Origin of the sequence: Virgisporangium aurantiacum (assembly GCF_016863635.1) — a bacterium.
GTDB lineage: Bacteria > Actinomycetota > Actinomycetes > Mycobacteriales > Micromonosporaceae > Virgisporangium > Virgisporangium aurantiacum.
This window is the reverse complement of sequence record NZ_BOPG01000063.1, coordinates 55,618-113,288: the sequence shown is the minus strand read 5'-3', so window position 1 is coordinate 113,288 and position 57,671 is coordinate 55,618. Positions and strand designations below refer to the sequence as shown.

The window sequence follows — 57,671 nt, the reverse complement described above, 5'->3', positions numbered from 1 at the left end:
GAAGCGGACCTCGGCGGCGTCGGCCGGACCCGGGCGGCCGGCCAGGAACGCGAGATCGTGACCGGCCGGCCGTTCCTCGATCGGCAGCCGGAGAGCATCGTGGTACGCCGACACCTGGTCGGTCAGCGGCCGTTGCCAGAATCGGGCGAGCGGGTCGTCCGTCCACCTGCGACCGGAACCGCGGACGGCCCGGACCGTGCCGGCGTTGCTGAGCCGCCCGTCGGCCGACGCCTTGGCCGCCGACACGAACAGGCCGGCGCGGCCGAGTTCGCGGAACGTGAGGCGGGCCTCGCCGATGCGCACCGGGTTGTCGGGGCGGCCCCGGGCGAGTTCGAGCCCACCCGGCGTCACGTCGTTGACCTGGTACAGCGTCCCGCCCGCGTCGGTCAGGTAGGTGACCGCGCCGGCGTACCCCGTCGAATCGAGGACGGGCACGCAGCACACCCCGTACAGCCGCAGGTCGCCACACTCCACATAGGACCGTCGGGCCACACCGCGCAGGGACGCCGACGACCCGCTGCCGTGGCGGATGCGGTGGCTCACCTCGAGGAGTTCGTGCAACGCGGCCACCAGGTCGGCGAGCCGGAACGCCGGATCGTCGGCATGCGCCGCGCGGGCCGCCTGCACCACCCGGATCGCCGCCGCCGACGCCCGGTGCAACCCGAGCGACCGCGCCTCGTGCGCGGCCCGCAGCAGCACCGCCTGCTGGACCGCGCCAGCACCGGCGACGCCCCGGGTGAGCACCGCGGAACCGGCGGCCCACAGTCCACCGGCGGCGGCGATCTCCGCCGCGGTGAAGGTGGCGACCTCCGGCGCGGCTTCCTCCGCCTCCGCCTCCGCCGGCGCCGGCTCCTGCGCCGCCTCACCGGGGGCGGCATCGTCGGCCGGCGGAGCCAGGCTCAGCACCGCCGCCCGGTGCGCACACCGCGGCGCCATCAGGCACGTGCAGACGACATCCTCGGCCGACCCGACCGGCACCCGCAGCGTCACCACCGTGGCCTCGTCGACGGCGACCGTCACCCCACCGTCCACAGTGGACACCGGCCACGCCGCGGCCTTCGCCACCACTTCGTCGAGCTTCTTACGCAGCCGCGACGGCAACGCCTCGACCGCGTCGGCCACCACCCCGGGCGGAACCGGCGGAATCATGCGGACACCTGCTCCGCGACCCACCGGGCCAACCGCAGCGGGCTGAGCGCCGCCACCGGCATCCCGGCCGCGGCCAGCTGTTCCGCGATGCCCACCGCGTACCGGGGCCGCGCCTGGTCGTCGAGGCTGGCGCAGCCGATGGGGCGGCAGCCGGTCTCGACCAGCGCCCGTGTCTCGGCCAGCAGGTCGCTCACCGGAAAGCCCTCCTCGAAGTCGCTGACCACGATGACCATCGTGCGGTTCGGCACCGTCATCAGGGTGCGGGCGTGCCGCAGCGCGGCCGCGATGTGCGTCCCGCCACCGACGCGGACCTCCAGCAGCAGCGCCAGCGGATCGGTCAGGTGGTCGGACAGATCGACGATCTCGGTCGAGAACGTCACGAAGTGCGTGGTGAGCGCCGGCACCGCCGCCAGCACCGAGCCGGTCAGCGCCGCCCACACCGTCGACGGCTCCATCGAGCCGGACACGTCGACCAGCACGATCACCCGCCAGTCCATGCTGCGGCGGGCCTTGCTGCGGAACACCGGCCGCTCCGGGATCACCAGCACCCGGCCGTCGTCGTCGCGGCGCGCGGTCGCCAGGTTGGCGCGCAGCGTGCCCGGCAGGTCGAGCCGTCCACCGCGGCGCCGCGTCGGACGCGGCACCGTCAGGCCGTTGAGCGCGGGACGCATCTGCGTCGCCAGCCGCTCGGCCAACTCGCGGGTGACGCGGTTCGCGAGCGGGCGCAGCCGCTCCAGTTCCTTCTCCGGCAACGCACCCGCGAGGCTCAGCACGGTGTGCAGCAGGTCGACCGACGGCCGCGCCTTCTCGGTGTCGAGTTCCAGCACGGCGTCGAGCCGCCCGTTCGCCGCCGCCCAGCCGAGCACCTCCTGGCACACGTCGGCGCCGTACAACTCGTCGAGTTCGTCGCGCCAGTGCCGCACGTCGGGATACCGCGCCTCGCGTCCGCCACCACCGCCGGAGCCGTCGATCGTGCGCGAGCCCTCGCCGTGACCGCCGCCGTACAACTCGTCGAGCGTGCGCGCCAGCCGTCCGGAGGCCGCACTCTGCATCGCGTTCCGCTGCCGGCCCAGGACCAACCGCCAACGATCGGCCGTCGTCAGTTGCGCGCCATCCGCTTGTCGCGGCTGTCGCCCACCTTCATCGATGACGCGTTGCGCATCTCGCCCTGCGTCCACAATGGACCCGGGGAACAACTCGCTCACCGCGGCCCGCCCGGCGAGGTCGTAGCCGACGGCCGCGATCGGCGGGTCGGTGGCCAGGTCGGCCTCGGAGATGTCGGTGCCCCGGTCGCGCACGGTGGCGAGCAGCCGGTCGCGCGCGGCCGGGCTGAGCGCGTCGAACCCGCCCCGCACGCCGGGCAGCCGCCGCACGAAGTCGGCGTCGGGCATCGACTCGACCCGGTCGAGCAGCGGCGTGAGCGCGTCGCCACCGGTGGCCAGCAGCGGACCGGCCGCCACCAGCGCGCCGGACAGCAGGCGCACCACGTCGTCGCCGGGCGCGTCGAGCCACGACGCGAGCCGTTCACCGAAAACGGCGGCCGGTTCCAGTCCACAGAGGACGGACACCGCGCCGGCCGCGCCCCGGATCAGCGGCTCCCCGTCGGCGCTCAACCGCCGCAACGACGCGTGCAGCCGCATCAGCCGGCCGGTGCCCTCGGCCCGTTGCACCACCTCGACCAGCGCCCGCGCCTCGTCGACGGTCTGCGCGCCGGCCAGCCCGTCGACCTCCCGCACGGCGGCCGCGTCGAGCGTCTCGACCAGCGCCGGCAGCCCGGCCGGTGGTTCGGGCGTGCCGGGAACGTGGCCGCGGTCGATCCGTTCCGTCTCCGCGATCGCCGTGATGATGTCGCGCAACGTGCCGACGGTGGCCACGACGCGGCCCACGTCGTCGATCCGGGTGGCCGTCATCGCCGGCAGCCCGCACGCGGCGGCGAGCACGAGACCGGCGACGGCCTCGGACGGCGTGGGCCCACCGGCGTCGACCTCGGCCCGGCGGGCCAGGCTCAGCGACCCCTCGGCCGCCTGCGGCAGCGTGACCCCGCGCATGCCGGCGACCGCGATCGTGGCCCGCACCTGCGCGGTCCAGGCGACGTCCCAGACGTTGGTGAGCGTCTCGCCGATGCCGCCCGACTCCTGCAGAACGCCGTACCGCACCCCGCACACGGCGAGCCGGCGCAGCAGGACCTCGCGCCGACGGTCCAATGTGGACCGCAACGGGTCGAGCCGCAGCGACCGCGCCGCCCCGTTCTCGGCGGGCAACCGGGCCTTGCGGAGTTCGGCGAGCACCGCCGGCACGAGCCCCGACTCCGGAGTGCCCGGCGCGAGCCGCCCGTACCGGCTGCCGACGAACACCTCCTGCATCGCCTCGGCCACCGCGCGCCCGCGCCCGAGCACCTCGCCCTGCGCGAACACCGTCTCGATGGCCTCGACCAGTTCGCCCCGGCCGGGCGCCGGCAGGCCGCGCAGCCGGGCCAGGTCGATCGCCAACCGGGCGGCCTCCCGCGCCTCGGCGGGCCCGGCCGGGTGGCCCGCGGCCCGCAGGCCCACACTGACCCGCACCGCGTACCGGACGGCCATGCCTTCGAGGGCGGCCGGCTCGGCGCCGCACTCGAACACGTCCTGCTGCCAGCCGGGATCGCGGATGCCCGACCCGTACCCCGACCGCGAGTCGAGCAGCCCGAACTCGTACGGCACCAGGGACGTCACCGTGCTGCTGGCGGTCGCCTCCGCCCGAGTGGGCCCGGCCTCGGACGCGAGCAGCGCCGGCGCGTGGAAGGCACCCACGACCATGGCGACCCGACGGTCACCCGCCGCGGCGACGCGCCCGCGCATCCACCGCTCCCGTGCGGCGTCCATCGGCGGGACGCCACCGCTCGCGCCGCCGCCCCGGGCGTCCCCGCCACCGCCGCCGCGACCGCCGTCGCGGATGTCGCCGCCATCGGCGTCATCGCCGTCGCCGGTGGCATCGCGGCGGATGGCCCAGCCGACCGCGAGCGCGGCCCGCCGGACCTGTTCCGGCGTGCAACCCGGCGCGGCCGCCTCGACCAGGCGGTCCCACATGTCGTCGTCGGCCCGGCCGGTCTGCCCTGCCCGCAGCCGGGCGGCCAGCGTGTCGGTGCCGCCCGCGTCGGAGGTGCCCGCCTCGGCCCAGCCCGGGTCGCTCAGCGGCAGGTCGCACGTCGCCACCTCGACGCCGTTGCGCACCGCCCACCGCACCGCGGCCAACTCGGGCGAGAAGTCGGCGAACGGGTAGAACGCCAGCCCACCCCGACCGTCGTCGGCGGCGGCGCCCAGCGCCACCGGTGCGACCGTCGCCGGGTCGCCGAGCCACCGCAGCCACTCGCCGAGTTCCTCGGGCAGCTCGATCAGCAACAGGTCGGGGGCGAACCCGTCGAGCAGGGCGGGCACGGCCGCCGCCAGGACGGGGGAGTGGTGCCGCACGCCGATCAGGAACGGCGCCGTGCTCCCGGCGAGCCGTTCGAGTGCCTCGTCGGGCAGTTCGAGATCAGCCTTCGAGGACGCCACGGCACTCCCACAGTTCCCGCCACGGACCCTGCCCCGCCTCGGCCCGCCGCCGGACCGAACCGTCCCAGTAGGACAGCAGGCGGGCCCGGTCGGCCTCGTCGTCCTTGCGCACCACGCCGAGCAGGTGCTCCGGCACCAGGCCGACCGACGGCCGGTCGCCGGGGAAGTACGCCGCCGCCAGGCCGATCGACGCGGTGACGGCCACCGCCTCGGCGGTGCTCATCACCGTCGACGGCTTCTCCACCGCCCAGCCCTCGACCGACCGCCCGGACCGCAGGTCGCGGAACGCCGTGACGAGCGCCTCCAGCACCGCCGCGTCGACCGTGTACGCCGCGCCGACCCGCTCGACGACGGCCTTCGCCTGCCGCCCGACGAGCGCGATCTCCTGGTCGAGGCTGGCGATCGGCGGCACCACCTCGAAGTTGAACCGGCGCTTGAGCGCGGCCGACATCTCCGACACGCCCTTGTCGCGCAGGTTCGCGGTGGCGATGAGCGTGAAGCCGGGCGCGGCGTGCACGACGGCATCGTCCACATCGGACAGTTCCGGTACCGCGATGCGCCGGTCGGACAGCACCGAGACCAGCGCGTCCTGGACCTCGGGCAGGCACCGGGTGACCTCCTCGACCCGGGCCACCCGGCCGGCGGCCATCGCGGAGAGCACCGGCGAGGGCACCAGCGCCGCCCGGCTCGGACCGTTGGCCAGCAGCATCGCGTAGTTCCAGCCGTAGCGCAGCTGGTCCTCCGTGGTGCCGGCGGTGCCCTGCACCACCAGGCCGCTCGTGCCGCACACGGCCGCCGACAGCAGTTCGGACAGCATCGACTTGGCCGTACCGGGCTCGCCGACGAGCAGCAGCCCGCGCTCGCCGGCCAGCGTCACCACGCACCGTTCGACCAGGGACCGGTCACCGACGAACTTCGCCTCGATGATCCGCGCGCCGCCCTTGCCGGTCACCTTCTTACCGCCGCTGCCGGCGATGAACGTGACCACCGCGCGCGGGGTCAGGTTCCAGCCGGGCGGCCGCGGCCCGCTGTCGGAGCCGGCCAGGAACTCCAACTCGTCGGCGTACCGGAACTCCGGCGGATCGATCTGCCGGTGGGCCGTCGGGGACATCGGGCTCTCCTCTTTCGATGTGGTCATCGGGTGGTCAGCGCGCGCAGGCGGGGTGGGTCGCCGTCGAGGACGCGTTGCCAGGCCGCCCGGAACAGCGCGGCGACGGGACGGCACGGGGCGACGAGCGGCGCGAGCGTGTCGATGCCCTCGTCGTTTCCGGGCACCTTCCACTCCTCGACGCCGGGCGTCTTCCGCCAGCCGCCGGGGAGGAACGCCGTGCGTCCGGCCCGGTCGCGCTTGGCCTCGACGACGAGTTCGGCGGTGACGAGTTCGGCGCGGGCCTTCTTCAGCCGGGCCGGTGCCCAGCCGGTCCAGCGCTGGACGTTCCGGTCGGTCGGATCGCCCAACGCCAACAGTTGCAGGTAGTACGCGGCGGCGTCGGCGCCGAGGCCGTGCCGCGTGGCCACCTCGGCCACGAGGTCGGGCACCTCGGTGGTCGGGTCCTGCGCCCAGCCGGTGCGCCCGGTGTCGGCCCGGACGGACTCCATCAGCTCGGCCGTTCCGGGGTCGATCAGGCGGCGGATGCCGGCGACATCGTCGTCGTCGGGGAACATCGCGAGCGCCGGGTCGTCGGGACCGCTGAGCTTCGCCGGATGCAGCGTGCAGTAGACGTCGCCGTCGCTGTCGGGCTTGCCCGCGGTGAGCGCCGGCGGCAGCGGCGTCTCCTTCCGCAGGTATCCGGCGTTGACGTGGGCCGCCGGGTCGGCGAGCAGCGCACGCGCCTGGTCGTACCAGCCGGGAACCGCCGCCCGCAGCGCGTTCTCCCGCGGCAGGCGGTAGACCAGCCACGGCAGCACGAGGGCGAGTTCGGACACCTTGTCGCCGATCGACTTCGCCTTGCCGGGCCTGAGCCAGCCGGCCCCGCCGGCGAGGTCCATCACGAACTGGTCGAGGCTGCCCCACCGCCGCAGCCGGTTGACCTCGGTGAGGACCTCGTCGGGGACGGCCACCCGCGCCCCGACGACCTGCCGCCAGACCGCGACCACCGCCGCCACGTCGGGCCCGGTGGTCCACAGGTCGGCCGGGTCGTCGGGCATGGCGGCGAGGAGCAGCCGGTGCCGGGCGTCGGCCTTCATCGCCTGGAGCGCGGCCCGGCCGCTGCGTGCCTCGGTGGCCGAGATCCCCAGCGTCGTACGGGTCTCCTTGGCCAGGAAGTTGGCCTCGTGGCTGTTGATGTTCGGCCCGCCCGCGAGCACCAGCGCGGCCGTGCCGCGGCTCATGCCGGACTCCTCGGCGAGCCTGGTGACCGCGTCGAGGAACCACGGCGGCGGACCCTGCGCGGCGAGCGCGGCGGTGACCGCGTCGATGCGCTTCCGCCCGCCCCAGGTGACCCGGGTCTCGGTGCTGATCTTCCCGTCGGCCACCGGCCCGAACTGACCGCTCGGGTCGTGCTCGACGGCGATGAACGTGTAGTTGCTGTAGCCGGTGCGGCGCTGGATCAGCAGGGTGCGCTCGCCGGTGCGGACCACCTGCGGCACCGTGTACGCCTTCTTGTCGGCCCTGATCCGCAGCACCCGTACGGTGCCGTCGGGTTCGGCCAGGCCGGTGCCGGCGAGCAGGCCGAGGAGCGTGCTCAGCGTCTCCCGCTCGACGGCCGGGATGCCGGGTGCGAGCGCGCGCAGGACCATCCGGTCCTGCAGCCCGAGCAGCTCGGGCCAGTTGACGTCGGTGTCGCGCCACTTCCGCGCCTTGCCACCGGCCAGCACGCCGGCGACGGACGTCAACTGGGCCACCGCGTTGACGCAGTCGGCGTCGTTGAGCCAGACGGAGTCGTGGACGTCGACCAGGACCTTCCGCAGCACCTCGGGGTCGAACGTCGTCGACACGGTGGGCACCGGCTGCTCCGCGGGCGGCGCGTCGGCCAGCGCCCGCAGCCTCCGCAGCCGCACGGACAGCCGGCCGGCGTCGGTGAACTCGGACACGAGCGCCCGCCGCAGCCGTGGCGCGGTGACCGCCGGGAAGGCCCCGGTGACCGCCGCGGTGACCGCGTCCGCCAGGGCGGCCGCGGCCTCCTTCTTGGTCTGGGTGTCGGGCTCGTCGTCCTCGTCGTCGCCGACCGCGACCGCCACGGCGCCCTTCCGGCGCAGGCGGGCGAGTTCGGCGGCCTCCTGCAGGGCCACGACCGCGTCGAGGGCGGCCCGGACGGCGCCGGTGTCGACCGCGCGTAGCGCCGCCGAACCGGCCTCGTCGCGCACCTGCCAGGCGTGCCACCAGTCGGTGGGCGGCACGCTGCGGCCGGGCGAGCCGGAGGTGAGCGTCTGGTCGCCGGCCGGCGTGTACACGGTGAAGCCGTGCTGGCCCGGACCGGACCCGTGGCCGACCACCGGGCAGAGCCGGTCGGCGCCCGGGAAGAGGAGCCCACCGACCGGATCCAGGTGCGTGGAGATGGTGGCCGGGAACACGACCTCCCGCCCGTCGATCCGGGTGCCGACGCGGCCGCCGTCGGGGTTCTCGCGCACTGTCCAACCGACCAGCCCGTCGGCGTAGCCGAACGGCGACGCGGCGAACTCCGCCGGTGCCGGAACGAGGTCACAGAGCCCGTTGAGCAGCGGGCCGGTGCCGAAGAACTCCGGCGGGTCGCCGGCCGTGACCGCGCCGGTGACCGGGTCGTACGGCAACCACCGGCCCGTGTCGTCGGCGTACCGCAACGTCCAGTACCGGGTGCCGTCGCTGATCACGGGGTGGGCGTTCGGGAAACTCTCGTCGCCCGGCGGCCAGGGCGCTCCGCCGAACGTGGCGCCGCCGTCGGGCAGCGCCAGCGCCCGCAGCGGCCCCTGCGACTGGATGCCGCCCTCGAACCGGTGGTCGGGCGCGTCGGCCCAGTAGGCGGTGCCGTGATATGTCCAGACCACCAGGCGGTCGACGCCCGGGATCCAGGCGGTCTCCCGGTACCACCAGTCGTTGGTGTTCTTCGGGTACGGGTGCTTCAGCACCACCCGGGACGGGCCGAGGACGACGGCCTTCTTCTCGCCCTTGACGACCAGGTTCGGCCACGACCCGTTGAACGAGGCGCTGTTCGGCAGGTCGTCGCGGGCCTCCTCCAGCACCGGCCACACGAACTCCGCGAGCAGACCCGTGCGCAGCGTGCGGGCCAGCCCGGCGGCCAGGTCGACGGCGGCCATCCGGCGGAAGGCGTCGGGCTCGACCGCGGTGGCGGCGGCCGTCGACACCCACGAGACCTCGTTGGCGTAGTCGTTCAGGCCGTTGAGCGTCGGGTCGGCCGGCACGGCGTCGGCATGGGCGCGCAGCCAGCCGGCGAGCGCCGTGCGGAGCCCGGCGGTGCCGGTGACCCTGGCCAGCCGGTCGGCGCCGGAGTGGCGCAGGCTCTGCACGGTCGCCCGGCCGAGCGTCGCCGTGAACCGCTCGTCGGCGGCGAGCGCGACCAGGTCGCGCGCGCCCGGCGCGGTGTCGTCGACCCACCGGGTGACATCGAGGTCGACGTCCTTGGCCGAGGCGATGTCGACGTCGCCGGCCAGGCACAGGTCGACCAGGTCGAGGTCGACGCGGCGACCGGAGAGCAGCCGCACCGGCCGGCCGGCGCCGCACAGCGCGGGAACCATCCGCCCGACGAGCGACAGGAACTTCTCCGACCGCGCGAGGTTCCAGTGCCGCGCCCGGGTGCCGGCGATGCGCTCCAGCCAACCGGCCGCACCGTCGGGGCTGGCCGCCGGTGGCTCGGCGTCATCGGTCAGGCCGGCGTCGGCACCGGCGGCGACGAGCAGGTCGATCCACTCGTCGGTCATGTCGTTGCCGTAGCCGGGCGGGTCGGGGACGATCCCGAGCAGCCGGCCCCGGACCTCCGGACGCCGTTTCGCGGCCCGCACGATGACCGGTGCCAGCGCCTTCCACGTGCCCGGCGCGCTGCGCGCGACGGCGGCGAGGCCGAGCAGTTCGACGACAACGTCTTCCACGGCCGTGTCGGCGTCGAGGCCGGCGGCGGTCGCGAGCCGCTTGAGCTCGGCCGGCAGTGCCGCGTACGGCGCGAGACCGGCGGCCACTCGCCGCAGTGTGACGGTGCGGAACCGCTCGAACGCGGCGTCGGGCTTGCTGCGGGCGGCGAGATCCTTGGCGTACTGGCTGATCGCCTTGACGGGCAACGCACCGGCCATCGCGTACTCGAGGAACACCTCGGCGACGCGATCCTCGTCGATGGCGAGCGCGTGCGCCTGCTCGGCCTCGCGCGCCAGGTTGAAGCAGGTGGACGCGTACCGCACGTTCTCGCCGGCGATCAGCGCCCGACCGGCCTCCTCCCAGTACGTCGGCAGGAACTGCGGTGCGGCGCCGTCGAGGCGACGGGCGAGCGCGCGGTAGCCGTCCATCGCCGCGGACGGCTTGGTGGCGGCCTGTTTCGCGAGCTTGCGCAGGTCTTTCACCAGCGCGAGCGCGTGCCTGCCGTTGGCGGGATCGTGCACCAGCGCCCACGCCGGGAAGCCGAGCGCCTGCCGGCCGGTGGTGCCGACCGCGGCGGTGTCTTCGGGTTCGCTGAAGCCGAGGAAGCCCATCGTGAGGTCTTCGGCCGCACCGAGCATCGACGGCACGAGCCGCACCACCGGCCGGTCGGGCCCGTCGTCGCCGAAGCCGGGATGCCGGTAGACGCGCACGGTGAGCAGGTCACCGTCGGCGGGCGCCGCACCGTCGGCCGGCACCGCACCGATTCCGCCCGCCTCAACGACGTCGCTGTCTTTCATGACTGCTCCTCCGTCATGCTCCGACCGGCGTACAGGGCGGCCGCCATCCGCATTCCCTCCGACCACGCGACCGGGCCGACGTCGTCGAGTTTCAACGCCCCGCCGGCCGAGGTGGTGAACTCGAGCTGACCGGTCTCCGCCTCCGACCAGGGGTCGTAGTCGCCGATCCACACGCTGGCGACGGTCTGCCCGCCGCGTTCCCACACCTGGCACACGGCGGATCCACCGCGCACCTTGTAGCCGTGATTGCTCGCCCGCGCCGAGAGGTGGCGCAGTTCCTCGTACTTCGCACCGGAGTACCGCGCCAGTTCGGCCTCCCGGGCGTCCTTTCCGGCCGGTTTCGCCCACACTTCGCGGTGCAGTTGCGGCGTGCCCTGCGACAGGCCCAGCTCGGTGGCGAACTCGCGCAGGTCGTCGAGCTCCTCCAACATGACCGGGTGCGGCACCGCCACCCGCCGCGGCGTGAGCCACACCGAGTCGCCGTCGAGGTTCACCACGCCGAGGCCGCGGGCCGGGTCGGCATCGCGGAGGAAGCCCGCGTCGTCGAGCTGCCAGGTGCCGTCGTCGTCGACGGGCGCGACGATGACGTCGGCCAGCGGCGCCCGCCAGGACGGGTCGGGCCACACGGCGGTGAGCGCGGCGACCGGCACCGGCAGCGACCGGATGAGCCACTTCTCGACCTCGGCCCGGCAGGCGAGATCGTGCCGCGCCAACCACTCCTGGGTCTGTATCAGGCCCTGTGTCGCGTCGTGGTCGCGGACCGCCTTCGGCACCGTCTTCAGTGGACGCCCACCGACCCGGCGGCTCGTCACTCTTCCACCGATTGGCCCACCGACGAGCGCCACCTCGTAGCCGTCGACGGCCGACAACCATCCCATGCGGGTTCCTCCCTGTGAGTGACGCCGACCCTAGCGGGGCACTGCGACATTTCCGGGACCGCCCCCACACGACCGCCACACGCTGTTGCCCATACGTGCAACGCGGCGGGCCCGGACGTACACCGGGCCCGCCGCGCGGGTCACATCTCTGGGAGTCAGCGGTTCAGCGTGAGCACCCCGGGGCGGTAGGGCAGGAGGCCGTAGTCGCCGCCGGAGCTGGGGGAGCGGCCCTGGTAGAGCAGTTGGAGGTTGCAGGGGTCGATGGTCTTGGTCTGGTCGGGGTTGGCGCGGACGAGGTCGCCGTGGCTGATGTCGTTGGTCCAGGTGGCGCCGCTGTTGGCCTTGCCGGCGAACGGATTGCTTTCGCTGGCGGCCTGCGGGGTCCAGGAACCGCTCAGGGTGCTGGCGGTGAACGACCGGAAGTAGCGTCCGTTCGCGCCGATCGCCTCGACGAGCATGAGGTACTGGTTCTGGCCCTGGACCTTGTAGACCTCGACGCCCTCGAACAGGTTGTTCGTCGAGTCGCTCATGATGATCGTCGACGAGGAGCCGAAGCTGCCGGGGAAGTTGCCGATGGGCATGCTGGCGCGGTAGATCTTTCCGTTGTCGCCGGCGAAGAACAGGTACATGTTGGTGCCGTCACCGATCAGGGTCTGGTCGATGGGGCCGGTGCCGGAGCCGGAGATGCTTCCGGAGAACAGCGTCTGCGGCGACGACCACGAGTTGACGTTGGTGGGGTCGCTCGACGTCCGGTAGGAGAACGCGGGCCCGCCCCACTGGTAGGCGAGCACCCAGATGTTGCGGGGGGCGAAGTAGAGGAGCGTCGGCGCGACGGCGGAGAAGGGCATCTGGTTCTGGCTGGCCGAGGCCATGTCGCTCCAGTTGGTGAACGAGCCGAAGTTCATCGAACCCCATGCCGTTCCGGTGTCGTGCGTCGTCGCGTAGACGAGGTGCCGGCCGTTGTGGACGACGTTGGTGAAGTCCTTGAGGGAGACCCACCCCGACCTCGGGTTGGCGAGCGAGCCCGTCGACGTCCAGCGGTACGTCGACGGAAGGGTGCACCCGCCACCGCCGCCGGTGCCGACCGGGACGAGTTGCCACTGCTGGTTCGCGCCGCCCCAATCGCTGTACTGGACGACGTTGGCACCGTCCGATGTGGACGCTCCCTGCACCTCGACGGCCTTGTTGCTGTTGCGGTTGATGAAGCGCACATAGCCGTCGGAGGAGTCGGCCAACCGGAACTGCTGGTTGGTCCCGTTTCCGTCGGCCCACTGCACGATCGATCCGCCGTCGGCGGTGGAGAAGTTGTAGACGTCGAGCACCTTGCCGGAGTGGCGGGACTTGATCCGGTAGTAGCCGCCGCCGGAGTCGACGAACTGCCACTGTTGCTGGTTGCCGTTGTTGCGGGTCCACTGGGTGATGCGGGCGCCGTCGTTGGTGGCCAGGTTGTAGACGTCCAATGCCTTGCCGCTGTTGCGGTTGACGAGCACGTACCAGGCATTGGTGTCGACGGTGGCCGCCGCGGCCGGTGCGGCGACCGTCGCCGTCGCGCCGGCGGCGACGAGCGCGAGGACGGTCAGCCGCAACAGGATTCGTGGGGGTGCGCGGTGCATGGCGGGCTTGCCTTTCGTGTGGGGGTGGTTAGGGCGCGGTCGCCTGTTGTTAGCGTTAACAGACTGTCGCATCGACCGGCGGCTATCAATAGAAAGTCGAGACGCGTCGAATGGCCGGCGATAACACTTATCGGCGCCGGAATTTCTGTTATCTGCGGGGAGATCAGTCGGCCAACGGCGCGCGGACGAAGAACGCGCTGTCGGCGTCGAACGCGGCGCTGCCGTCGGACCTGTCCACCCACACCGCGTCGCCGACGTGTCGCAGGAACCAGCCCGGGTAGTTCTGCGACTCCCACGCGGTCGAGCCGGACACGGCGCCCGGTCGCGGGCAGAACGTGGCATCGCCACGGAAGAGCGCGGTTCCCTCGTCCGGCTGGATCCGCGCCCGCCAGGACGAGTGCCGGAGGTAGCGACCGTCGTCGGACCGGAACGACACGCATCCGACCCCGGCGAGCCCGGGAACGGCGTCGAAGGTCGCTCCGATCCTGGCCGCCCGGGAACTGCCGGCGCCGACCGGCGTCAGCGTCCCGGAATCACCGGAGTACGCCACGAAGCGCCCGGGCGCGTTGGCCGACTCCAGCGACATCCGGCCGGCCGGCACGGCCGGAGCCTGGACGGCCGGCGGCCGGGTGCCGGCCGCGACCGCCGCCGGTCGCTGCGCGGAGGGGACGGCCACCGCGGCCGCTGTGACGGCCGTCAGCCCACCGGCGATGAGGACCGCCAGAACCGGATGGGTGACGGCGGCGTGCATGACCTGGACCAGTAGTCCGGCCTTCGCTCCTGCGGCCGCTGTGCCCGCCGTTGTGCCCGCCGCTGTGCCCGCCGCGACGTGGTGGGACAGCGCGACGGCGATCGAGACCGGGACCGGCACCAGCGCCAGCCCGAGCAGCAGGCTCTCGGCCGGAATCAGGCCGTCGCCGTGGTGGCCACAGGCGGCGCAGGACCGCAGATGTCGCGCGATCCGCTTGCGCCACAGGGGATCCGGTCGGCCGTGCCAGCCGGCCAGCGCGGCGGTGAGGCCCGCACAGCGCGGGCTCGCGTCGATCGCGGCGACGACCGACCGGCTCAGCTCGAACTGCGCCCGCATCCGCTGGACGCGAACGGCCGCGTGGGCGGCGCTCAGCCCGGTGGCGTCGACGAGTTCGGCACGGGTGAGATGTCCGGCCGCCTCCAGCCACCACAGCGACAGCAGGATCCGGTTGTCGGGGTCGAGCCATCGACCGGCCCGGGCCGCCTGCCGCCGTTGCCCGGAGAGGCCGAGGCGGACGACCGTCAACGTCTCGAAGTCGGCGCCGGGGTCGGGCTCGCCGGCCGCGGCGTCGAGGGGCGCGGTGCGGGCGGCGGCCGTGCGCTCCGCCAGCAGGTGGGTGCTGACCCGGCGGACGGCGATCGTGGTCAGCCACGCGCGGAAGCGTTCCGGCGCGCGGAGCGTCGGCAGGTCGCGGAGCGCGCGCAGCATCGTCTCCTGAACCACGTCGTCGACACCGGGCCGACCGCTCAGCGCCCGGCCGACCACGTTGTACACCAACGGCAGGTGGGACGTGATGAGCTCGTCGACCGCGCGCCGGTCACCGGCCTGCGCCGCGACGACCAGCTCCGCCTCGGTGTGTTCCACAGCTCGCGCCTGACGGGTTCCGAGAACAGGAAAGGCTCTACACAAACAGAGGCAAGGAGCTGAACTCCTTGCCACTATTAACATATACCGCACCCCCGGTCTTGCGGCAAGGCCCCGGTCGTGGCGCAGAATCGTCGGCCGGACGCGAGGATCGGGGGAAGGCATGTTCGATGTGATCATCGCCGGCGGTGGGCCGACGGGCATGATGCTGGCGGGCGAACTGCGGCTGCGGGGCGTCGGTGTGCTCGTGCTGGAGAAGGAGGCCGAGCCGCCGCCGTTCGTGCGGTCGCTCGGGCTGCACGTGCGCAGCATCGAGGTGATGGACCAGCGGGGGCTGTTGGAGCGGTTCCTCGAGAACGGCACGCGGCACCCGATCCGGGGATACTTCGCGGGCATCGACAAGCCCGCTCCCGCCGGGTTGGACACCGCACACGGATACGTGCTCGGAATTCCGCAGACGCTCACCGACCGGCTGCTCGCCGAGTACGCGGCCGAGGCCGGGGCCGAGATCCGGCGCGGGTGCGCGGTGGACGGGCTGGAACAGGACGACGACGGGGTGACCGTCCACAGTGGAGATGAAACGCTGCGGGCGCGGTTCGTCGTCGGCTGCGACGGTGGCCGCAGCACGGTCCGGAAGCTGCTCGGGGTCGGGTTTCCCGGCGAGCCGTCACGGGTCGACACGTTGCTGGGCGAGATGGAGGTGACGGCGTCCCCGGAGCACATCACCGAGGTGATGACCGAGGTGCGTCAGACCGAGAAGCGGTTCGGACTCGGGCCGTCGGGCACGCCGGGGGTGTTCCGGGTGGTGGTGCCGGCCGAGGACGTCGTCGAGGACCGTTCGGTGCGGCCGACGATCGAGGAGTTCCGGCGACAGCTGCGCGCGTACGCCGGCACCGACTTCGGCGTGCACTCCCCGCGCTGGCTGTCGCGCTTCGGCGACGCGACCCGCCTGGCCGAGCGTTACCGCGTCGGGCGGGTGTTCCTGGCCGGGGACGCCGCGCACGTCCACCCGCCGATGGGTGGGCAGGGGCTCAATCTCGGGATCCAGGACTCGTTCAACCTGGGCTGGAAGCTGGCGGCGGCCGTCGGCGGCCGGGCGCCGGACGACCTGTTGGACAGCTACGAGTCCGAGCGGCATCCGGTGGCCGCCGATGTGCTGACCAACACCCGCGCACAGATGCTGCTGACGACCAACGAGCCCGGGCCGCAGGCGGTCCGGCGGTTGCTGGCGCAGCTGATGGACTTCGACGACGTCAACCGGTTCCTGATCGAGCGGATCACCGCGATCAACATCCGGTACGACCTCGGTGCGGGCCACGCCCTGGTGGGGCGGCGGCTGCGCGACGTCCGCCTGACGGACGGCCGCCTGTTCGAGCTGATGCGCACCGGCAACGGGCTGCTGCTCGACCGGACGGGGCGCCTGTCGGTCGACGGCTGGGCCGACCGGGTCGACCGCGTCGCCGACACCGGCGACGAGCCGGACGTGCCGGCGGTCCTGCTCCGCCCGGACGGGCACGTTGCGTGGGTCGGCGATGATCAGGCGACGCTCGAGGTCGCGCTGGCCCGGTGGTTCGGCGCCGAAACGGAGGACCGGACCGCATGACGCTGACGCCCGTCGAGCAGAACGAACTGCTCGAGAAGATCACCATCACGCTGATCGAGGCGGCACCGCCGGACTGGCAGCGGCTGATCTTCGACTTCATGGTCATGGGGCGACAGGCCAGCGCCGGCCTCGGTGTGGCGTTGGACAACGGGGTCCGCCAGCAGGTGCCCGCCCCGCGTGACGTGTCGCAACCGTTGGCGCGACTGCGCCGGGGGATGTACGTCGACGGGTTGGGCACGTGGTACTCGATGGATCTGGTGATCGACCGGCCCAGCATCTTCCACGCGCGGTTCAACCACGACACCGAGCCGCCGTTCCGGACGCCGCCGGCGCCCGAGCAGTACCTCCTGGACCAGGAACGCTATCCGCGCACACCCGGGAACATGCCGGACTGGTTCCGGAGCCGGTACGCGGCCGCACAGGGGTGATGGCGGCGCTTGACGATCGCCGTGCCGGAGTCTATATCTAGAGCTCATCACTAGAGTTAGACTCTAGCAACGGGAGGATCAGATGGCGACCGACACCGAACGACGGCAGGAGCAGGCCGTCCACCGCATGCTCGAGGAGTACTACCGGGCCGGCAAACCGCCCTGGGACACCGACGTGACCCCGCCCGAGCTCGTCGCCCTGGTCGACGGCCGGGAGCCCGGCCGCGCTCTCGAACTCGGCTGCGGTACGGGCACCAACGCCATCTACCTCGCCCGCCTGGGCTGGGACGTGGTCGCCGTCGATCTCGTCGACCGCGCGGTCGAACAGGCCCGGGCCAAGGCCGCCGCGGCGGGGGTGACCGCTCGGTTCCTGTGCGCCGACGCCACCCGGCTCGACGAAGGCGAAGACGAAGACGGCGTCGACGTACCCGGCCGGTACGACCTGTTCTTCGACCTGAGCTGCTTCTGCGCGATCCCCGCACACCGGCGCGACGCGTACGTCGCCGGGCTCACCCACCGCGCCGCCACCGACGCGCACCTGCTGATGTTCGGCTACGGCCCCGAGGCGTTCGACGACCCGATCTCCGGCGTCACCGCCGACGAACTGCGAACGAGGTTCACCGGCTGGGACCTCGTCGACGTCACGCCGGGCACGAACCCCGTGCCCACGTTCTGGTTCACGCTGCGCCGGACCTGACGCGTCCTACTCGGGGCGGCCGTCGGCCAGCCACTGGGCGAGGCCGCGCAGGCCGACCGCCCACCGCCCGAGGTCAGTGACCTCCGCGTGCCCGGTGACGACCGTGAGCAGCTCGGCCACCGCCTCGTCCGACCGCTTCGCGTCGTTCAGGGTGAGGGCGCGGAAGACGCGCACGGAGTCGGAGTCGGGGAACTCCCGGCGGGCCCGGTCGAGCACCACCAGCGACGCGTCCAGCTCGCCCAGCCACCGCAGGGTGCTGGCGTACTGGCACAGGCACCGGCGGAGGGCGTCGCCGCCGAGGCCGAGTGCGAGCGCCCGCTCGTAGTAGCCGCGGGCGGTCTGTTCCTGGCCGGCGGTGTCGTAGGCGCCGCCCACCTCGTACACGAGGACGGGGTGGTCGGGGTGTTCGTCGAGCAGCGCCCGGAAGTAGGCGATCGTCGGCGCCATGTTCGCCCGGTCGCGCTGGTCGTAGCCGCGCTGGATCGCCTCGGCCAGTTCGGGCGTCACGTCGGTGGTCACGGCTCCCCCATGCGGTTGAAGATCAACTTAGCCTCCTGCACCGGTCACGGTAGGTTATCGGGGTGGCGGGATCGGGGACGGCGCGGGTACAGATCTGGACCGACGGGGCGTGCAGCCCCAACCCGGGGCCCGGCGGTTGGGGCGCGCTGCTGCGCTACGGCGAGGTCGAGAAGGAACTGTGCGGCGGCGAGGCCACGTCCACGACGAACAACCGGATGGAACTCACCGCCCCGATCCGGGCGCTGGCCACGCTCACCCGTCCGGCCGTCGTCGACCTGCACACCGACAGCACGTACGTCCGCAACGGCATCATGTCGTGGGTGGCGGGCTGGAAGCGCAACGGTTGGCGGACGAAGGAGGGCCAGCCGGTCAAGAACGAGGACCTGTGGCGGGAACTCGACGCCGCGGTCGCCCGTCACCAGGAGGTCGTCTGGCACTGGGTGAAGGGTCATGCCGGCCACGTGGAGAACGAACGCGCCGACCGGCTCGCCGCTCGGGGCCAGCGGGAGGCCCTGGAGGCCGCCGGCGTCCCGGTGCCGCCGCTGCCGGAGCCGCGCCGCCGAGCCGCACCGGCGTCTGCGTCGGCATCGGCATCGGCACGGGTGCCGGCATCGCCGGCGACGGCGACCGGTGCCGGGCCGGTGTGCCGGGCCAGGACGAAGGCCGGCCGGCCCTGCCCGATCAGCGCCCGACCGTCCGGCTTCTGCCACGTCCACGACCCCGCCGTGCTCTGCGGCGCGCCGACCAAACGCGGGACACCGTGCGGCGTCGCCACCGGCGGCGGCCGGTGCCGGACCCACGAACACGTGACGACCACCGTCGACGCTCTCGACCTCTGACGATGAATACCCGCTTCGCCGTCAACGGTGGCGTTCGGCTCGCGTACGACGATCCGGGCCCGGGCACCGGGGACCCGCTGCTCATGATCATGGGGACCGGGGCGTCGCGGTTCTGGTGGCCCCAGGGTCTGCTCCAGTGCCTGCGGGAACACGGGTTCCGGCCGGCCGTCTTCGATCTGCGGGACGCCGGTGAATCCACCCATCCGCACGCGGCGTACGGGGCCGAGGATCTCGTCGACGACGCGGCGGCCGTGCTCGACGCGCTCGGCTGGCCGGCTGCCCACGTGTTCGGATTGTCGCTCGGCGGAGTCGTCGCGCAACGGCTCGCGCTGCGGCATCCCGACCGCGTGCTGACCGTCACCTCGTTCGCTTCCGGTCCGAGCGACGCCGGCGTGTGGACCGTCTTCCTGCGCTACCTGCGGTGGGGCCGGCAGCTACGAATGCTGCGGATCCTGCGCGGCGCCCACGACGACGATCTGAGCCTCGGGCTGGCGGTCCTGCGGGCGACCTCGAGCGCCGAGCACCCCGCCGAGGAGTCGGTGGCGCGGGACGCGACCGACCGCGAACGGGCCCACGGAATCAGCGGCTTCCGCGACCTGGCCGCCCAACGCCGGCAGAGCGGTGCCCGGTGGCACGGGCCGCCGCTGCGCGAGTTGCGCAAGCCGGTTCTCGTCATGTGCGGCGACGCCGATCCGGTGATGCGGCCGCGTGCCTCCCGCGACACGGCGGCGGCCATCTCCGGCGCGCGCCTGGTGATCCTGCCCGGCGTCGGGCACAGCCTGCCGAGTGCGATCTGGCCCACCGTCGCCCGCGAGCTGCGGGCTCTCGCCCACCCCTGACGTCGACCTTTCGCCGTCAAAAGAAACTGTTCGGACGTGCGCACGGCGTCACCGAAGCTCTTCTGCATGAGAAAACTGATCGCCCAGCAGTGGGTCACCGTTGACAACATCGCCGCGGAAGAGGACGGCGGGCTCGGCTTCGTGTCCGCGGAGCCCTTCTCCGACGACACCAACTCCCCGTTCAAGACGAGCGTGATGGCGCTGATCGACTCGGTCGACACGATGATTCTCGGCGCGAACACCTACGCCATGTCCAAGGACTACTGGCCGCACGCCAAGGAACAGGGCGAGTACGGCGAGAAGCTCAACAACCTGACCAAGTTCGTCGCCTCGTCGACGCTGGACGACGCCCCCTGGGGCGACTTCCCCGCCGCCACCGTGACGCGCGACCCGGCCGCCACCATCCGGAAGCTGAAGGCGCAGAACGGCAAGGACCTCTGGCTGTGGGGAAGCCTGACACTCATGCGGTCGCTGCTGGACGCCGGGCTCGTCGACGAGGTCCGGATGATGGTCTGCCCGGTGTCACGCGGCACGGGGACCCGCGTCTTCGCGGACCGGCGGGACCTGAAGGTGATCGAGGCCACCGCGTTCGACAACGGCATCGTGCTGCTGCGCTACGAAATCACGAAGTAGACATCCAGCGGCTCCCGCTCGCCAGAACCTGGGAGACAAAGTGCGGCCAGAACCGACCGTTGTCTCCCCGAATGCGTCGCGCATCAGCGGGGAAGTTTGCCCACGCCCCGGCGACGGGTTGCGCGACGACGGGGCCCACCTGTACTGCTGGGTCGGCGTCTGATCCTGCCGTGGTTTTCACCGTCATCGATGGACGGTAGCGTGTCCCCGATCACGGTGCGCGGCGCCGTCCACTGAGGACGGTGCCGCGTCCGCACGACGGGGGAAGGACACGGATGTCACGCACGAGGGTAGGACGCTGGTTGGCGGTCGCGGCCGTGGCGGCGGGAGCCGCCACGGTGGCAACGCCGGTGACAACGCCGGCGGCAGCGGCGGCCGCGCCGCAACTGGTGGCCGCGTACGGGTTCGACGACGGTGCCGGGACCACGGCGGTCGATGCCAGCGGGAACGGGTTGACCGGCACGGTCGCCGGTGCGACCTGGACGGGCGCGGGCGCGTTCGGCGGCGCCCTGTCGTTCGACGGCGCGGGCAGCCGCGTGGTGGTGCCCGGCGACAGCCGGTTCGACCTGGCCGCCGGGTTCACGCTCGCGGCCTGGGTACGCCCGGAGAGCCTCGACGGGTGGCGCACCGTCCTGCTCCGCGAGCGGGGCGACGGGCTGGCCTACGGCCTCTACGCGAGCAGCGACCGGTACGGCCCGGACGTCGCGGTGAACACCGGTGACACCGACACCAACCTGCCGGGCGACGACCCGCTGCCGGTCGGTGCCTGGTCGCACCTGGCGGCCACCTACGACCCGGCCGTCGGCCTGGTGGTCTACGTCAACGGGACGGCGGTGGCCGAGTCGCCCCGGTCCGGCGCGGTGAACCTCGACGGCGTGGGCGACCTGAGCATCGGCGGCAACACGGTCTGGGGCGAGTACTTCGACGGTCTCATCGACGAGGTGCGGATCTGGAACGGTCCGCTGACGCCCGCCGAGGTGAAGGCGAACGTCGAGGTCTCGGTGGCCGCGGCCCCGGGCTTCCGCCCGCAGGTCAGCCAGCCGCCGCGGGGCAGCCGCGTCGGTGGCACGGTGTATCTCCAGGCGACCAGGGGCTATCAGACGCCCACAGCGGTGCAGTTCCTGCTCGACGGCGCACCCCTCGGCGCGCCGGTGACCTGGCGCCTCGGTCAGGGATACGTCATGGACTGGCAGGCGAACACGGCCGCACCGGGCTGGCACGTGCTGGCCGCCCGCGCGTTCTACGGCGACGGCACCAGCCTGGACTCCGGGCCGTACTCGGTGGAGGTCGCGGCGCCGCGGCCGGGGCTGCTCGGCGCGTGGGGCTTCAACGAGCCGATCGGGCGAGCATACGACTACTCCGGCAACGGCAACCACCTGGCGCTCAACGATGCCATGCAGACGCCGGGCGAGGTCCGGACCGGCCTCACGAAGCACGGCGAGGTGGGCTCGGCGACGGTGGCCGACAAGCCGGTGCTGTCACCCGGTGGCGCGCTCACGGTGTCGGCGTGGGTCAGGCCGAACGCCAACCTCGACGGCACCCAGCCGCTGGTCGTCAAGCGCGTCTGGACGGGCCCGATCGAGTACGGGCTGTTCGCGACCACGGACAGTGCCGGGCTCACCGGTGTCATCACCACCGACGCCGGCACCTTCACCGTCACCGGCGGTGATCTGACGATCGGGGACGCGGCACACGTCTCGCTCACCTACGACGGCGCCGCGCTCCGGCTGTTCGTCAAATACACCGAGGTCGGCTCGGTGCCGGCCCACGGGACGGTCATCGACGGCACCGGTGCGCTGTCGATGCTCTCGGCGCCGGGCGACGGGAAGGTCGACCTGTACCTCGGGGTGATCGACTCGGTCCGCGTCTACAACCGGGCGCTCACCGCCGAGGAGCTGGCGGGCGACAACACACCGGCCTGACCATGCGGCGCCCCCGCCGGCGACGTCGGCGGGGGCGCCCAGCGGAACGTGCGCCGGTAGGCGGCCGGGGTGGTGTCCAGCGCGTTGCGGAACCGGCGACGCAGGTTCACCGCCGACGACAACCCGACCCGCGTGGCGATCGTCTCGACCGGCAGGTCGGTCGCCTCCAGCAGCGCGCAGGTCCAGGCGATCCGGCGGTCGAGCAGCCACCGGCCGGGGGAGATGCCGAGCTGTTCGAGGAAGTGGCGGTTGAGGGTGCGGGCCGACATGCCCGACCGGGTCGCCAGGTCCTGGAGGGTCAGCGGCTTGTCGAGGTTGGCGACGACCCAGTCGAGCAGCGGGGCCAGCGAGTCGGGCACCGGGCCGAGCGTCGCGGGCGCGGGCCCCTGGCGCTGGCAGCCCTCGCGGTGCGGCGCGGTCGAGAGCTGACGACCGATGCGCATCGCCACGGCCGCGCCATGCTCGCGGCGGACCTGGTTGAGGCACAGGTCGACGACGGTGGCCGAGGCGCCCGCGGTCGCCACGTCGCCGTGGTCGATGTAGAGCACGGCGCCGTCGGCGTTGACGCGCGGGTACCGCCGGGCCAGGTCGTCGACGCCCTCCCAGTGCACGGCGGCCCGGCGGCCGTCGAGCAGGCCCAGCGCCGCCGGCACGTAGATGCCGCTGCAGATGCCGACGATCCGCGCGCCGCGGGCGTGTGCGGCGAGCACGGCGCCGGCGAGCTCGGCCGACAGGTCCGGGCCGGGGCACCAGCCCGCGATGAGGACGGTGTCGGCGTCGTCGAGCGCGGCCAGTCCGTCGGGGACCACGATGTCGACGCCCATCGTGGTGCGCACGGGGCCGGGCCGCTCGGTGCACAGCCGGAAGTCGTAGTGCTGCGGGATGTCCGGGCCGTGGTCGCCGAAGACGGCTGAGGCGCACGTCACCGGGTACATCTCCTGCGTCGGACCGACCAGCGCGACGACTCGATGGATCATGGCACGAATGTACCCAAGGATGTCGCGCGCGGCGCCTCCGCACCGGGGCCGGCCGCAGCAGAATCGGTGATCATGGAGTTCGTCGCATGACCGCCGTCCTTGACCGCGCACCGGCGGCAACGCTGTGGACCAGGGACTTCACGCTCTACTTCGGGGCCCGGGTCGTGTCGCTGCTCGGCGACGCGATGATGCCGGTCGCGGCCGCGCTCGCCGTCGGCGCCCTCTACGGGGTGTCCGGTGTCGGGTACGTTCTTGCCGTCTGGACCGCGCCGTTCGTGCTGTTCATCGTCTTCGGCGGCGTCTTCGCCGACCGCATCGGCGCCCGCGCCATGATGGTCGGCGCCGACGTCGTCCGCACCGTCACCCAGGGCGTGCTCGCCGTGGCCTTCCTCACCGGCGCACCGCCGCTCTGGCTCCTGCTGGTGACCTCTGTGCTGGCGGGCAGCGCGGCCGCCATGTTCCAGCCCGGGGTCAACGGCATGGTCCCGCTCGTCGCGACGGATCCGCAGCGGGCCAACGGCACGCTCAAGATCGCCGACGCGGTGACGCAGCTCGGCGGGCCGGTGCTCGCCGGGCTGCTGATGGCGGCCACCGGCGCGGGCACGGTGTACGCCGTCGACGCCGCCACGTTCCTGGTCAGCGGCGTGTGCCTGGCACTGATCCGGCACCTGCCCGCGTCCGTCGGAAAGAGCACCTCGACGGTGCTCCGCGACCTGCGGTGCGGCTGGTGGGAGTTCCGCACCCGCACCTGGATGTGGTCGGTGATCCTGATCTGGGTCTGCTTCGGACTGTTCGTCTTCGGGCCCTACATCCCGCTCGCCTCCCAGCTCGTCGGCGGCCGGCTGGGCGCGACCGCGTACGGCTGGACGATGGCGGGCCTCGGCACCGGGACCGTGGTCGGCGGGCTCGTCGCGATCCGGTTCCGCCCGTCCCGTCCGCTGGCCGCCGGTGCCGTGGCGTTGACCGGTTTCGCCGCCATCCCGCTGTCGGTCGCGCTGGAACCGGCGCTGCCCGTCCTGGTCCTCGGGCACGTGGTCGGCGGCGCGGCCTGGGCGTTCTGGTCGGTGATGTGGTCGACCAGCGTGCAGACCCTGGTGCCCCCGGCGGTGCTCAACCGCGTCACCGCGTACGAGGTGGCCGGCTCGGTCTCCGGAATGGCGCTGGGCCAGGCCCTCGTCGGCCCGGTATCCACCGTCGTCGCGCCCCGTGACCTGCTCGTCGTCGCCACGGTCGTCGCGCTCGGCGTGGTCGCGGCCCTGCTCCTCGTCCGTCCGATCCGGGACCTCCGCCGCGTCGGACCCTGACAAGCCGGTCGACGGTGCTGGACCGCTGCTGTCAAGCTCGTATCGATGGGGGTGCGGGAGACGGTGCGGTGGCGGATCCTCGGTCCGCTCGCGGTCCGCGACGCCGCCGGCGAGCCGGTGACCCTGCGGGCCACCAAGCTGCGCCTGCTGCTGGGCGTCCTCCTGCTGCATCCCGGCACGCCGATGCCGACGTCGCTGCTGATCGACTGCCTGTGGGACGGTCGGGCGCCGCGGTCGGCCCGGGCGAACCTCCATTCGTACGTCGGCGCGCTGCGCCGGCTCGCCACCGGTGACCGGCTCGTCCGGACCCCGGACGGGTACCAGCTGCGGGTCGAGCCGGGCGAACTCGACGCCGAGGTGTTCGAGCGGCTCGTCGCCGAGGGCCGGCGCGCGCTGGACGCCGACGACCTCGACACGGCCACCGGCCGGCTCGGCGCGGCCCTGGCCCTGTGGCGGGGCGACATCCTGGCCGGCATGGAGCTGCCGGCGCCGCTGCGGCCGCTGGTGACCCGCCTGCACGAGGTGCGCCTGAGCACCACGGAGGACCGCATCGACGCGCTGCTGCGCGGCGACGGCCACGCCGACGTGGTGGCCGAACTGATCCACCACGTCGAGGCGCATCCGCTGCGCGAGCGGTTCCAGGCCCAGCTGATGCTGGCGCTGCACCGCGGCGGACGCACCTCGGAGGCGCTGGCCACGTTCCGGCGGTTCCGCCTGCGGCTCGTCGACGAGCTCGGGGTCGAGCCGGATCCCGAGCTCCAGCGGCTGCACCGGCGCATCCTGGCCGCGGACCCGACCCTGCGCGTCCACCGGGAGCCGGCGCCGGGCCGCCCGACGACCGAACCCGGACCGGTGCCCCGGACCCTGCCGCCGGACGTCGCGGACCTCGTGGGTCGCGACGACCTGCTGCGCGAGCTCGACAACCTGCTGCCGGACACCGGGCGCCCGCCCCTGGTGGTGCTGGTCGGCATCGCCGGCGCCGGCAAGACCGCATTGGCCGTGCACTGGGCCCACCGGGTCGCCAAACGGTTCCCCGACGGGCTGGTGCACGTCAACCTGCTCGGCTGGTCGTCCGGCACGCCGCTCACGCCGCTGGCCGCGCTGACCCGGTGCCTCTGGGCGTTCGGCGTGCCGGCCCGGCAGATTCCGGTGGACGCCGACGGGGCGACGGCGCGGTACCGCACGCTTCTCGCCGAGCGGCGGGTGCTGCTCGTCCTCGACAACGCGCGCAGCGCCGAACAGGTCCGGCCGCTGCTGCCCACGGGCGGCGACTGCATGACCGTGGTGACGAGCCGCGACCGGCTCACCGGGCTCGTGGCGGTCGACCACGCCCACCAGGTGACCGTCCCGCCGCTGGCCCACGACGACGCGGTCACGCTGCTGCGCGGGGTCCTCGGAAAGAGCGCCGACACCGGTCTGCTGGCCGACCTGGCCGACGCCTGCGGGCGCCTGCCGCTGGCCCTGCGCATCGCCGCCGCCAAGTGCGCGGAGCGGCCGCACGACGAGCTGCCCGCCTACGTCGCGGCGGTCACCGCCGGCGGCCGCCTCGGCGAGCTCGACGTCGACGACGATCCGCAGGCGTCGGTGCGGGCGGCGTTCGGGCTGTCGTACCGGCACCTGGCCCGCCCGCACCGCGTCCTGTTCCGCCGGCTCGGCCTGGTGCCCGGCTACGACGTCACCGCGGAGCTGGCCGAGGCGCTGGTCGACGACGGAGACGTCACTTCGGCGCTGGAGACCCTCACCGCCGCGCACATGGTGGAGCGGCACGGCGACCGGTACAGCCTGCACGACCTGCTCCGCGCCTACGCCGGTGACGAGGCGCGCCGCGTTGACCCGGAGCCGGTGCGCGCGGCGGCCACCGGCCGGCTCTGCCGGGCCTACCGGGCCGGCGTCGAGGGCGCCGCCCGGCTGCTCTACGCGCACATGCTGCGCCTGCCGCCGGAGCCGGACGCGCCGGAGCCGCGCCGGTTCGCCGACGCCGACGAGGCGCGAGCGTGGCTCGACGCGGAACTGGCCAACCTCGTCGCATTGGTACAGCACGTGGGGCTCCGGCCCGACGCCTGGCTGCTCGCCGACGGCCTGCGCGGGTACTTCTGGCTCCGCCGTCCGATGGCGGACTGGCTCGCCACGACGTCGGCCGGCCTGGCCGCGGCGACGGCCGACGGTGACCCCCGCGCGCTCGCCGCCATGCACCTCAGCCTGGGGCAGGCCGAGCGCAGCCTCGGGCATCCGGACCGCGCCGACCATCACCTCGCGCGCGCCCTCGACGCCAGCGAGCGGGCCGGTTGGCCCGAGATGCAGGCGTCGGTGCTGGGGCATCTGGCGGTGACGCACGCGGAGCGCGGCGAGATCCAACCGGCGCTCCGCCTGATGCAGCAGGTGCTGGACCTGAACCGGGGTCTCGGCCGGTGGGCCAGCGTGGCGGTGACGCTGGGCAACATCGGAGCGCTGCGGTACCTGAGCGGGGACCTGCACCGGGCCCGGATCGACACCGCCGAGGCCCTGCGGCTCTACGGGGAGACCGGCAACGCCGCCGGCGTCGCGTTGACCACGGCGAACCTCGGCATCACCACGACGTATCTCGGCGACCACGACGTGGCACGGCGGCTGCTGACCGAGGGGATCAGGCGCTGCGAGCAGGTCGGTGACCCGGTCGGCCGCGCGATGAGCCACTACGGCATGGCGAGGCTGCACGGCGACACCGGCGATCCGGCCGGCGCCGTGCCGCACGCCGCGACCGCCGCCGAGCTGGCCCGGGACGCCAGCGACCCCAACCTGCACGCGATCTGCACGATGGAGCTCGCCCTGGCCAGCCGGGCCGCCGGCGGCGCGCCCGACGTGGTCGAGCGGTGCGTGGCCGCCCGCGACGGGGCGCGCGCCGCCGGCGCCACGTACGCGGAGGGGTGGGCGCTCGTCGGGCTCGCCCGCGCGTACCGGGTGACGGGGCGCGCCGACCTCGCGCTGGCCACCGCGCACGAGGCCGCCGTGCTCGTCGAGCGCGCCGGGTACCGGCTGCTGGCCGGCGAGGCGCAGCGCGTCATGGCCGAGGCCCATCTCGACAACGGTGACCTCCCCGCGGCCGCGACCACCGCGCGGGCCGCTCTCGATCGCCTGTCCGCCAGCGGGTACCGGGCGGGGGCCCGGCACGCCCGCGAACTGCTGGCCCGGACCGGCGCGATATAGCGGCGTTATAGGGACGCTGTGGCGCGGCTTTCTAGGGTTCAAGCGCCAATCGGGGGATCCCCGGTGGAACGGAGGAGTTCGCATGCGGAAACTGCTCGACAACACCGCCGACCGGGTGCTGGGCCTGTTCGTACCGAAGGCCCGCGCCGGAGCCTGCGCCTGCTTCCCGGGTGACGGCTACTACCAGTACCGGTGCTACCAGGGCCAGCTCAACCAGCGCCGCTGGTGCAACTACAACTGTCTGTGCAGCGGCGTCAACTGCGGCGGTTGGGTGACCATCGGCGACTGCTGACCGGCGCACGTGGACGGGGGTGGTGCGCCGTCGGACGGCGGCGCACCACCACATCGGGAGAGGAGCAGCGCCGCGCCCACGAGCGTCACCACCACACCCAGCGCGGTGACCCCGCACCCGATCGCGACCACGGACCGGCGACCGATCCGGTCCGCGAACCGACCCGCGACCGCCGAGCTGACCGATCCGGCCGGATACACCAGGAACACCAGGCCCACCGCCGCGAGGCTCAACCCGAACGGCGCCGCGGTGAGGCGGTACGCCAGCGTGTTGAACACCGCGACGAACGCACCCATCGCGCAGCAACCGATGCCGTACAACGCGAGCAGCGCCGGGTCGGTCGCGGCCGGCCGCACCAGGGCGGCAAGATGCCGCGGCCGCGCGGGCGCCGCGGTGAAGTTGCGGGATGCGGGCAGCGTCAATTGGACGGCGAGAGCGCACCCGATCCCCACCGCTCCCGCCGCGGCGAGTCCCCACCGCCAGCCGGCGACGTCGGCGACCCCGGCGGTGACGAGGCGCCCGATCATCCCGCCCAGCGCGGTGCCGCCCACGTAGAGCCCGGCCGCGCGCGCGTGGAAGCCGCGGGGCATCTCCTCGCGCAGGTACGCGGTCGCCACGGCCGGCACCCCGGCCAGCGTGACGCCCTCGACCAGCCGCAGCGCGAGCAGGGTCCGCCAGTCGGGGGCGACCGCGCACGCGAGCGCGACCAGACCCGACAGCGTCATCGACGCGCGGATGAGCCGGATGCGGCCGTACGTCTCGGACAGCGGACCGGCGACCAGCAGTGCCACGCCGAGACCGATCGTGGCGAGCGACACCGCCAGCGTGCTCCCGGCGGGCGTCACACCGAACTCGGCACCGAACGCCGGCAGCACCGCCTGCGCGCTGTACAGCAGGGCGAAGGTGGCGACGCCGGCGGCGAACAACGCGACCAGGATCCGGCGTTCTCTCGTGGTGCTCACTCCGCGCACTCTGCGCCGGATTCCTGCCATGCGTCCAATGAATGGTTTTCATCCGTCCGATACGTTTGACGTATGCAGGTCGAGGATCTCCGGCGGCTGATCGCACTCGCCGGCCACGAACGCGTCACCGATGCGGCCGCTGTGTTGCGGCTCACGCAGCCGACGCTGTCCCGGTTGCTGGCCCGGGTGGAGCACGAGCTCGGCGGGCGGCTGTTCGAGCGCGACGCCCGCGGCGTCCATCTGAACCCGAACGGCGCGCTCGCCCTCGCCGCCGCGCGCGACATCGTCGACCGCTACGACCGGCTGCGCCGCGACCTGGCCGACGTGCTCGACCCCGACTCGGGCACGGTGCGGTTGGCGTTCCTCAACTCGATGGCCACCTCCCTGGTGCCGCGGCTGCTCCGCGAGTTCCGGGTGGCCAGCCCGCACGTCCGCGTCACGCTGCGCCAGGCGCCCACCCACGACCTGCTCCGCCTGCTGGCCGACGGCACCGCCGAACACGCCGTCCTGTGGCCCCGCCCGACCGGCCCGCACGGCTGGATCCCGTTGCAGCGCCAGCGGTTGGTGCTCGCCGTGGCGCCCGGACACCGGCTCGAACGCCGCAAACGCGTCCGCATGGCCGAACTCGCCGACGACGACCTGGTGACCGTCCCGACCGGCTTCGGGTTCCGCACACTCGTCGACGATCTCTACGCCGCCGACGGCCTGGTCCCCCGGGTGTCGTTCGAGAGCGAGGACCTCGCCACCGTCGAGGGGCTGGCCGGCGCCGGCCTCGGTGTCGCGATCCTGCCCGACCAGCAGGCCGGCACGTCGACGGTCGCGGTGCCCCTGGCCAGCGCCGCCGCCCAACGGGTGGTCGGCCTCACCTGGCGCTCCGACCGCGACCTCGCCCCACCGGCCGCCCGGTTCCTCGACCACGTGCGAGCCGCCGGCCCGTACGGCTAGGTCACTGGAGGTGGGGCGGCCAGCCGACGCCGTAGGGCAGGCCGTCGGAGGAGGTCATCATGTCCACGATGCTCGTTCCCGGGCGCTCGGCCTGCGTCCGCTGGCGTTTCAGGTCGTCGATGAGGCTGTCGATGCGGCTTCCGACCTTGTACCCCGGTGACAGGTCCCGGGCCATGTGCAGGACCCGGAGGCCTTCCACGAAGTTGCCGGTCGCCTCGACGTAGGCGGCCGTCCACCGCAGCATGTGCTCCGCGACCTCGTCCTCGACCGGGTCGGCGCCCTTCACCCGGGCCCGGGCCAGCAGGTCCAGCGCCGGGGCGACCTTGTCGCGGACCTGTCTCCCGATCGACGCCCCGCTCCGGGGCGACGGCCGCGCGACCCCGTCGGCGTGCGCGAGCCGGGCCCGGGTCAGCGCGATGACCGCGTCGGCGCCGGCCAGCCGCGCCTTCGCCCGGACGTTCTCGGGGAAGCCGTCGTACTCGACGAGTTGCCAGTGCGCCTGGACCATCTCGGCGGACTGGCGGCGCTCGGCCCACCGCAGCGCGACCCGCGCGCCGATCCGGGCCAGCACCAGCGGCAGCTGCTCGCGGACCGTCGCGGCCGTCTGCCGGCTGGGTGACGTCGTGTCCCGGACGGTCGCCGCCGGCTCGCCGGGCCCGGCCAACCGGGCGGCGTACAGGTGCCAGAACGTGGGGGACAGCCAGATCGCCCGCCAGTACCTGTACGACCGGCGCCACTTCGCCGCCGCGACCCGGACGGCGTGGTCGGCGTCGAGGGCGAGCATGTGGTTGAGCACGGCCAGGTTGTGGTGCGCGACGTCGGTTCCGGCCGCTTCCCACACCGCGTCGGCCCGCTCCGGGTCGCCGGCGTCGAACGCCGCCAGCCCCGCGTCCCGGCCACCGCCCGGCTGTTCCGGCCAGAGCCGGAAGAAGTCGTCGACCGCGTGGTTCCGCCGATCCTGCCGGTCCCGGTACAGGTCCGGCGTCGCCGCCGCACGCAGCGCCGCGATCAGCTTCGTCGACCCACCACCGGTACCCACGGCCGACAGCCTACGTACCGGTGATACCGCCGGCGCGGTGGCGGCCGGGGGTGGTGCCGACGATCGCGGTGAACGCGGCGATGAAGCTGCTCGGGTTCGCCCACCCGCAGAACCGGGCGACGCGCGTCGTGTCGTGGCCCTGCGCGAGCAGGACGAGCGCATGGCAGACGCGCAGCTGGGTGCGCCACTCGTAGAACGTCATGCCGAGCTCGTCGTGGAAGAGGCGGCTGAGGGTGCGGGCGCCGGCTCCGACGCGCTGACCGAGCGCGGCGAGTGTGCTGCCGTCGGCGGGGTTGTCGTCGAGGATGCGGGCCACGGCGCGCAGCCGGTCGTCGCGGGGCTCGGGGAGGTGGGTGGGCTGCTCGTGCGTCTCGTGGAGTTCGTCGACCAGGACGCGGTGCAGGCGGGCGCGGGCGCCGCGGTCGAGCTGCCGGGTGCCGGTGAGGGTCAGGATGACCTCGCGGGCGAGGCCGGACGCGAGGAACACCGCCGGGCGCGCGGGCGTCCGGCGCGCCAGCGACGGTGGCAGGAAGACGATCCGCATGTCGGTGTCGCCGTGCGCGCGGTGGTGGTGCGTGGACCGGGCCGGGATCCAGATGACCCGGTTGGCCGGAACGACGGAGACGCCACGTTCGGTGTGGACGGACAGGACGCCGCCGGCCGCGTACACCAGGTGCCCGCGCGGGTGGGTGTGTGCCCGGCTGGTGGAGCCCGACGGCCACAGGTGCACGCCACCGGACGGCCAGATCCGGGATTGGCGGGCTACGGGCATGAGTTGGCATTCTACCGGTGGCCGGCCAGCCGGCTCCACGGTGACAGTTCGGGTATGACGACGACGATGCGAGCCGCGGTCTGTGTCCGGGCGGGCGGCCCCGAGGTCCTGGAGATCCGCGAGCTGCCGGTTCCGGCCGTCCGCGCCGGTTGGAGCCTCGTGCGGGTGACGGGCGCGGGTCTCAACCGGTCGGAACTGCGGACCCGGCAGGGGCACTCGCCGGGCGTGCGGTTCCCGCGGGTGCTCGGGATCGAGTGCGTGGGCGTGGTGGCGGCGTCCACCGATCCCCGGCTGCCGGAGGGCGCGACGGTCGCGGCGGTGATGGGGGAGATGGGTCGGGAGTTCGACGGCGGCTACGCCGAGTACGCGTTGCTGCCGAACGCGCTGCTCATGCCGGTCACCTCGACGCTTTCCCCGGAGACCCTGGCCGCGCTGCCGGAAACGTACCTGACCGCGCAGGGCGCCTTCGACACCCTGGGAATCCGGCCCGGCGAGCGACTGCTGATCCGTGGCGGCACGTCCTCGGTGGGGATGGCCGCCGCGTCGATCGCGCACGGCCACGGCGTCGAGACCGCGGCCACGACCCGCCGGCCGGGCAAGGCCGACGCTCTGCTCGCGGCCGGCGTCGACCACGTCCTCCGCGACGACGGCGGGCCGCTGCGCACGCCGTGGCCCGACGGACCGGACCACGTCCTGGACCTCGTCGGGGCGGCCACGGCCGTCGACTCGCTGCGGCTGGTCCGTCGGGGCGGAACCGTCTGCGTGGCGGGCTCCCTCAGCGGATGGCTGATCCGGGACTTCGAGCCGATCGCGATGGTTCCCTCCGGAACCCGGCTCACGGCCTTCCACAGCCGTGACGCCCAGGGCGGCGCGGCCGTGCTCCAGCGGGTCGTCGACAACGTCGAGGCCGGCGTGTACCGGCCGAACGTCGACCGGATCTTCGCCCTGGCCGACATCGCCGCGGCGCACCGCTACATGGAGGACGACAGGGCCACCGGCAAGGTGGTCATGCTGCCGTGACACCGGTGCGGCGGGCGGCGGCGAGCAGGGCGTGCGCGGTGGCCCGGACGGTCTCCGCGGCCTGCTCGCGGCTGTAGCCGGCGATGTCCACCAGCCAGATCAACGTCTCGATGCCGGTCGCGGACCGGATGGCGACCGCCAGCCGGTGGGCGTCGACGTGCGGATCGGTGTCGCGCAACGGCGTCAGGGCGTCGGCGATCCAGCCGATCGCCCGCCCCTGACGCAGCACGGGCCGATCGGCGTCGGGTTCCAGTGACAGCCGCAACGAGGTGCGCAGTTGGGGCTCCCACGTGAAGTTGTACGCGGTGAAGGCGGTCATGAACGCGTCGAGGCGGGCCGTGGGGTCGGTGGGCGCGTCGGCCGGCAGCAGGGTCTCCGGCGAGATGGTCGGATGGGCGGCCATCAGCAGGCTGCGCTGGTTGGGGAAGTACCGGTAGGCGGTGGTGCGGGAGATGCCGGCCCGCTCGGCGGCGTCCTCCACCTTCGGGGTGAGCCCGGCGGCGAGCAGCTCGCGGGTGGCCGCGACGAGCGCGAGTCGGGTCCGTGACTTCTGCGCCGTCCGGCCGGTCGACTCGTAGGGCGTCGCCACGCGGTCATGGTACCGTAGTCCCATATGGGACCGGAGTCCCATGAAGGAGGCAGCGATGAGCCACGACGATCCGGCCGTCACCGACCCGGACCTGTACACGGTCGTCTTCGAGAACGAGCGGGTGCGGGTCCTCGAATACCGCGACAACCCCGGCGACCGCACGCATCCGCACCGCCACCCCGACAGCGTGATGGTGACGCTGAGCGCCTTCCGCCGCCGCGTCACGGCCGGCGGTCGCCAGGTCGACGTCGACCTGCCGGCCGGCGCGGCCCGCTGGGTCGGCGCACAGGAACACACCGGCGAGAACATCGGCCCCGGCGCGACGCACAGCATCTTCGTCGAACTCAAGGAGCCCGGCCCGGCGCCGACGGGCGACGCCCCGCTCGGCCCGAGTCCCCGTTAGCCGGTGGCGCCGATCGACGACACTGATCGCGTACCGTCGATGGGGGGACGCGATGATCGAGGTCGAGACGTACCTGGCGGCCGTGGCACAGCGGATCGAGCGGGCGGGCGGCCAGGTCCGGCGGGAGCGGATCGGTCCGGTCGAGGCGATGCTCGGTGACGTCTACGAGGCCAGCGCCATCGCGCGGGGCCACATCCGGTTCACGGCGGTGGTCGCACCGTTGGCGACGGTGACCGCCTTCGCGGTCCGCGACTTCATCACCCACGTTCACCAGTGGTCGCTGCGGACGACGCACCAGGTGCCCGGCGGCCGCACCGAGATCATCAACTTCGCCGGGCTCGTGTCGCACGACGTCCAGCCCGACGCCGTGGCGACCGCCGCCGACAAGCCGCCGTTGCAGGGCGTCGGCAGCACCCGGCCGGTGGTGATCGACCTGGCGCAGGGGCAGGTCCAAACGTTCACCGGCACCCGGCTGCTGGGCATGGCGCTGCAGGGCACGATCAGAGCGAAGCAGCAGTTCCTGTACCCGCACCCGGCCGAGCTCGCGGCGCACCGCCCCCCGTCGCCCTGACCTTCGAACCGGCGTCAGGTGGCCAACCGGCGGGCGATGACGGGTATCACGATCGCGGCGGCGACCAGGTGCGCGAGCACGAGCGTGCACACGGTGGCGGCGTTCGCGCCCACCAGGAACGGCGGCACGAGCGAGAGCGCGGTGAGTGCCACCGCGATCCGGACCCACGCGCGGGCCGGGCGGGGCGCCCAGCGGCGGATCGCCAGGGCGACGAGGACGCCCACCACGCTGAAGGTGAACGTGAGCTGCGTGAAGCCGAGCAGGGGAATCGACTCGCCGCCGTCGGGCAGTTCGAAGTCGACACCGACGGCCGTGGCGAGGGCGGCGACGGCCGTCACGGCGACGGCGGCGACGGCCGCCGCGGCCAGGCCGGGCAGGAGCAGCCGGCGCTGCTCGCGGTGAGTGCTGGTCACTGTCGTCATGCGTTCGAGACTGACGGAAATCGGTACACCGGGTAAGGTCCGATTGCATGGGCCGAACCAGGACCAATTCGAGCGCGGCGGAGGACCTGCTCCTCGACGTCGACCGGTCCGCGGCCGAGCCCCTGCACCGGCAGATCGCCGCCTCGATCCGGGGCGGCATCCGGGCCGGCCGGTTGCGTCGCGGGACGTCCCTGCCACCCACCCGCACGATCGCGGCCGACCTGGGGGTGTCGCGCGGGGTCGTGGTCGAGGCGTACCAGCAGCTCGTCGCCGAGGGCTACCTCACCAGCCGGGCGGGTGGCTACACCCGGGTCGCGGTCGAGCCGGTTCCGGCGCCGGCGGGTCGTCGCGCCGGGGATCGGCCGGCGGTCCGGATCGACTTCGGGCACGGCCGCACCGACGTGTCGCAGTTTCCCCGGGCCGCCTGGCTGCGGTCGGTGCGCACGGTCCTCACCGGCACGCCGAACGAACGGTTCGCGTACCTCGACGGGCGCGGCGTGCCCGAACTGCACGACGCCCTGACCGACTACCTCAACCGCGTCCGCGGCACGTCGGCCCGCCCGGAGAACGTCGTGATCTGCAGCGGCTTCGGCCAGGGCGTCGCGCTGCTGGTCCAGGTGCTCGCCCGGCGCGGTGCCCGCCGGCTGGCCGTCGAGGACCCGTCCCCGGACGACGACGCCCGCATCGTCGCGGCCGCCGCCGGGCTGGACGTGATCGGCGTCCCGGTCGGGCCGGACGGCATCCTCGTCGAGGAACTCGAACACACCGACGCCGACGCCGTCGTGCTGACGCCCTCGCACCAGTGGCCCACCGGCGGGGTCCTGTCGGCCACGGCGCGGGCCCGGGTCATCGGCTGGGCGCAGCGCCGCCGTGCCGTGGTGATCGAGGACGACTACGACGCGGAGTACCGCTACGACCGCTCGCCCGTCGGCGCGATGCAGGGGCTGGCCCCCGACACCGTCGTGTACTGCGGCACGGCGAGCAAGACGCTGGCACCGGGGCTGCGGCTCGGCTGGCTGCTGGCGCCGGAACACCTGGTCGACGACGTCGCGGCGGCCAAGGTGCTGGCCGACCGCGGCTCGCCCGTCATCGACCAGCTGACCTTTGCCGACTTCCTCGGCCGCGGCGAGTTCGACCGGCACCTGCGGCGCATGCGCCCGGTCTACCGCCGGCGCCGGGACGCGCTCCTGGCCGCGCTGCGCACCCGGCTGCCCGAGCTGGAGCCGGTCGGGGTCGCGGCGGGCCAGCACGTCGTCGCCTGGCTCCCACCCGACCTCGACGAGGCCGCGGTCGTGGCCGCCGCCGCCCGGCACGGCCTGGTCGTGCACGGCGTCGCCCGGTACCGGCTGCGCCCCGCCGGACCGGGCGGGCTGATCTTCGGCTACGCCACCCTGTCCGAACGCGCCATCGCCGACGGCGTGGCAGCCCTCGCCGACGCGGTGGCAGACCTCAGGAGCTGACGATGGACTGGGAAGCCGTACAGAACAACGACTTCGCCGTGCCGGCGGACCGGCCGCTGCCCGAACTCGTCGACGAGTTGTGCGCGATGCTGGCGTCACCCGATCCGCGGGTCCGCGACGACACGGCGTACCCGGTTCTGGCGCTGTGGACCGCGCGCGGGGTCCTCGACGACCACCTGGAGTCGTTGGGCGACCGGATGGCCGGGCGGCTGCGGCACGACGAGATCCAGGCGCGCACGTTCGCCGCGATGATCCTGGCCTGGGTGGTGCTGCGCGACGCCCGCACCGGGCACCTCGACGCCGGGTGCGTGCCGCGCTGGCGGGCCGGGTTCGCGTCCTGGTGGCTGGGCGAGAGCGAACTGCGTGGCTGGGACGACGCGCTGGGCTGGCTGCACGCGGTGGCGCACGGGGCAGACACCGTACGGGCGTTCGCGCGCTCACCGCGTCTCGAAGAATCGGACCTGCGGGGGCTGCTGGACCTGACGGTCGACCGCCTGATGGCCGACGGCGGCTACCTGTTCGCCCACGGCGAGGACGACCGGGTCGCCTACGCGCTGGCGAGCGTCCTCGCGCGTCCCGAGTTGCCGGTCGGGTCCGCGACGGCGTGGCTCGACCGGATCGGGGACGCGATCCGCGCCGGAGCCCCGGGACCGGTACCGCCCTGGGCGTCGAACACGCTGCGAACGTTGGCGTGTCTGTACGTGTGGGCCGACCGGGGGGTGTGCTGGTTCGACCCGGACACCGGCGGGTTCGGGGAGGCGGTGCGGCTGCCGCACGGCGAGGCGGTCAAGGAGCGGCTCGCCGCGGTGCTGCGGCTGCCCTGGCGCGGGCTGGGCTAGCCGGGCACGGGCCAGTTCCCGGTGACCCGCACCAGGCCCGACGCGCTCACCAGCAACGCCTCGTACCCGTCCTGTTCGTCGAGCCGGTCGAGGGCGTGCGCGCCCTCCGCCACGGCGGCGGTGGCGTAGACATCGGCCCACATCAGGTCCGGTCCGGTGACGGTGACCGCGCGGACCGCCGTCGCGGGCCGGCCGGTGTTGGGGTCGACGATGTGGGTGCCGCGGTGCGCGCCGCCCGACGTGGCCACCGCCCCGCCGTCGCGCGTGACGACGCGCAGGATCCGGGCCGGGTCGTCGGGGTCCTCGATGCCGATCCGCCACGGCGGCTGCCCGTCCGGCGCGTGCACCAGCACGTCGCCGCCGGCGTTCAGGCACCAGCCGTACCCGGCCAGGTCGGTGAGGTGATCGGCGGCCTCCCGTACCGCCCAGCCCTTCACCAGGCCGGACGGGTCGTACCGCGGTGCACCGGTGCGTGGGTCGGGCAGCCGGCGCGGGTCGAACCAGCCGTCGGTGCGGGTGCGGGCGTCGTCGCAGAGCTGGATGACCTGGGGGAGCATCGGGTCGGCGGCGTCGAGCGTCAGGTCGCCGCGTTCCCAGCGCGACAGGTCGCTGTCGTCGCGGTAGGGGCTGAGCACGGCGTCCACGTGTCGCAGGTGGGCGAACACGGCGGCCACCTGCCGTTCCACGTGCTTCGAATGCAGGTCCGGGCCGCGCACGTGGACGCTGACGGGCAGGCCCATGACCTGGTCGATCCACGCGCGCCGGGTCACGACAGGTGCGCGGCGTCGAGGGCGGCCTGGAGCGATTCGATGTAGCCGTCGCTGGTGACGGTGGCGCCGGAGACGGTGTCGATGTCGGCGCTCTGCGCGGTGAGCGTCTCCTGTTTGAGGATCGGCAGGGCGCGGGCGTTGATCTCCTGGTCGCGGCGGTTGGCGGTGGGGTACTGGGGGACCGCGACGCTGGTGATCTTCCCGTCGATCACGGTGATGGTGACCTGCACCGCGCCCCACCGCGTCTGCGCGACCGAGCCCTTGTAGACGGCGCCCTGCGCACCGGTGGTCGCCGCCGCGACCGGGTCGGCCGTTTCCTCGGCGGCCGCCACCGCCGGCCCGGCGCCCATGGTGCTGGTGCGGTAGCTGAACAGCAGCGCCAGTGCGGCGACGGTGGACAGCAGCCACCAGGTGATGCGTCGCATCCTCGATTCCCTCCGGGTTACCAGGCGAACTGTTCGGTGTGCAGGCGCTGGGTAGGCACGCCCGTCCCGGCCGCGGCGGCGCGGGCGGCGTCGGCCCAGTCGGTCGGGCCGCAGATGTAGACGTGCGCGCGGTCGACGTCCGGCGCGATCGACCGCAGCACGGCGATGTCGCTGAAGCCGGCGGCGAGCCGGTCCGGCAGCCAGGACGGGCGCTGCGCGCGGGCGCCGAACAGGTACTCGACCCGCACCCCGCGGTGCCGGGCGAACCAGTCGAGCTCGGCGCGGAAGGCGACGTCGGCCTCGGTGCGGGCCCGGTAGACGACGGTCGCCTCGCCGGCCCGGTACGGCAGCTCACCGAGCAGGGACAGCAGCGGGGTGACGCCGATCCCGCAGGCGAGCAGCACCACCGGTCCCCCCGTGTAGTGCTCGCCGGTGAGCGTGCCGTACGGGCCTTCCACCAGCGCCCGGGTCCCCGGCCGGAGCCCCGCCGCGCGGGCGCTGCCGTCGCCGAGGTCCTTGACCGTGATCCGCAGCAGATCGGTGCGGGGTGACGCCGACAGCGAGTACGGGTGGGCCCGCGACCAGCCGGCCCCGTCGAGGAACCGCCACTGGAAGAACTGGCCGGCGCGCACCGGCAGGCGGTCGAGGTGCCGGCCCGTCAGGTACACGGAGGTGAGGCCGGGACCCTCGGCGACGACGTGGCTGACGACGAGGCGGTGCCGCCAGGTGCGCCAGGCCGGCAGGCCCAGCCGGTACACCACGACCGTGGCGGCGGCGGTCGCGTACAGCGTCCACCAGTAGGCGCGGGCCAGCGGCGAGCCGACGAAGTCGGTGCCGGTCCAGACCTGGTGCGGCAGGGCGAGGCCGACGCCGAGGTAGGCGTACAGGTGCAGCAGGTGCCACGACTCGTAGCGCAGGCGCCGCCGGGCCTGCCGCACCGACGTCACCACGACCATCACCAGCAGGCCGGTTCCGGCGGTGGCGAGCAGCATGCCGGGGTAGGTGACGATCATGTCCCACAGCTCGCCGAGCGCACCCGTGTGCGCGGTGCCGGCGTAGCCCAGGGTGATCAGGACGATGTGGGCCAGCATCAGGTGGAAGGACGTGAAGCCGGTCCACCGGTGCCACCGGGCCAGCCGGTCCTGTCCGAAGGCCCGCTCGACGAGCGGCACCCGCGCCATCAGCAGCACCTGCACCAGCAGCAGGTCCGCGGCCAGCAGCCCGGTGAGCCGCCCGACCGACGACATCGCCGCCGGGCCTCCGTCGAGCAGGTCCTGAACGCCCCGGTTGCCCACCCACAGCGCGGTCACGACCACCAGGCTGAGCCCGGTGGCGAGACCGACCGCGTCGGCCCACCACCGGGGCGTCGTCCGGACGGTCGGCGCGGTGTCCGCGCTCCGGACGGCGGTTGTCGTCATGCGTACACGGTCGACCGTCCGGATGAGACGGTCATTTCCGTACGCTGTGCGTTTCCTATGAATCCGGCTGCACGACGACCTTGAGTCCCTCGCGGGCGACCGCGGTCTCGAACGCGTCGCCCGCCTCGGTGAGCGGGAACCGGTGGGACACCAGGCCGCGCACGTCGACCAGGCCGCTGACCGCCAGCGCCGTCGCCCGCGGGTAGACCTCCTTCATGCGGCGGACCATGACGATGGTCAGGCCCTTGCGGCGGGCGACGCTCGCCGGGAAGGCGGACGCCTCGGTGGCCGGGATGCCGGCCAGGACGACGCGACCGCCGGGGCGGACCGCGTCCATCGCGGCGGCGATCGCCGGGTCGGTGCCGGCGATCTCGAACGCGACGTCGACGCCCAGACCCGCGGTGAAGGCGGCCAGCGCGGACGCGTACCCGACGTCGGCCGGGTCGAGCACCTCGTCGGCCCCGCGCGCCGTCGCGGCGAGCCGCCGGTGCGGGAGCGGATCGGCGGCCACCACCCGGGCCGCGCCGGCCGCCCGCGCCACCTGGATCAGCAGCAGTCCGATCGGCCCGCACCCGATGACCGCGACCGATCCGCCCAGCGGAACGTGCCCGAGGTCCACCGCGTGGACGGCAACGCCGAGCGGCTCCAGCATCGCCCCGTCGACGTCGCTGAGCGCACCGGGCAACGGGTGCAGCCGCACGGTCGGCCAGGCCAGGTACCGCTGGAGCCCGCCGTCGCGGGTGGCGTGGCCGGCGAAGTCGAGCGCGCGGCACAGGTTCGGGTGACCCCGCCGGCACAGGTCGCAGCGGTGACACGGGATCGCCGGATCGACCGCCACGTGGACGCCGTCGAGCGGGCCGCCCTCCACCACGCCGGCCAACTCGTGCCCGCCGACGATCGGCCGGGTGATGCGGGCGTCGCCGATGCCACCGTCCTCGTACCAGTGCAGGTCCGACCCGCAGAGGCCGACCGCGGTGACGCGCACCAGGCTCTCGCCGTCGGCGGGCACCGGCACCGCTTCCTCGGCGAGGCGCAGGTCGCGGGCGGCGTGGAACCGCGCGGTGAGATTGCGGGTCGGCGTCACCGGTCCAGTCTGCCGTCTTATTCGGTGTCGGCCTCGCGGGCGGGGTGTTAGATTGCGGATCTCCGCCGGGCACGTGGCCCGGTGTTCGACGACGTTAGGCCCCAAAGGAAGGCACTGCCATGGTGGCCGCCCGGTACTCCCGGGGCGGATGAACCCCCGGGTCCCGTCATGTCTTTCTTTTCTTGAGCGCGGCGCAGGGCCGCCGCGTCGTCGAACCATGGAGAACACACGAAATGTCCTGGTACACAGGCTTCTTCACGGAACTTCCGAACGCGTTCTGGCGGGCCGCCGTCACGACGGAGTACACCACCGCCGAGGTCGACTTCCTGGTGCGGGTCGCGGGGTTGCGGCCCGGGTCGCGGGTGCTCGACGTGCCGTGCGGCAGCGGCCGGCACTCGCTGGCGCTGGCCGCGCGCGGCTGCCGCGTCACCGGCATCGACGTCTCGGCCGAGGCGGTCGCGTACGCGCGCTCCGCCGCCGAGATCGGCGGAACCGACATCGACTTCCGGGTCGGTGACATGGCCGCCGTCCCCACCGACCTGTCGGTGGAACTGGCGATCTGCATGGGCAACTCGTTCGGCTACCTCGACCACGAGGGGACCCGCCGGTTCCTCGCGGACCTCGCGACGGTGGTGGCGCCGGGCGGTCACCTCGTCCTCGACTACGGGTTCGTGGCCGAGTCGCTGCTGCCCGGGCTGAGTCTCGAGGAGCCGCCGATGACGATCGGCGGGATCGAGGCCGAGTCGGTCAACGAGTACGACGCGGTGAACAGCCGGTGGCTGACCCGGTTCACGTTCCGCCGCGGCGACGAGGAGCACCGGGGCACCTCGGTGCAGCACGTCTACACCGCGGCCGAGGTGGTCCGGCTGGTGCACGAGGCCGGCTTCAGCGGCACCGACCTGTACGGCGACCCGGACGGCTCGCCGTTCGGGCTCGGCAGCCCCCGGTTGTTGCTGGTCGCCCGGCGGTCATGACGTTTCGGTGACGGTTCGGTGAGGGGTCGATGTATGACTGTCGATGTGATGAAGACATCGACGCGGCTCCTCGCCGCTGCCGTCCTCGTTGTCGGGTCGATGGCCGTCGCTCCGGCGCGGTCGTCGGCCGCTGGCGCGGCCGACGACCAGCCGTCGGCCACCAGAGCCGGAACCGCCGACGACCAGTTGATCCTCGCCGGTGACGCCGCGAGCAGGCAGCTCATCGCGTTCGACCCGGCGGTGACCGACTGGAACGGCACCGGCGCGATCCGGTGGACCTGGAAACCGACGACCGGACTCGGCTTCAGCACCGCGGAGGTGAACGGGTTCAACGGCGGCTCCGACTTCAAGGTGCGCACCAGCGGCCGCGACGGCGCGCAGCGTCTCGTGGTCGCCGACGGCGCGGGGATCGCGACCGTGGCGACCTATCCGGAGGGCCGGCGCGTGTGGGCGAAGCTGCTCACCGGAAACCTGCACTCGGCCGAACTGCTGCCCGACGACAACATCGCGCTCGCCGCGTCCGACGGTGGCTGGGTGCGCGTCTACGCGTCGTCGCAGGGTGCCGACGCGTCGGCGTACGGGGAGTACAAGCTCGCCGCGGCACACGCCACGCTGTGGGACCCGTCGACGAGTCGGCTGTGGGTGATCGGGCAGGACCCCGTCACCGCCGAGCACATCCTCACGGCGCTCGCCGTGGTCGGCACGCCGGCCGCGCCGCGGCTCCGGGAGGACACCACGAAACGCGTGGTGCTGCCGACGCCGTGGGGTCACGACGTCACCCCGTACTCGTACGACACCGGCAAGCTGTGGGTGACCACCAACGGCGGCGCCTACCTGTACGACAAGGCCACCAAGGAGTTCTCGTCGCCGGGTGCGGCGAACCGGGTGTTCGTCAAGGCGATGAGCAACCAGCCGTCGGGCCAGATCGTGGAGACGATGGCCGACAGTCTGAAGAATCCGAAGGGACCGTGTGCGGCCATCAACGGCTGGTGCACCGACACGGTCGACCTCTTCGGCCCCGACGGTAAGCGCACCCGGAAGAACGCCCAGTTCTACAAGGCGCGCGTGCTCAACCCGTACTACGGCGCGGTCGACCAGAGCCGGCGCGGCACGGTCTGGGACCGCACCCGGGCCGCCGACGGCACCTGGTCGTCGACGGTCACCCAGATCGACGGCAACGCCGGCGTCGCCCGGGTCGCCGCCACGGCGTCACCCGACGGCGTCGTCCACGTGTTCACGCTGCTGCCGGGCAGCGGCATCTGGTACCGGCAACGGGCCGCCGACGGCACCTGGGCCGCGTCCGCCGTCCGGATCGACGCGAACGGCGACCTCGTCGACGTCGCCGCGGCCGCGCTGCCGAACGGCACCGTACACGTCCTCGGACTCCTTCCGAAGAGCGGCATCTGGCACCGCGAACGGTCGGCGGCCGGCGTCTGGGCCGCGTCGGCGACGAAGATCGACGCCAACGTCAGCATCACTGACGTCGCGGCGGCGGCGCTGCCGAACGGGACGCTCAACGTGTTCGGCGTGGTGCCCGGCAGCGGCGTGTGGCACCGGGACCGGTCGGCGGCCGGCGTGTGGGCCGGGTCGGCCACCCAGGTCGACACGAACGGCGCCGTCTCCGATCTGGCCGCCGCGGGCCTGGCCGACGGCACGCTGCAGCTGTTCTGCATGGTTCCCACCAGCGGCCTGTGGCACAAGGAACGCAACGCCGCGAAGACCTGGGCCGGCGCGACGAAGATCGACACGAACGGCGAGACCTCCGTGGTGGCGGCCGCCGGCTGGCCGGGAACGGCGTTGCAGGTGACGATGGTCGCGCCGGGCAGCGGCGTCTACAGCCGGGTGCGCGCGGCCGATCGGACCTGGCCGGCCGCGCAACGCATCGACGCCGAACCCGACGTGCTGGAGCTCTACGCCGTCGGCCGCCCCGACGGCGTGATCCACGTGGGCAAGGTCCCCGAACTGTCCTAGCGGCCGCGTGCACCGCCCCACCGCCGTCGACGGGCGTCCGCAGACTAGGCTCCGTGTCGATTTGTGGGCATTGCAACCGTCGATGGGGTCCAGCCCATCTATCTATGGGACGGGCGACGACGGGGAGGCATACGGGTGAGTGCACAGGCCGGGATCCGGACCGAACCCGCGTCCGCCGATCCGGCCCCACCGGTGCGGCGCCGGTTCGGCCGCGCCGACCTGGTGACCGTGCTGTGCCACCTGGGCCTCGGCGTCTTCGTGATGTGGCCGCTGTGGCGCGACCCGGCCGGCGGCAAGCTCGCGGGCAGCCTGGAGGACCAGTACTTCAACGAGTGGAACCTCGCCTACGCCGCCCACGTGCTCACCGACGGCGCGAACCCGCTGTTCACCACGCTGATGAACCCGCCCGCCGGCGCGAACATCATGGCGAACACGTCGAACCTCGGGCTCGGGTTCGTCCTCGCGCCGGTCACGCTGGCCTTCGGCCCGGCGGTGACGCTGGTGCTGGGACTGACGCTAGGCCTCGCCGGCACCGCCGCCGCCTGGTACTGGGTGCTGTCGCGGTGGCTGCTGCCGGCCGACGCCGCGGGAACCGTCGTCGCCGCGGTGGCCGGTGGGCTGATCGGGTTCTCGCCGACCCTGGTGGCCCACGCCGGCGGCACCCACCTGCAGTTCGTGTCCCAGTTCCTCCTGCCGTTCATCGTGTGGCGGGTCACCCGGCTCGCGGACCGGCCGGTGCGCGAGGGGGTGATCATCGGTCTGCTCGTCACCTATCAGTTGTTTCTCGGCGAGGAGATCCTGATGCTGGCGGCGATGGCCGTCGCGGTGCTGCTCGCGGTGCGGCTCGCCGACCGTCCGCGGGTGCCCTGGACGACCGTGCGGCGGTTCCTCACGGGGTCGGCGGTCACGGCGGCGACGGTGCTCGGGCTCGCCGGCTATCCACTGTGGACACAGTTCTTCGGCCCGCAGAGCTACGCCGGGATCGAGTGGTCGATGGCGGCCGGCACCCCGCTGCCGGGATGGACCGCGTACTCCACCGAGTCGCTCGCCGGCGGCCGGTGGCAGACGGAGTTCGCGCTGAACGGCGCCGAGCAGAACGGGTTCCTCGGCTGGGCCGTGGTCGGGTTGGCGATCGCGGCGGCGGTGTGGCTGTGGCGCCGGTCGGGTACGGCCCGCGCGCTGACGGTCACCGCGATCGTGTTCGTGCTGCTGGCCGCCGGTCCCCGGATCGTCTGGGCGGCCGGCGAGCCCGGCATTCCCGGGCCGTGGCGCCTGCTCGCACCGTTGCCGATCTTCGAGTCCATCCTGCCGGCGCGCTTCGCCCTGGTGGCCATCCCGTGCATGGTGGTGCTGCTCGCGTTGGCCGCGCACCGGCTGACGCAGGTGTTCCCGCACCGGAAGGCGCGCCTCGCCCTCGTCGCGGTGGCGGCGGTCGCGCTGATCCCGATCGCGCCGACGCCGGCGACCGTGTGGGAGCGGCCGCGCGTCCCCGAGTTCTTCGCCGCCGGGCTGTGGAAGCAGTACATCCGCCCCGGGCACACGCTCGTGGTGGCGCCGAGGCCGTCGTGCTACTACGGCGACCCGATGCGCTGGCAGTACCTGGCCGACTTCGAGTTCCGCATCAACAGCGGATACTTCATCAGCCCCGTCGGCCCGGACCGGACGGGCACGTACGCCCCGACGGCGCGGCCGAGCGAACTGGTGCTCGAACGGGCGTCCACCAGGAACGAGCCGCAGGCGGTGACCGCGGACGACCGGCGCGCCGCCCGGGAGGACCTGCGCGTCTGGGGCGCCGACGCGGTGGTCGTCGACCCGCGGATGCCGAACGCCGAGGCCATCCGGGTGACGGTGGGGCGGCTGTACGGCGTCACCGATCGGCTCGTCGGCGGTGTCTGGGTCTGGGACGTCAGAGACGTTTAGCGGCGCACGTCCGCCGGGTCGTGATGCACGGGCAGGCCGGCCGCCAGCCACGCCTCCACGCCGCCGACCATGTCGGTGGCCCGGTGCAGGCCCAGCCGGCGCAGACTCTCCGCCGCGAGGCTCGAACTGAACCCCTGCCGGCACACCACGATCACCTCGACGTCGTACCCGGTCGCCTCGGCGATGCGGGCGTCGCTCGCCGGGTCGAGGCGCCATTCCAGCACGGTCCGGTCGATGACGAGCGCACCCGGCAGCTCGCCGACCTCGGCCCGTTGCGTCTCGGTGCGGGTGTCGACGACGAGCGCGCCACGCGTGCGCGCGGCCTCGGTCTCGTGCGGGGTGTACCGGCGGACGCCGTCGCGGGCCTCGGCGAGCACCCGGCCGACCCCGGGTGGTGCCGTCCTCATTGCGCCCGCTCCACTCGCGCGGGCCCGGCGACGGCGGCCACGAAGTCGTCGGGGTCGATGGTGGTCGGGCGGTCGCTGACCTGGCCGTCGCCGACCTCGATGACCCGCCACACGCCGTCGTCACGGCGGGCCAGGTCGACGGTGACGAACGGCAGTCGCAGCGCGGCGACCAGCGGCGCGAGGGCGGCCGGGTCGAGGTCGGGCGGCGGGATGTCGTCGGGGGTGTCGGGATGCGCGCCGACCAGCCGGCAGGCGCCGTCGACCCACCAGGTGCGCGCCTCGGCCGAGACGAACCGCTCGAAGCGACGCAGGACGAACCCGCCGGTGAACTCGTCGCCGCGCAGTTCCCGGAACCGGCGGGCGACCGCGGTCGCGTGGGCGGTGTCGGCGACGTCGGGGATGAACGCCGCCTCGTGCCAGTAGTGCTTCATGGACTTGGTGTAGTCGCGCAGGACGGCCGCGCCGGGGCCGAGGTCGCCGCACGCGCGGACGAAGCCGGCGTCGTCGTCGCCGCGCGTCCACACCGTCGACGGCGTGACGCCGGCCATTGCCGCGTACCAGCCGGGCAGTTCATGCGCCTTCCGGTACTGGTCGGGGCCGGTGCGCAGGACGACGTCGCGCTGCGCGAGCGCCGCCGCGAACGCCGCATAGTCCTTGCTACGCAGCATCCAGCCGCGGTAGACCGCCGGGCCCGACGTTCGGATCCCGCGCACCGCCCGTTCCGCGCCGCCGTCGGTGCCCAACGCGTCGTGGTCGACGAGCGCCACGTCGAGGCCGGCCGCGCGGGCGGCACGTGCCTCGTCGGCGAAGTGTTCGTCGGGCCGGCGCGGATGGATGACGTCGGCGGGGATCATCAACATCACCCGGAGATCATGCCGGAAACCGCCATGATCGAAAGCCGGAGGTATGGCTAGGTCTACCTGAAGTCTCGGTCCAGACGCCTGGTTCGGGTCCGCGGCTCTCGCCTAGCTTGGGGCGCATGACGTTGCTCGGAGCCGTGGCCCGGCCCCGCTTCCTGGTCTCGGTGTGGCCGTGGCGTGCCCTCGCCTACACCGCGACCACGGCGGTGGCCTCCGGGCTGCTCTGGCTCGTGCTCGCCGGTCCGCTGCTGCCGCTGGCGCTCGCCGTGGAGGCGCTGGCGGCCAGGCGCACCGGCTACCTGCTGGTGGCGGCCGGGCTCGGTCTGGTCGGCGTGGGGGCACTCGCGCTCGCGGGTCCGCGGCTCGCGGTCGCCGTGGCGGGTGCCGAGCGGTGGCGGTTGCGGCTGGCGGGCGAGGTCGCGGATGCGGAGCGGTTGCGGCTGGCGGGCGAGGTCGCGACGCCGGCGCGCCGGCGCGGTGGCCTGTACACCGATCCGGCCACCTGGCGGGCGGTGGCGTACCTGCTGGTGCTCGGCCTCGTCGTGCCGCTGTGGCTCGGTGTGCTCGCGCTGGTGGGTCTGCTCGTCGTGTCCACGCCGATCGCGGTGTATCACCGGGTGGTCGCCGTGTATTCCTGGGGCGACACGGCCGGGCGCGCCGCGCTGGGGCTGGTGCTGGTGCCCGTCCTGCTCTACCTGGCCGCCGGGTTCGGTGGCGCGCACGCGGCGCTGGCCCGGCTGCTGCTGTGCCCGGAGCCCGACCCCGCCGCCGCCGAACTGGTCGAGGTGGCCCGGTCGCGGGCCCGGCTGGCCGACGCGTTCGACGCCGAGCGGATCCGCATCGAGCGCGACCTGCACGACGTCGCCCAGCAACGGCTGGTGAGCCTCACCGTGCAACTCGGCCTCGCCCGGCTCGACCTGCCGGCCGATTCTCCCGCGGCGGCGACGGTCACCGCGGCGCACGAACAGGCGAAGACGCTGATCGTGGACCTGCGTGATCTGGTTCGCGGCATCAGCCCGCGCACGCTGCGGGAACTGGGGCTGCGGGCCGCGATCGAGGAGGTCGCCGCCGGCAGTTCGGTGCGGGTCAGCGTCGACGCCGACCCGGCCCGGTTCCCGCCGGGCGTGGAACGGGTCGCGTTCGCGGCGGTGTCGGAGGCGCTCGCCAACGCGGTGAAGCATGCCGCGGCGACCCGGGCCACCGTCGCCGTCCGGCGGTCCGGCGACCGGCTCACCGTCGAGGTGCGCGACGACGGGCACGGCGGTGCCGACCCGGCCCGCGGATCGGGGCTCACGGGTCTCGCCGACCGGGCCGCCGCGGCCGGCGGTCGGCTGCTGCTGTCCAGTCCGGCCGGCGGGCCGACGATCCTCCGGGTGGAGCTGCCATGCGCGTCGTGATCGCGGAAGACTCCGTGCTGCTCCGCGAGGGGCTCGGCGGGCTGCTGGCCCGGTTCGGGTTCGACGTGGTCGCCGCGGTCGGCGACGCCGATGCGCTGATCAAGGCCGTTGCCAAGGCCCGGCCCGACCTCGTCGTCACCGACGTGCGCATGCCGCCCGGCTTCACCGACGAGGGGCTGCGGGCCGCCGTCGCCCTCCGCGTGACCGATCCCGACCTGCCCGTGGTGGCGCTCAGCCAGTACGTGCAGCACAGCTACGCCGGCGAGCTGCTCGGCTCGGGGCAGGGCCGCGCGATCGGTTACCTGCTGAAGGACCGCGTGGCCGACGTCGCGGAGTTCGCCGCGACGCTGCGGCGGGTGGCCGCCGGCGAAACCGTCGTCGACCCGGAGGTGGTGCGCCAACTGATGCAACGTCGTCGTGACCCGCTCGACCAGCTGTCAGCGCGGGAACTCGAGGTCCTGGCCCTGGTCGCCGAGGGCCACTCGAACGCCGCGATCGCCCGCATCCTCGCCCTCACGGAGGCCGGGGTCGGCAAGCACATCGGCAACGTCCTCGCCAAGTTGAACCTGCCGGTCAGCGACGACACGAACCGGCGCGTGCTCGCCGTGCTCACGTACCTCCGCGGCCAGCAGTGACCCGAAAGGTCCACCATGCCCACCACCACAGCACCGTCCCGGTCCCCGATCGCCGTCCTCGCCGCGGTCGCCGTGGCCCTCGTCGCCGCGTTCGTCGTGGCTCCGCCGGCGCTGGCCGGCGTGGGGTCCGGCGACGATCTGGGCGACGAGCGCCGGCTCACCGACGCGTTCCGCGCGGCGTTCGTCGGGTACTGGCGCTCCGGCGACCGGGACCTCCCGCCCGACCTGCAATCGGTGGTCGACTACTGGTTCCGCTTCCACGTGGTCAAGGCCGTCGTCGCCGTGCTGCTGCTGTTCGTGCTCGTCGCGCTCGGTACGCACCTGTGGAAGGCATTCCCGCGGAGCGGGAACCGGGCCGTCCTCGCGTCGGCCGGTGTGTTCGTGACGCTGTTCGCACTGTTCGCCCTGGCGACGGCGATGGCCAACCTGCAGGGTGCGGCGACGCCGTTCGCCTCGCTGTTGCCGATGCTCGTCGACGGGCCGGTCGACGGGCCGGTCGATGCGGACCTGGCCGGCACGCTGGAACAGGTCCGGCAGCAGTTGGCCGCGGGCGGCCCGGCGTCGCCCGCCGTCGACGTGATGGTCGACGACTTCGCCCGGTACCACGCCGCGATGGCGGTGATCGCCACGGTCGTCGCGGTCGGTCTCGTCGGCGTCGGTGTCGCGCTGTGGCGGAGGTCCCACCGGTGGTTCGCCGCGTTGTTCGCGCTCGTGGCCGTGCTGGCGGCCGTTGTCGCCGTGGCGAACGCCGGCACCGCGGCGGATCCGGAACCGGCGCTGCGTGCCTTCTTCGACGGCGGCTGGTGACGGCGGCTGGTGACGGCGGCTGGTGACGGCGGCTGGTGACGGCGGGCGGCCTTGGCGGGCGGCCTTGGCGGGCGGCCTTGGCGGGCGGCTGGTGAAAGGTGGATGAAAGGTGGGGGTGGCGGGGTCGGCCTAGGGTGTCCGCGTCGACCGTTCGCGTCTCATGGAGGTTTCCGCGTGTCTGTCACGGGATCCGGGTTCGAGCTGCCGCATCCGGAGCAGGTGTGGATCCACGGAGCGTTGCTGGCCGCCCTGCGCGCCGGTGGCGGGGTGTCCGCGTTCTGCTCGGTCGACGCCGACGGAGTGTTCCACGACGACGGCGGCGGCAACTGGTGGCGGATGACCTGGATCGAGGGCGACCGCGCGGTGGTCGTCGGCACCGACTCCGACTACAGCGACACCCTCGGCATCGAACCGGAGCTGGACCTGCTCGCCGGCGCGCCGTCCTGGTTCCCGCGCGCCTGGGTGCGCGACTCCGACGGCATGCTCGGATTCGCCTACTGGTGGGACGGCCGCCGGTGGGACCGCACGCCGTACCCCGAAGAGGTGGAGGACGGGCACCGGCTCGTCAGCGGGATCCTCGATTGGTTCGCCGACAACGTGGACGACCCGGCCGAGGTCGCCACGGTCATGCCGGACCTGATCACCCGGGCGGAGGCGGCGCGCGTCGACGAGGCGGCGCTGGCGCGCGTCCTCGACAAGCTGGCACCCGACGGAGCCGGCACCGATGCCGCGGCCGCGCTGGCCGCCGCCGAGCTGGCCGGCCTGACCCCGGCGCGGCGCCGGCCCGAACTGCCGTCAGGTGCCGCCGGGCCACGGCCGGCCGGCGAGACGCCCGAGTCGGGTTCCGCCGGACCGCGGCCGGGCCGCGAGACGCCCGAGTCGGGTTCCGCCGGACCGCGGCCGGGCCGCGAGACGCCCGAACTGCCGTCGGGTGCGACCGAGGCTTGGCCGAGCGGCGAGACGCCCGAACGGCCGTCAGGCGCCGCCGACCCACGGCCGGCCGGCGAGACGCCCGACCCGGCCGCCTGGCCGGACCTCGCCGATGACATCGTGCTGGCGGCGACCGACCCGGCCGGGACGCGGGCGCGGGTCGCCGGATGGGCCGGCGCGATCGCCGTGGCCGACGTTCCGGCGTACCTCGACCACGCCTGCGAACGCTTCCTCGACGCCGGCCGCCCCGACGAGGCCGCCCACTTCTTCGCGCTGGCCCGCAAGGTCGAAGACGCGCACGAGTGGTTGCTGGGCCAGGGCTACGCGGTCGAGCGGGCGCACCGTAGCTTCCTCCGGTTCGCGCCGAGGGGGCTGCTGACGCCGGCGGCGATCCAGGACCGGCTCAAGCGGTTGAGTCTGCACACCGACGCGGCGGCGGCCCACCGGATGGGCTGGGAACTGGCCGCCGTCTTCCTCGACGCCGGTTCGATCCCGTACCCGCAGCTGCTCGACGACCTGCGGCCGCTGGCCGCCGCGGCCGGCGTCGCCGAGTCCGACGAGGAGGACCGGATCGCCGAGCGCTTCCTGCGGTCCGGGCTGCTGCGCGCGGCCGGCGTGCCGGTCTGGCGGATGCTGTCGCCGGCGCTGGTGCGGCTGTGCCGGGCGTCTGCCGAGTGGACGGACCTGCTCGTCGAGGTCGCACCGGCGCCGGGGGGCGGCGGGGAGCGGGACGTGTGGCTCGACGTCCTCGCCCGCGGCGGTGCCGGGAAACGGCTGCCGGCGGCGTGGTTCTTCGGCCTCGGCGCCACCGCGTCCCGCACCCTGCTCACCCTCGCCGACCAGGCGGGCGGGCGGCTGTTCGCGCCTCGGCCGGGCCTGTCCGACGTCGAGGTCGACCCGGTGGTCGTGGAGTTCCGGCGGCGCGACCCGCTGGCGTTCCGCACGCGGAACGAGAACCGCCTGGGGCCGCAGCCCCTCGGCCGGAACTGGCACAGCGTCACCGACTTCGACGACGTGGTCGCGAGGTTCGACGCCACGACCGACGTCGCGGAGGCCGTCGACCAGTTCGTGCGGACGTTGAACTACTACAACAACGTCGACTACCCGCCCGTCCTGCGGGCGGCCTGGGGGCAGCCCGTCATCCGCGAGGTGCTCGACGAGTCGGTGACCGGGTGGCTCGCCGAGGCCGGTGCCGACGACCTGCTGGGCCTGGAGATCGCGTTGCCGCGGCTGGTGCCGCTCGCCGAGGCCGGCATCGCCGCGCTCGACCCCGACCGGTTCGCCGATCCGGTCGTCACCGATCCCGTCGACGCGTTGCTGCACGCGCTGCGGTGGGGCATCCCGGAGGAGCTCCGGATGCCCACGGCTCCGGGTTGGGTGAGCGTCGTGCAGCACCGCGACCACCTGACGATCGCCCATCGCGGCGGCGGGATGGACGCGTACCACGCGAACGGAGAGGTGGTCCACCGCGACGGGACGCCGGAGTCGGGGCAGCCGTGGTTCGACGGCACGCACTGGTACGTCTCGCGGTACTCCGCCGGGATCCGGCAGACGTTCCGGCTCGGCGGGAACGGCGGGAACGGCGGCAGCGGCGTGGGCCTGATGAGCGTCGACGCCGACACCGTCACCCGGTGGCCCGAGGCACCGGTGGCGGGTGCGGTGACGTTCCCGGGCGCCGACCGGGCCGGGCTGGTGCGGATCAGCGCCGGCCAGCTCTGGCTCAGCACGCCCGACGGGCGGATCACCGCCCGGCTGCCGTTCGCACCCACCCAGCCGGCCGGCGCGGTGCTTCCGCCGCCCGGGTGGTGGTCCCGGCTCGAACCGACCGACCCCGACGGCTCGGCGGCGTTGCGGGCGATCACCCGCGAGGCGGTCACCGACCTCGTCGACGCCGCCCTGCGCGGGCCCACGTTCCTGACGGAGGCGCTCACCCGGATCCTGCCGGCCGTCACCGATCCGCGCCTGCGCGAGGGCGTCGAATCCCTGGCCCGGGTCGCGGCCACCACGCTGACCGACGTGGTCCGCCTCCGCGACGCGCTCCGCCTCGACCGCCCGGCGGCGCTGCCCCCGTTGCTGCGTACCGGATCGGGCCTCCGATCGGGCCGCGCCACCGCCGACGTGGTGACGCTGCGGACGATCACCGAGACCCTTCAGACCGCCGCCGCGAACGACGACGGTCCGCGCGGGATGTTCCCGCTCGGGAAGGTCCCCGTTCCGGACGGCGGGGGTGTGGCGATGCTGCGGTTCGGCGGCCTCGGCAGCGCGGCGATCGAGGCGGCGTGGCCGTGGACGCTGGAGACCGAGCGCGGACGCCTCGTCGACCGGATCCTGGCCTGGTCCGCCACCGCCTGGGGCGACGGGCGCGGACGGCTGCGGAGGCTGAGCTACTCGCCGAAGACCGGCCAGTCCCAGCCCGTCGGCGAACTGTGGCGCACGCCGACGGGCGTCATGGTGATCGTCAGCTTCCACCCGCACAAGAGCTACGGCGCCGAGGTCGTCGAGTACGCGCCGGACGGCGTCTTCGAGTCCTTCGAGTTCCCCGGCTGGACGCTGAAGAACGCGCCCGTCCCGCAGGGCTGGGGCGGGACGGACCGGGCGGTCGCGTTCGCGCGCCTGCTGGCCGAGCGTGGCCCGGTGATCGTCGAGCCGGCCGCCGTCCGCGAACTGGCCGCCCGCACCGGCCTGACGGTGGCCGAGGTCGCCGCGGGCTGCTACGGCTGGCCGTATTCGATCGACGGCTCGGAGCTCGTCCCGCGGGGGATCCTCGACCTGTTCGTCGACCCGGCGACGGGGGAGCGGGCCGCCCGTGGCTACAAGGCCGAACGGTGGCTGCGCCCGCTACTCATGCCCGACGACCCGGAAGACCTGTGGACGGTGGGCCTCGACGTCGACCGGGTCGCCGCAGAGTGGCGCGAGCCGTAAATCCGTTTCTCGGGCGGGGGGCCGCTTGTACGCTGTGTCCGCGGAAAGGGCGTTGATGGGGCAATCACCCCGGAGCCGTCGGAAGAAAGGCCTCCCGGCCGAGTAGAACCGACCCGCAGGCGATGAGAGGGCCGCGCGATGAGCGCGGTCAAGGAGGGTGGTACCGCGGGGTTGCGGCCTCGTCCCTCTGTTGGTGACGCCGACGGAGGACCCGATGTACGAGCCCGTTCCCGCGCAGGTCGACCTGCCCGCCCTCGACCACGAGGTGCTTCGCTTCTGGCGCGCCAACGACGTGTTCGCGCGCAGCCTCGAACACGCCGACGAGCGTCCACAATGGATCTTCTACGAAGGCCCGCCGACCGCGAACGGCGTCCCCGGTGTCCACCACGTCGAGGCGCGGGTCTTCAAGGACGTCTTCCCGCGCTATCGCACGATGAAGGGCTTCCACGTCCCCCGCAAGGCCGGGTGGGACTGCCACGGGCTGCCGGTGGAACTGGCCGTGGAGAAGGAGCTGGGCTTCACCGGCAAGCGCGACATCGAGGCCTACGGCATCGCCGCGTTCAACGACCGGTGCCGCGAATCGGTGACCCGGCACACCGACGCGTTCGCGGAACTGACCGAGCGGATGGGCTACTGGGTCGACATCCACGACGCCTACCGCACGATGGACCCGGAGTACGTCGAGTCGGTCTGGTGGTCGCTCAAACAGATCTTCGACCGGGGGCTGCTGGTCGAGGACTTCCGCGTCGCGCCGTGGTGCCCGCGCGACGAGACGACGCTGTCGGACCACGAACTGGCCCAGGGCTACGAGGACGTCACCGACCCGTCCGTCTACGTGCGCCTGCCGCTGGCGACGGGGCCAAACGCCGCGCTGCTGGTGTGGACGACCACCCCGTGGACGCTCGTGTCGAACACGGCCGTGGCCGTGCACCCCGACGTCGCCTACGTGGTGGCCACCGACGGCACCGAGCGGCTCGTCGTGGCGGCGGAGCGGGTCGAGGAGGCACTCGGTCCACAGTGGACGGTCGAGGAAACCTTCAGCGGACGGGAGATGGAGCGCTGGACGTACCGGCGCCCCTTCGACCTCGTCGACATGCCCGGCGCGCATCTCGTCGTCCTCGCCGACTACGTCACCACCGACAGCGGCACCGGGCTGGTGCACCAGGCGCCCGCGTTCGGCCCCGACGACCTCGCCACCTGCCGCGCGTACGGGCTGCCGATGGTCAACCCGGTGCGTCCCGACGGCACGTTCGCGGCGGACCTCGCGCTCGTCGGTGGACAGTTCTTCAAGGACGCCGACGCGGCCCTCGTCGCCGACCTGCGCGAGCGCGGGCTGCTGTTCCGCGAGAAGCCGTACGAGCACAAGTACCCGCACTGCTGGCGGTGCCACACGCCGCTGATCTACTACGCCCAGCCGTCCTGGTACGTGCGCACCACCGCGATCCGCGACCAGCTGCTGCGCGAGAACGAGCGCACCACCTGGCAACCCGAGACCATCAAGCACGGGCGCTACGGCGACTGGCTCACCAACAACGTCGACTGGGCGCTGTCGCGGGCGCGGTACTGGGGCACTCCGTTGCCGATCTGGCGCTGCGTCGAGGGTCACCTCACCTGCGTCGAATCGCTCGCCGACCTCGGCCGGAAGGCCGGCCGCGACCTGTCCGGCCTCGACCCGCACCGCCCGTTCGTCGACGCGGTCACGTTCGCCTGCCACTGCGGCGCGACGGCGGTGCGCGTCCCGGAGGTCGTCGACGCCTGGTACGACTCCGGCGCCATGCCGTTCGCGCAGTTCGGGTACCCGCACCGCAACAAGGATCTCTTCGAGCGGCGGTACCCGGCCCAGTTCATCTGCGAGGGGATCGACCAGACCCGCGGCTGGTTCTACACGCTGATGACCGTCGGGACGCTGGTGTTCGGGCGCTCGGCGTACGAGAACGTCGTGTGTCTCGGCCTCATCCTGGCCGAGGACGGCCGCAAGATGTCCAAGCATCTCGGCAACGTCGTCGCGCCGATCCCGCTGCTGGACCGGCACGGCGCCGACGCGGTGCGCTGGTACATGGCGGCGTCCGGTTCCCCGTGGTCGGCCCGCCGGGTGGGCGACGCCGCGCTGCACGAGGTCGTCCGCCAGACGCTGCTGACCTACTGGAACACCGTCGCGTTCCAGTCCCTCTACGGGCGCGCGGCGAACTGGACACCGTCCACTGTAGACCGTCGGCACGTTCTGGACCGCTGGCTGCTCTCGGAGCTGAATGTGCTGGTACGCCGCGTCGACGACGCGATGGCCGTGTTCGACACCCAGGAGGCCGGCCGGCTCCTCGCGACGTTCGTCGACGACCTCTCCAACTGGTACGTCCGGCGCGGCCGGCGCCGGTTCTGGCGCGGCGATCCGGCCGCGCTGGCGACCCTGCACGACGCGCTGCGCACGGTCACCCTGCTGCTCGCGCCGATCGTCCCGTTCGTCACCGAGCGCGTCTGGCGGAGCCTGGTCGTCGCCGTCGACCCTGATGCCGTCGACTCCGTGCACCTGGCCACGTACCCGTCGGCCGACGAGGCGCTGATCGACCCCGTCCTGGCCGAGCGGGTGGCCCTCGCCCGGCGCCTGGTCGAACTCGGTCGCACCGCCCGTGCGGGGTCCGGCATCCGGACCCGCCAGCCGTTGGCGCGGGCGCTCGCCTCGGCACCGGGCCTCGCGTCGCTGGGCCCGGACCTTCTCGCCGAGATCGCCGCGGAGCTGAACGTCGTCGACGTGGTGGTCGCGGGCGGGGAGTCGCTCGTCGACACCACGGCCAAGGCGAACTTCCGCACGCTCGGCCGCCGCTTCGGCAAGCGGGTCCAATCGGTGGCACGGGCGATCGCGGACGCTGATGCCGCGTCCCTCAAAAATGAGCTGACCGGCGGCGCGGCGACCGTCACCGTCGACGGCGAAAAGATCATCCTGGACGCCGATGACGTCATCGTCACGGAGACGCCCCGGGAGGGGTGGGCCGTGGCCGCCGACGCCGGAGCGAGCCTCGCCCTCGACCTGCGCCTCACGCCGGAACTGCGCCGGGCCGGCCTGGCCCGCGAGGTGATCCGCCTGATCCAGGACGCCCGCCGGTCCACCGGCCTCGACGTCACCGACCGGATCGACCTCCGCTACGAGACGTCCGATGCCGAGGTGGCCGAAGCCCTCACCGAACACGGCGACCGGGTGGCCGAGGACGTGCTCGCGACGACCTTCGGCTCGGGCGGGCCCGGCTGGCCGGCAAGGCCTTACCACGACGCCGATCTGCGTCTGACGTTCTGGCTCCGCCGGGCCTGATCCCGGCCGGCTCAGTCCCGGCGGTGTGCGGGGGCGTGGACCAGGCGCGCCCGCACGGGCTTGAGCAGGTTGATGTCGTCGGGCACGAACAGGTTCACCTCGGCTCCGACGGCGCCCTTCTTCGGGTCGTAGCGGCGCGCGGTGTGCCAGGCGGGGTTCACCGCGGTGGCGACGAGCGGCACGGTGACGTACTCGGGCCCGCCGGGGAACGTCAGCACGATGCCGAGCGGCCGCCACGGTTCGGGCACCGTCGCCGGGTCCACCTCGCCCCGGATCGTCAGGTGCAGCGGCGACGCCGGGAACACCTCGGACGACAGGCACGTGTGCGGCGGCGACGGGGGCTTCAGCGCCGGGAAGGCCGGATCCCCGACGAGGTCGGCCTCCGCCGGGACGTACGGGGTGGCGATCCGTCCCCAGAACGGGCCGCCGAGCATCGCCACCTCCAGCGTGAGATCCAGCGTCACACCGTCGGCGACGGTGAGATCGAGCCGGTTGCACCGCATGCGGTAGGCGCGGCGCGACCGGGTCCGCGTCGGACCGTCGTGGGCGAGCCCGACCAGGAACCGCACCAACGGGAACGACTCGCCCAGCCGCACCGGCACCGGCGGCGGTGTGGCGAGCGTCCGCTCGCGTTGGAGGGCCGGCGGAACCGCGGCCAGCCGCTCCGCCTCGGCGCGCAGGCCGGCCGTCTCGGCGGCGAACCGAGCGGTGCGCGCGGCGTAGAACCGGTCCCGCCGGGCCGAGAACGCCTGCTGCAGGTCGCTCTGGGCCTTCAGGGCGGCGGCGACCTCGGCGTCGGTGGGCAGCGGACGCCCCTGGGCGCGCGCCAGCAGGGCCGCCTGGTGCGGCGTCAGCCCGATGCGCCCGGGCAGCGGACAGTCGTACTTGTCGTAGAGCGCCGCGTTGGCCGCGGACGCCCGCCAGCCCCGGTCCCGTTCGCTGTGGAGAATCAGGTACGGACTCTGCTGCGGCCACCGGGCCACGTTGACCCGTTGGCCGTGGAGGAAACCG

44 protein-coding genes and 1 pseudogene (2 of these 45 only partly in view) are annotated in these 57,671 nt (G+C 73.6%); 24 read left to right on the top strand and 21 right to left on the bottom strand.

Features of this window, described 5'->3' with window-relative positions; all coding sequences use genetic code 11:
• From Vau01_RS43060 to Vau01_RS43030, 7 genes are all read right to left on the bottom strand, one after another.
• A protein-coding gene (locus tag Vau01_RS43060; protein WP_204005860.1) for a hypothetical protein crosses the window boundary here: on the bottom strand, positions 1 to 1,149 show its 5' portion. It extends 597 nt beyond the left edge of the window; 1,149 of the gene's 1,746 nt are visible here — the first part of the coding sequence; the start codon lies at positions 1,147 to 1,149; the stop codon falls past the left edge of the window.
• Positions 1,146 to 4,676: a DUF5682 family protein gene (locus Vau01_RS43055; RefSeq protein WP_239152308.1), complete on the bottom strand. Its 3,531-nt coding sequence runs from the start codon at positions 4,674 to 4,676 to the stop codon at positions 1,146 to 1,148. Before Vau01_RS43055 ends, Vau01_RS43060 begins: the two co-directional genes overlap by 4 nt.
• Positions 4,657 to 5,787 carry an ATP-binding protein gene (locus Vau01_RS43050; protein WP_239152307.1) on the bottom strand — a complete coding sequence of 377 codons (1,131 nt, stop codon included), beginning with the start codon at positions 5,785 to 5,787 and terminating at the stop codon, positions 4,657 to 4,659. Before Vau01_RS43050 ends, Vau01_RS43055 begins: the two co-directional genes overlap by 20 nt.
• 23 nt (positions 5,788 to 5,810) lie before the next feature.
• Positions 5,811 to 10,475, bottom strand: coding sequence for a hypothetical protein (locus Vau01_RS43045; RefSeq protein ID WP_204005858.1), 4,665 nt, complete (start codon positions 10,473 to 10,475; stop codon positions 5,811 to 5,813).
• On the bottom strand, positions 10,472 to 11,353 hold the full coding sequence (locus Vau01_RS43040) for a DUF4132 domain-containing protein (RefSeq protein WP_204005857.1): 882 nt from the start codon (positions 11,351 to 11,353) through the stop codon (positions 10,472 to 10,474). The genes Vau01_RS43045 and Vau01_RS43040 overlap by 4 nt, the downstream gene beginning before the upstream one ends.
• A 155-nt stretch (positions 11,354 to 11,508) precedes the next feature.
• Positions 11,509 to 12,966, bottom strand: coding sequence for a non-reducing end alpha-L-arabinofuranosidase family hydrolase (locus Vau01_RS43035; RefSeq protein ID WP_204005856.1), 1,458 nt, complete (start codon positions 12,964 to 12,966; stop codon positions 11,509 to 11,511).
• Between the two features lie 163 nt (positions 12,967 to 13,129).
• Complete coding sequence (locus Vau01_RS43030) at positions 13,130 to 14,581, bottom strand: AbfB domain-containing protein (protein ID WP_239152306.1); 1,452 nt, start codon at positions 14,579 to 14,581, stop codon at positions 13,130 to 13,132.
• 163 nt (positions 14,582 to 14,744) lie between these two features.
• On the opposite strand from Vau01_RS43030, the gene rox reads away from it, so the two are divergent.
• From rox to Vau01_RS43015, 3 genes are all read left to right on the top strand, one after another.
• Entirely contained in the window at positions 14,745 to 16,184 is a 1,440-nt protein-coding gene (gene rox, locus Vau01_RS43025; protein WP_204005852.1) for a rifampin monooxygenase, read from the top strand.
• A complete protein-coding gene (locus Vau01_RS43020; RefSeq protein ID WP_204005850.1) occupies positions 16,181 to 16,612 on the top strand; it encodes a hypothetical protein in 432 nt (143 codons plus the stop codon). The genes rox and Vau01_RS43020 overlap by 4 nt, the downstream gene beginning before the upstream one ends.
• 82 nt (positions 16,613 to 16,694) lie before the next feature.
• Complete coding sequence (locus Vau01_RS43015; protein ID WP_204005848.1) at positions 16,695 to 17,309, top strand: class I SAM-dependent methyltransferase; 615 nt, start codon at positions 16,695 to 16,697, stop codon at positions 17,307 to 17,309.
• A gap of 6 nt (positions 17,310 to 17,315) precedes the next feature.
• On the opposite strand, the gene Vau01_RS43010 is transcribed toward Vau01_RS43015, so the two are convergent.
• On the bottom strand, positions 17,316 to 17,828 hold the full coding sequence (locus tag Vau01_RS43010) for a tetratricopeptide repeat protein (protein WP_204005846.1): 513 nt from the start codon (positions 17,826 to 17,828) through the stop codon (positions 17,316 to 17,318).
• A gap of 62 nt (positions 17,829 to 17,890) precedes the next feature.
• Between Vau01_RS43010 and rnhA the strand changes: the two are divergent.
• The 4 genes and pseudogenes from rnhA to Vau01_RS42990 all read left to right on the top strand — a co-directional run.
• A pseudogene (gene rnhA, locus Vau01_RS63890) lies at positions 17,891 to 18,349 on the top strand (ribonuclease HI); the annotation flags it as partial.
• Between the two features lie 320 nt (positions 18,350 to 18,669).
• Complete coding sequence (locus tag Vau01_RS43000; RefSeq protein WP_204005842.1) at positions 18,670 to 19,506, top strand: alpha/beta fold hydrolase; 837 nt, start codon at positions 18,670 to 18,672, stop codon at positions 19,504 to 19,506.
• Positions 19,507 to 19,572: 66 nt separating this feature from the next.
• A complete protein-coding gene (locus Vau01_RS42995; RefSeq protein WP_204005840.1) occupies positions 19,573 to 20,139 on the top strand; it encodes a dihydrofolate reductase family protein in 567 nt (188 codons plus the stop codon).
• Between the two features lie 275 nt (positions 20,140 to 20,414).
• Positions 20,415 to 22,061, top strand: coding sequence for a LamG domain-containing protein (locus Vau01_RS42990; protein ID WP_204005838.1), 1,647 nt, complete (start codon positions 20,415 to 20,417; stop codon positions 22,059 to 22,061).
• On the opposite strand, the gene Vau01_RS42985 is transcribed toward Vau01_RS42990, so the two are convergent.
• The gene (locus tag Vau01_RS42985) at positions 22,007 to 23,038 is read right to left on the bottom strand and encodes a GlxA family transcriptional regulator (RefSeq protein ID WP_204005837.1); all 1,032 of its coding nucleotides are present in this window, start codon (positions 23,036 to 23,038) and stop codon (positions 22,007 to 22,009) included. The genes Vau01_RS42990 and Vau01_RS42985 overlap by 55 nt on opposite strands.
• 86 nt (positions 23,039 to 23,124) lie before the next feature.
• On the opposite strand from Vau01_RS42985, the gene Vau01_RS42980 reads away from it, so the two are divergent.
• The 3 genes from Vau01_RS42980 (at position 23,125) to Vau01_RS42970 (ending at position 27,817) form a co-directional block, all read left to right on the top strand.
• Positions 23,125 to 24,342 (top strand): MFS transporter, encoded by a 1,218-nt coding sequence (locus tag Vau01_RS42980; RefSeq protein ID WP_204005835.1) that lies wholly within the window; start codon positions 23,125 to 23,127, stop codon positions 24,340 to 24,342.
• 45 nt (positions 24,343 to 24,387) lie between these two features.
• Positions 24,388 to 27,525 (top strand): AfsR/SARP family transcriptional regulator, encoded by a 3,138-nt coding sequence (locus Vau01_RS42975; RefSeq protein ID WP_204005833.1) that lies wholly within the window; start codon positions 24,388 to 24,390, stop codon positions 27,523 to 27,525.
• Between the two features lie 82 nt (positions 27,526 to 27,607).
• On the top strand, positions 27,608 to 27,817 hold the full coding sequence (locus Vau01_RS42970) for a hypothetical protein (protein WP_204005831.1): 210 nt from the start codon (positions 27,608 to 27,610) through the stop codon (positions 27,815 to 27,817).
• Here the strand turns inward: Vau01_RS42970 and Vau01_RS42965 are convergent.
• Positions 27,757 to 28,779 carry an MFS transporter gene (locus Vau01_RS42965; RefSeq protein ID WP_239152305.1) on the bottom strand — a complete coding sequence of 341 codons (1,023 nt, stop codon included), beginning with the start codon at positions 28,777 to 28,779 and terminating at the stop codon, positions 27,757 to 27,759. The genes Vau01_RS42970 and Vau01_RS42965 overlap by 61 nt on opposite strands.
• A 72-nt stretch (positions 28,780 to 28,851) precedes the next feature.
• Between Vau01_RS42965 and Vau01_RS42960 the strand changes: the two genes are divergently transcribed.
• Entirely contained in the window at positions 28,852 to 29,724 is an 873-nt protein-coding gene (locus Vau01_RS42960) for a LysR substrate-binding domain-containing protein (protein WP_204005827.1), read from the top strand.
• Between the two features lies 1 nt (position 29,725).
• Here the strand turns inward: Vau01_RS42960 and Vau01_RS42955 are convergent, their stop codons facing one another.
• A complete protein-coding gene (locus Vau01_RS42955) occupies positions 29,726 to 30,763 on the bottom strand; it encodes a hypothetical protein (RefSeq protein WP_204005825.1) in 1,038 nt (345 codons plus the stop codon).
• Between the two features lie 10 nt (positions 30,764 to 30,773).
• Complete coding sequence (locus Vau01_RS42950; RefSeq protein ID WP_204005823.1) at positions 30,774 to 31,535, bottom strand: AraC family transcriptional regulator; 762 nt, start codon at positions 31,533 to 31,535, stop codon at positions 30,774 to 30,776.
• A 54-nt stretch (positions 31,536 to 31,589) separates the two neighbouring features.
• On the opposite strand from Vau01_RS42950, the gene Vau01_RS42945 reads away from it, so the two are divergent.
• Positions 31,590 to 32,555 (top strand): zinc-binding dehydrogenase, encoded by a 966-nt coding sequence (locus Vau01_RS42945; protein ID WP_204005822.1) that lies wholly within the window; start codon positions 31,590 to 31,592, stop codon positions 32,553 to 32,555.
• On the opposite strand, the gene Vau01_RS42940 is transcribed toward Vau01_RS42945, so the two are convergent.
• Entirely contained in the window at positions 32,542 to 33,144 is a 603-nt protein-coding gene (locus Vau01_RS42940; RefSeq protein WP_204005821.1) for a TetR/AcrR family transcriptional regulator, read from the bottom strand. The genes Vau01_RS42945 and Vau01_RS42940 overlap by 14 nt on opposite strands.
• Positions 33,145 to 33,199: 55 nt before the next feature.
• Here Vau01_RS42940 and Vau01_RS42935 point away from each other — a divergent pair, with 55 nt between their 5' ends.
• Both Vau01_RS42935 and Vau01_RS42930 read left to right on the top strand, forming a co-directional pair.
• The gene (locus tag Vau01_RS42935; RefSeq protein WP_204005820.1) at positions 33,200 to 33,547 is read left to right on the top strand and encodes a cupin domain-containing protein; all 348 of its coding nucleotides are present in this window, start codon (positions 33,200 to 33,202) and stop codon (positions 33,545 to 33,547) included.
• A gap of 52 nt (positions 33,548 to 33,599) precedes the next feature.
• Positions 33,600 to 34,118, top strand: a complete 519-nt coding sequence (locus Vau01_RS42930) for a hypothetical protein (protein ID WP_204005819.1) — start codon at positions 33,600 to 33,602, stop codon at positions 34,116 to 34,118.
• Positions 34,119 to 34,132: 14 nt separating this feature from the next.
• Here the strand turns inward: Vau01_RS42930 and Vau01_RS42925 are convergent, their stop codons facing one another.
• Positions 34,133 to 34,540 (bottom strand): DUF6069 family protein, encoded by a 408-nt coding sequence (locus Vau01_RS42925; RefSeq protein ID WP_204005818.1) that lies wholly within the window; start codon positions 34,538 to 34,540, stop codon positions 34,133 to 34,135.
• Positions 34,541 to 34,587: 47 nt separating this feature from the next.
• Between Vau01_RS42925 and pdxR the strand changes: the two genes are divergently transcribed.
• Both pdxR and Vau01_RS42915 read left to right on the top strand, forming a co-directional pair.
• Positions 34,588 to 36,000 (top strand): MocR-like pyridoxine biosynthesis transcription factor PdxR, encoded by a 1,413-nt coding sequence (pdxR, locus tag Vau01_RS42920; protein WP_204005817.1) that lies wholly within the window; start codon positions 34,588 to 34,590, stop codon positions 35,998 to 36,000.
• A 2-nt stretch (positions 36,001 to 36,002) separates the two neighbouring features.
• Positions 36,003 to 36,839 carry a DUF2785 domain-containing protein gene (locus tag Vau01_RS42915; RefSeq protein ID WP_204005816.1) on the top strand — a complete coding sequence of 279 codons (837 nt, stop codon included), beginning with the start codon at positions 36,003 to 36,005 and terminating at the stop codon, positions 36,837 to 36,839.
• Here the strand turns inward: Vau01_RS42915 and Vau01_RS42910 are convergent.
• Genes Vau01_RS42910 through Vau01_RS42895 form a run of 4 tightly spaced genes read right to left on the bottom strand, consistent with a single transcriptional unit; the run spans position 36,836 to position 40,536 of the window.
• Positions 36,836 to 37,609: an FAD:protein FMN transferase gene (locus Vau01_RS42910; RefSeq protein ID WP_204005814.1), complete on the bottom strand. Its 774-nt coding sequence runs from the start codon at positions 37,607 to 37,609 to the stop codon at positions 36,836 to 36,838. The two genes, Vau01_RS42915 and Vau01_RS42910, sit on opposite strands and share 4 nt — an antisense overlap.
• Positions 37,606 to 38,034, bottom strand: a complete 429-nt coding sequence (locus Vau01_RS42905; protein ID WP_204005812.1) for an FMN-binding protein — start codon at positions 38,032 to 38,034, stop codon at positions 37,606 to 37,608. The genes Vau01_RS42910 and Vau01_RS42905 overlap by 4 nt, the downstream gene beginning before the upstream one ends.
• A gap of 17 nt (positions 38,035 to 38,051) precedes the next feature.
• Entirely contained in the window at positions 38,052 to 39,452 is a 1,401-nt protein-coding gene (locus tag Vau01_RS42900) for a ferredoxin reductase family protein (protein WP_204005810.1), read from the bottom strand.
• 55 nt (positions 39,453 to 39,507) lie between these two features.
• Positions 39,508 to 40,536: a zinc-dependent alcohol dehydrogenase gene (locus tag Vau01_RS42895; protein ID WP_239152304.1), complete on the bottom strand. Its 1,029-nt coding sequence runs from the start codon at positions 40,534 to 40,536 to the stop codon at positions 39,508 to 39,510.
• Positions 40,537 to 40,769: 233 nt separating this feature from the next.
• On the opposite strand from Vau01_RS42895, the gene Vau01_RS42890 reads away from it, so the two are divergent.
• The 3 genes from Vau01_RS42890 (at position 40,770) to Vau01_RS42880 (ending at position 45,401) form a co-directional block, all read left to right on the top strand.
• Positions 40,770 to 41,510 (top strand): SAM-dependent methyltransferase, encoded by a 741-nt coding sequence (locus Vau01_RS42890; protein ID WP_204005801.1) that lies wholly within the window; start codon positions 40,770 to 40,772, stop codon positions 41,508 to 41,510.
• 48 nt (positions 41,511 to 41,558) lie between these two features.
• A complete protein-coding gene (locus Vau01_RS42885; protein ID WP_204005800.1) occupies positions 41,559 to 43,481 on the top strand; it encodes a DUF6528 family protein in 1,923 nt (640 codons plus the stop codon).
• 135 nt (positions 43,482 to 43,616) lie between these two features.
• Positions 43,617 to 45,401 (top strand): hypothetical protein, encoded by a 1,785-nt coding sequence (locus tag Vau01_RS42880; protein ID WP_204005799.1) that lies wholly within the window; start codon positions 43,617 to 43,619, stop codon positions 45,399 to 45,401.
• Here the strand turns inward: Vau01_RS42880 and Vau01_RS42875 are convergent.
• Positions 45,398 to 45,808, bottom strand: coding sequence for a rhodanese-like domain-containing protein (locus Vau01_RS42875; RefSeq protein WP_204005798.1), 411 nt, complete (start codon positions 45,806 to 45,808; stop codon positions 45,398 to 45,400). The two genes, Vau01_RS42880 and Vau01_RS42875, sit on opposite strands and share 4 nt — an antisense overlap.
• Positions 45,805 to 46,668, bottom strand: coding sequence for an ATP-grasp domain-containing protein (locus tag Vau01_RS42870; protein ID WP_239152314.1), 864 nt, complete (start codon positions 46,666 to 46,668; stop codon positions 45,805 to 45,807). The genes Vau01_RS42875 and Vau01_RS42870 overlap by 4 nt, the downstream gene beginning before the upstream one ends.
• 119 nt (positions 46,669 to 46,787) lie before the next feature.
• Between Vau01_RS42870 and Vau01_RS42865 the strand changes: the two genes are divergently transcribed.
• The 5 genes from Vau01_RS42865 (at position 46,788) to ileS (ending at position 56,660) form a co-directional block, all read left to right on the top strand.
• Positions 46,788 to 48,065: a sensor histidine kinase gene (locus Vau01_RS42865; RefSeq protein WP_204005796.1), complete on the top strand. Its 1,278-nt coding sequence runs from the start codon at positions 46,788 to 46,790 to the stop codon at positions 48,063 to 48,065.
• Positions 48,053 to 48,700, top strand: a complete 648-nt coding sequence (locus tag Vau01_RS42860; protein WP_204005795.1) for a response regulator — start codon at positions 48,053 to 48,055, stop codon at positions 48,698 to 48,700. The genes Vau01_RS42865 and Vau01_RS42860 overlap by 13 nt, the downstream gene beginning before the upstream one ends.
• 15 nt (positions 48,701 to 48,715) lie before the next feature.
• On the top strand, positions 48,716 to 49,507 hold the full coding sequence (locus Vau01_RS42855; protein ID WP_204005794.1) for a hypothetical protein: 792 nt from the start codon (positions 48,716 to 48,718) through the stop codon (positions 49,505 to 49,507).
• A 174-nt stretch (positions 49,508 to 49,681) separates the two neighbouring features.
• Positions 49,682 to 53,359 carry a hypothetical protein gene (locus Vau01_RS42850; RefSeq protein WP_204005792.1) on the top strand — a complete coding sequence of 1,226 codons (3,678 nt, stop codon included), beginning with the start codon at positions 49,682 to 49,684 and terminating at the stop codon, positions 53,357 to 53,359.
• A gap of 214 nt (positions 53,360 to 53,573) precedes the next feature.
• A complete protein-coding gene (gene ileS / locus Vau01_RS42845) occupies positions 53,574 to 56,660 on the top strand; it encodes an isoleucine--tRNA ligase (RefSeq protein ID WP_204005790.1) in 3,087 nt (1,028 codons plus the stop codon).
• A gap of 11 nt (positions 56,661 to 56,671) precedes the next feature.
• On the opposite strand, the gene Vau01_RS42840 is transcribed toward ileS, so the two are convergent.
• Positions 56,672 to 57,671: the 3' portion of a hypothetical protein gene (locus Vau01_RS42840; RefSeq protein ID WP_204005788.1), read on the bottom strand. 254 nt of this gene lie beyond the right edge of the window; 1,000 of the gene's 1,254 nt are visible here — the last part of the coding sequence; the start codon falls outside the window, past its right edge — the gene reads right to left on this strand; it ends in the stop codon at positions 56,672 to 56,674.

Bases quoted from the DNA above. Each gene is read 5' to 3' on its own strand.
- Vau01_RS43050 (WP_239152307.1), bottom strand. From the start codon at position 5,787: ATGTCCCCGACGGCCCACCGGCAGATCGATCCGCCGGAGTTCCGGTAC.
- Vau01_RS43045 (WP_204005858.1), bottom strand. From the start codon at position 10,475: ATGAAAGACAGCGACGTCGTTGAGGCGGGCGGAATCGGTGCGGTGCCG.
- Vau01_RS43040 (WP_204005857.1), bottom strand. From the start codon at position 11,353: ATGGGATGGTTGTCGGCCGTCGACGGCTACGAGGTGGCGCTCGTCGGT.
- Vau01_RS43035 (WP_204005856.1), bottom strand. From the start codon at position 12,966: ATGCACCGCGCACCCCCACGAATCCTGTTGCGGCTGACCGTCCTCGCG.
- rox (WP_204005852.1), top strand. From the start codon at position 14,745: ATGTTCGATGTGATCATCGCCGGCGGTGGGCCGACGGGCATGATGCTG.
- Vau01_RS43020 (WP_204005850.1), top strand. From the start codon at position 16,181: ATGACGCTGACGCCCGTCGAGCAGAACGAACTGCTCGAGAAGATCACC.
- Vau01_RS43015 (WP_204005848.1), top strand. From the start codon at position 16,695: ATGGCGACCGACACCGAACGACGGCAGGAGCAGGCCGTCCACCGCATG.
- Vau01_RS43000 (WP_204005842.1), top strand. From the start codon at position 18,670: ATGAATACCCGCTTCGCCGTCAACGGTGGCGTTCGGCTCGCGTACGAC.
- Vau01_RS42995 (WP_204005840.1), top strand. From the start codon at position 19,573: ATGAGAAAACTGATCGCCCAGCAGTGGGTCACCGTTGACAACATCGCC.
- Vau01_RS42990 (WP_204005838.1), top strand. From the start codon at position 20,415: ATGTCACGCACGAGGGTAGGACGCTGGTTGGCGGTCGCGGCCGTGGCG.
- Vau01_RS42985 (WP_204005837.1), bottom strand. From the start codon at position 23,038: ATGATCCATCGAGTCGTCGCGCTGGTCGGTCCGACGCAGGAGATGTAC.
- Vau01_RS42980 (WP_204005835.1), top strand. From the start codon at position 23,125: ATGACCGCCGTCCTTGACCGCGCACCGGCGGCAACGCTGTGGACCAGG.
- Vau01_RS42975 (WP_204005833.1), top strand. From the start codon at position 24,388: ATGGGGGTGCGGGAGACGGTGCGGTGGCGGATCCTCGGTCCGCTCGCG.
- Vau01_RS42970 (WP_204005831.1), top strand. From the start codon at position 27,608: ATGCGGAAACTGCTCGACAACACCGCCGACCGGGTGCTGGGCCTGTTC.
- Vau01_RS42960 (WP_204005827.1), top strand. From the start codon at position 28,852: ATGCAGGTCGAGGATCTCCGGCGGCTGATCGCACTCGCCGGCCACGAA.
- Vau01_RS42950 (WP_204005823.1), bottom strand. From the start codon at position 31,535: ATGCCCGTAGCCCGCCAATCCCGGATCTGGCCGTCCGGTGGCGTGCAC.
- Vau01_RS42945 (WP_204005822.1), top strand. From the start codon at position 31,590: ATGACGACGACGATGCGAGCCGCGGTCTGTGTCCGGGCGGGCGGCCCC.
- Vau01_RS42935 (WP_204005820.1), top strand. From the start codon at position 33,200: ATGAGCCACGACGATCCGGCCGTCACCGACCCGGACCTGTACACGGTC.
- Vau01_RS42930 (WP_204005819.1), top strand. From the start codon at position 33,600: ATGATCGAGGTCGAGACGTACCTGGCGGCCGTGGCACAGCGGATCGAG.
- Vau01_RS42925 (WP_204005818.1), bottom strand. From the start codon at position 34,540: ATGACGACAGTGACCAGCACTCACCGCGAGCAGCGCCGGCTGCTCCTG.
- pdxR (WP_204005817.1), top strand. From the start codon at position 34,588: ATGGGCCGAACCAGGACCAATTCGAGCGCGGCGGAGGACCTGCTCCTC.
- Vau01_RS42915 (WP_204005816.1), top strand. From the start codon at position 36,003: ATGGACTGGGAAGCCGTACAGAACAACGACTTCGCCGTGCCGGCGGAC.
- Vau01_RS42905 (WP_204005812.1), bottom strand. From the start codon at position 38,034: ATGCGACGCATCACCTGGTGGCTGCTGTCCACCGTCGCCGCACTGGCG.
- Vau01_RS42900 (WP_204005810.1), bottom strand. From the start codon at position 39,452: ATGACGACAACCGCCGTCCGGAGCGCGGACACCGCGCCGACCGTCCGG.
- Vau01_RS42890 (WP_204005801.1), top strand. From the start codon at position 40,770: ATGTCCTGGTACACAGGCTTCTTCACGGAACTTCCGAACGCGTTCTGG.
- Vau01_RS42885 (WP_204005800.1), top strand. From the start codon at position 41,559: ATGAAGACATCGACGCGGCTCCTCGCCGCTGCCGTCCTCGTTGTCGGG.
- Vau01_RS42875 (WP_204005798.1), bottom strand. From the start codon at position 45,808: ATGAGGACGGCACCACCCGGGGTCGGCCGGGTGCTCGCCGAGGCCCGC.
- Vau01_RS42870 (WP_239152314.1), bottom strand. From the start codon at position 46,668: ATGTTGATGATCCCCGCCGACGTCATCCATCCGCGCCGGCCCGACGAA.
- Vau01_RS42865 (WP_204005796.1), top strand. From the start codon at position 46,788: ATGACGTTGCTCGGAGCCGTGGCCCGGCCCCGCTTCCTGGTCTCGGTG.
- Vau01_RS42860 (WP_204005795.1), top strand. From the start codon at position 48,053: ATGCGCGTCGTGATCGCGGAAGACTCCGTGCTGCTCCGCGAGGGGCTC.
- Vau01_RS42855 (WP_204005794.1), top strand. From the start codon at position 48,716: ATGCCCACCACCACAGCACCGTCCCGGTCCCCGATCGCCGTCCTCGCC.
- ileS (WP_204005790.1), top strand. From the start codon at position 53,574: ATGTACGAGCCCGTTCCCGCGCAGGTCGACCTGCCCGCCCTCGACCAC.